This is a genomic window from Komagataeibacter nataicola (assembly GCF_003207795.1).
In the GTDB taxonomy this organism is placed as follows: domain Bacteria; phylum Pseudomonadota; class Alphaproteobacteria; order Acetobacterales; family Acetobacteraceae; genus Komagataeibacter; species Komagataeibacter nataicola.
Genome location: NZ_NIRT01000009.1, coordinates 57,672 through 115,342, shown reverse-complemented (window position 1 = coordinate 115,342; position 57,671 = coordinate 57,672). Strand labels below are relative to the sequence as shown.

Genomic DNA, 57,671 nt, shown 5'->3' with positions numbered 1-57,671 from the left:
CTCTAGTCATGGGTTGAGGGGAGAACGTGCAACACCATACACGATTCCTATCGTATGTCAACTTATATATAATTTTTCATAGTTATATAATTAAAATACATATTTTTTAGTTTTTATGAGATCTGATCGCCATTATCGTATAAGATGATATCCTAACAATCTGTTATGAAATAAATTTTCTATCGAAAGCGGCGTTTGTCGGATTGTCGATGCTGATCTATCGGCATCTTATTCCACTATCTTATTTCGTTATATGGGAACCAGAACATCATCGCTTGATACGTCAGGAAATGCCATGTCCTCTTCAAATATGTCGCAATACGGTACAAGAACTGATCCCATGACGACATGCGGTTTTTTGAAAACGTCAGTCGAGGATATCGACTTATGTGGAAAAGCAGCGGCTGCACTTGGCGATTATGATATCGTCATCGTACCGGGTCTGGATGGATCAAATTCCTGGCACTGGCAGTCCCGCTGGGAAATATTGTTACAGCAGCACGGAGCATCCGTGCATCGGGTCCAGCAAGATGACTGGATGCACCCATTTTACCCCGCATGGAAGCAGGGCTTATTATCTGCAATGCGGCAGGTTCATCGGCGTGCCATTCTTATTGCACACAGTCTGGGTGCCGTACTCGTGGCACGTGTAGCCGCTGAAGAAGGGCTGCCTGGAGTTGCAGGGGCTTTTCTGGTCGCACCGGCTGATATCGAGCAGCATGAAGGCCCTGCCATCGCGCGCATAAATGCATTCGGCCCCCTGCCCGGTAAACCGCTGCCTTTTCCCGCTCTCATCATGGCCAGTGAGAATGATGAGTGGTTATCTTTATTCAGGGCGCATTTCCTTGCCACTCAGTGGAACGCAGAATTGGTAAATGCAGGAACACTCGGACATATTGGCAACGTTGCGAATGTTGGCATGTGGCGTGCGGGTCTGTCAGCCTTGACGCAATTTGCTGATAACCTGCCGCCCGGAACCGGGGCCTGTTAAACCATGAACGACCGAACGAAGTGCACAGTTATTTGTCATAAGCATGGTGCAGTCTGTCTTTTCTGATACTGACGGCTCCGTCTGGGTGCCTTTGATCGAAGAAGTTCATCCGAATCTGCTTTTTAAGGCCAATGCAACGCACCGTCATCGAACAATCAACCGGCTCGATCTATGGTAGGCCAATAATGTCAACAGTCTCGGGGGCCTGCCAGCCACCGCTCTTTTTCCGGGCATAATTTAATCTGATCCGGCCGTTTCGCATCATGGCCGGCTACCATCAATTTATTTCAATTTCATCGTCAGCATCGATGTTTCGGCGCCATTCTGTTCAGGGCCATATCGATGACCGTCCAGTTCTTACTTTTTGCAACAGCCGCAACATAGCCATCGGGTCGCACCAGCCAGATACCGTTTTCATCCGGTGGCAGGCACATTTCGGGCGTCAGCAAGGATGCATGACGCGCCATTATGGCCCGCGCTTCGGCACTATCCCGGGCGGCAAGGATAAAGCGAGGCATATTACCTTGCCCGGAACCTTGCCGTGCAATCAGTCGCTGCCCCGGCCCGGGACCATGCAGCCCCCGGGCTGAACCCATGTTGAGAGGGCTGTCAGGGTAGTCGATCAGGATTCCGGAAAGCCGACTGGCAATGGCACGGCGCATCAACGGAATGCGAAAACCCTGCTTTACAATAAAGTTGCGCACCCTCTGTGCAAGATGGCTTCCGAGCAGGACAATTCTGGTCATACGGCTGGAATCCGACAAGATCTGCAGCGCAACACCGCTGCGTTCGATACTGTAGCTGTTCAGCAGGCATGGTCCTGCTTCCTGCCGCTCCACAAGCGCCAGCTTCCAGGCGAGATTGAAGGCATCCTGCATGCCCATGTTCATGCCCTGGCCACCGGCAGGGCTATGGATATGGGCCGCATCGCCAGCCAGAAACACGCGCCCCCTGCGGTAATCCCGAACCTTGCGTTCGTTGACCCCGAAATCCGACAGCCAAACCGGATCGGACAGGATGACCCCGCCCGGCCCCCGCCGGTCCACAATGGCCTGCATTTCTCCAAGGTCCGGCATATGCAATGGAACCGGACCCAGATCAGCGATGATACGGTAATGGCCCCGCGCTATCGGAAAGAACATGACAGCGCCGTCCGGGTGCCAGAAAATCGCCGGTTCGTCAGGCGGGATCGCAAGGCCTGTCACATGCACGTCAGCGATGACAAAGCCCATGGGCAGCGTGTCTCCCTCGAATGCCAGGCCCAGTCTGCCGCGAACAAAGGAATGCGCACCATCGCACCCGACAAGCCACGCGGCTTCCAGCGTCTCGATCCTGCCGCCCGCATGCATGAGCGTGCATGAAACTCCGTCATCCCTGTCAACAAAGTCCGTCAGTTCGGTCTCGCGCTCGACAGTATGACCTGAAGTTTTGAGATGTTCTTCTAGCAACCGCTCGGTTTCCGATTGCGGAATCATCAGCAGGTAACTGAAGGGAGAAGCGATCGCCCCGAACGGAATCCGGGCAATTACCCTGTTGCCAGCGTGAATGCTGACAGCGTTTGCACGGAGCCCGGTGGCCATAAACGCATCCGCGCAACCCGCTGCGTCAAGCAGTTCCAGTGTCCGGGGCCAGATGGCCAGGGCACGGGACTCGGTAGTGCGGGTCGGCAGCCTGTCGATAATTCTGACAGACGTACCATACCGGGCCAGTTCGGCGGCCATGGTCAGGCCGACAGGCCCCGCACCGATAACGAGAACGGGCTTCGACATGGTTTTTATCCGAAGGAAGAAAGCTGTCCCGCCATACAGACAGATGCCCCCGTTAACGCCAGCCATACCCTGACTGTGCCTGCCTGCCCCAATGCATGGATGCACAAGGGCAGGCAGGGGGTCAGGAACGAAATTCGTCCAGAACCGGTTTTTCCCCGCTCATATGCTCCATGGGCAGCATCGATACAGATGCCGGCTCGATCAGGGGTAGCCCTTCCCCCACCACGCGCAGGCACAGCGCCAGCGACAGGGCCCCGGCATCAGGGTGGCCCAGGCTGCGCGTGCCATGGGTGCGGGCGCGCCCCATGCGCGGCAGCAAGTCACGCGTGGCGTCCGCAGCCTTCTGCGCCGCATCCGCCGCCACCTGCCACGCGCCGGACAGGGCGCACCCATGGTCGCACTCACGTTCCAGCGTTTCAACAAAGGGAACCAGCGCGTCCATGAGCGTCTTGTCGCCAACCTGCGCCCGCCCCAGTTGCATGACACGTTCCATGGCGCACCGGGCGCCGTGAACCAGTTGCCGCGCATCAGGCACGGATACATCATCCAGCGCCGTGCTGAAGGCACGCAGGCCCTCACCCCACAATGCGCCTGATGTGCCACCCGCACGGTCGGCCCATGCATCTGCCGCCGCCGCCAGCACGGTCGCGGCCCCGGCACGGGCCTGCGCGGCCTGACGGGCGGCCTGACGGGCGGCCGCCGACCCGCGGGCCATGCCCTGCCCGTGATCGCCATCCCCGGCCACGGCATCAATACGGCCCAGTTCACCCTCCGCCCCGGCCAGCGCCTGCGCCAGCCGCGTCATGGTTTCCGCCACGCACAGGCCACCACGTCGGCCAGCCGGGGTTCCGGCCGGGGCATGAACCACAGGGGGGGCTTCCTCCATCACGCTGCCGGTGGTGTCAGGTTCACCCATAATGCCCGCATGGCGCAGGGCTGCCGTCTCGACCGGCGCACGCCAGTAGCGCTCCAGTTCCTCATCCAGCCACGTCATGGTCAGGGAACAGCCTGCCATATCAAGACTGGTCACATATTCCCCCACCAGCGGGGCAATGACGGTCAGGCCCGCCTGCGCCAGCAGGGGGGCGAGCGCCTCCCACAGCACAAACAGTTCCTCATGCTTGGTGCTGCCCAGCCCGTTGAGCACGATCGCAACCCGCCGGGGCGCGCCATCGGGCAGTTCCGCCAGAATACGGTCAAACAGCACATGCGCCAGTTGCGCGGGTGGCGGAATGTCCTGTTCATCTATGCCCGGTTCACCATGCACGCCAAGCCCAAGCGCCATGCGGTTTCTGGGCACATGGAACAGCAGGTCGGCCTCCCCGGGCAGGGTGCAGCCTTCAAACGCCACGCCAAAGGTGCGGGTCTGGCTATTGGCGCGCCGCCCCACTTCCTCGACCGCATCAAGGTCCAGCCCTTCTTCGGCCGCAGCCCCCACAATCCGGAACACGGTCATGTCGCCTGCAATGCCGCGCCTGCGCGCCATGTCGCCCACCTCGGCGCTGGCCACGTCATCGGTCGTGGCCAGCAGGCGGGTATCGATCCCTTCACGGCGCAGGCGCTCCGCCGCGATGCCGAAGTTCAGCACGTCGCCCGCATAGTTTCCGAAACCCAGGATCACGCCGCCGCCCCGCTCGGCCCTGCGCGCCACGGAATAGATGGCCTGCGTGGATGGCGAGGCAAAGATATCCCCCGCCACCGCCGCATCGGCAAAGCCGGTGCCGACATAGCCGTTAAAGGCAGGGTAATGGCCTGAACCACCCCCCACAACCACCGCCACCTTGCCCGCCCGGCCTGCCTTTGCGCGTACGACCCCGCCGCGCACCATGCGCACGATGTCACGGTAAACAAGACTGTAGCCATGCAGGGCGGAGTGGGCGAATTCGGATGCATTGCCGCAAATTCTGGTCATTTGCATATATCCTCAGCTAACGGGAAAACGTCGCAACCGCGCCTTCATGCCTCACGGTGCAGGTAGCGACGCGCCAGGGAATCAAAGGAGATGGCCAGCACCACAATTCCGCCGCTGACCACCGACTGCCAGTAAGGCGAGATGCCAAACAGCACGATGATGTTCTCGATCATGCCGATGATGACGGCACCCAGAACCGCCCCCACCGGGCTGCCCAGCCCCCCCGTGGTCGCAACACCGCCAATGACGGCAGCCGCGATGGGGGCCAGCACCCATGTATCGCCAATGGAGGGCTGCGCCGTGCCCAGCCGCGCCACCATAAGAATCCCCGCAAGGGCTGACAGGAAGCCCGCCGTGGCGAAAGCGGCGATACGGATGGCGTCCACCCGCAGGCCGAGCATGCGGGCGGCTTCAGGATTGCTGCCAATGGCATAGACGTACCGCCCGACCGGCGTGCGCACCATGACAAAGGCCACCACCCCAAGGCAGGCGAGCAGGATGAGGAAAGGCACCGGCACGCCATAAACCAGCCCACGGCCCAGGAAGGAAATGTCAACGGGCACGCCGGTAATGGCCACCCCCTTGGTCGCCACCAGGATCGCGCCGCCGTACACGCCAGCCATACCGATGGTCAGCACCAGCGAATGCAGCCGCAACTGGGTAATCAGCACGCCATTGAACATGCCGCAGACAGTTCCGAGCAGCAGGCACAGTACCAGCGACAGCCACGGGTTCAGCCCCGCCTGCACCATCAGCATGCCGCCCGTAATACCGGCCAGCCCGCCAATCGCCCCGACCGACAGGTCGAGTTCTCCAAGGATCATGAGGATCGACTGCCCGATCGTGACCAGCCCGATAAAGGCCAGCGCGCGGGCCATAATCATCATGTTGAAGCCGGTCAGGAAATGCGGCGACAGCAGGCATGACGCGCCAAAGATCAGGACAAGGGCCGCAATGACGCCACCGAGCGGGCTGCTCATGCAGCGTGCGGCCAGCCTGCGCAGGGGCGGCAGGCGCGGCGGGGTGGGCGGTGTGGTGGGGAATGTGGTTTCAAGCGACATGACGAACCTCCGGCGCGCCGATAATCGCGCCCACAAGTGTATTGATGTCGGTCGTGGCCTGGTCGAACGAACCGGTGATCCGCCCGGCATGCATGGTGATGATGCGGGTGGCGCAGCGTTGCAGCTCCGCCATTTCGGAGGAGACGAGGATGATTCCCACCCCCTCTTCCGCCAGTTGCTGCATGATGCGGTAGATCTGGAACTTTGTGCCGATGTCGATGCCCTTGGTCGGCTCATCAAAGATCAGCACACGCGGCCTGCGCGCCATGGCGCGGCCGATGATCGCCTTTTGCTGGTTGCCACCCGACAGATACATGATCTTTTTTTCCGCCGATGACGTGCGCACATCGAAGCGCTCGATGGCATCGGCCACCACACGCCGTTCCCGGCCGGATGAAATGACGCCACCGCCCATGATCTGGTCCATGACGGACACGGCAATATTCTCGCGCACGCTCAGCAGCGGAAAAATGCCATGGTGCCGCCTCTCCTCAGGCAGGTAGAGCATGCCCATCGCCACGGCCCTGTCCGGCCTGCCGCGCGGGATCTCATGCCCATCCAGCACGCACCGGCCTGCCGTTGCGCGGTGATAGCCAAACATGGTCTGCATGAGTTCGGATCGCCCCGCCCCCACCAGCCCGGCAAAGCCGAGAATTTCGCCCCGGCGCAGGGTAAAGGAGGCATCGGTAAAGCCGGGACCGGACAGATGCGCCACATCGACGATGACATCCTGTGTGCCCGACGCGACGCCGGGCTGGAAGCTTTCATCAAGCTGCACGCTATTGCCGGACATGAGGCGGATCAGTTCGCCTTCATCGAGTTCCGCCATGGGGCAGGTGCCCACGCTGCGCCCGTTGCGCAGCACGGTTACCGTATCCCCCAGCGCGAAAATCTCCTCCATCCGGTGCGAGACGAACACGATCGCGCAGCCTTCATCGCGCAGCGTGCGCAGGATGGAAAACAGGTGTTCCGTCTCGCTCGATGTGAGCGAGGACGTGGGTTCATCAAGGATCAGCACCCGGAAATCCTCGGCGCTGGCCGCACGTGCAATCTGCAGGAGCTGCTGGTCGGGCACGCTGATATGGCCCACCTTCTGCCCCGGCCGGGCATGCATGCCAAAGCGGGTCATGAGCTTCTGCGCTGCCGCTTCCATTGCCGTGCGTGATACGGTCATGCGCCCGAAACCGGATTTGGCGAAGGGCATGAACATGTTTTCCGCAACCGTCATGGTGGGGAACAGGCTGAGTTCCTGCGGCACATACGCCACGCGGGCAAACAGGGCGCGATCGGCCAGCGCGTCATGGCCCTCTATTTCCACGCTGCCCGCATCGGGGCTCACGAGGCCGGTCAGCACCTTGATCAGCGTGGATTTTCCCGCGCCATTTTCCCCGGCGAGGATATGGACCTTCCCCGCTTCCAGCGTCAGGTCAACATGGTCCAGCGCCACAACGCCGGGATAGGTCTTGCGCAGGGATGAAACGTGGAGAACCGTCATGGTCGTTACTCCATCACTATCCGGAAAAATCAGATGTTCTTCTTGGTCAGGACATCTATGCCGGTATCTATGTATTTGGGCGTCTTCTGGCCCAGTGCGCGCTGCCATGCGGCGATGACCGCCCAGTAGCCCTGCATTTCGGGGCGGCTGGAGGCCGATGAATCCGCCACCCCGTCACGGATGAGCTGGATCATGTCGTTCAGGTTATCCAGGCCCACTTCCTTGACCTTGCCCGTGCGCCCGCTTTCACGGATGGCCTGACCGATGCCGACCGGGCCGGCTGCATCGCACGCCACCCATCCGGCAAGATCGGGATGGGCCTGCATGATGGCGGAAGCCTGTTTCTGCGCGGTTTCGATACTGTCGTTATCAATACCGGTCGCGACCACCCTGATCTGCGGATACCTGGCAAACGCCGCGCGTTCGCATTCCGCGCGCCGGGTATGGTTGGGGGCGGTCGGCACGCCGATCATGATCGCGACCTCCCCCTTTTCCCCGATCAGCCCTGCAAGGCGCTGGGCCGCGATCGTGCCCTGTTCACAGAAATCGGCCCCCACTGCCGTGATGTCCATCCCTTCGGGCGGAAGGGAGTCAAACACCGTCATGGGCACCTTTTCATCCACGGCCTCGAGCATGGTGGCGTGGTTGCCCTTTTCATCCAGCATGTCGAGGATCAGCCCGTCGGGATGGGTTGCGATCGCGCGTTCGATGATATCGTTCTGTGAGGATACATCGGCGGTTTCAGGCGCGCGGTATTCAATTTCCACCTTGCGCCCCGTCGTTTTTCCCAGCAGGTCTGCCGCCGCCTGGGCGCCGGTATTCACCTTGTCAAACCATGGGTGAACCGTCTTGGGAATCAGCACGAAACGCAGCGGTGCGTGATCATCTGCCGCCCGCGCCGCCATGGGCGCAAGCGCCAGTGCTGTGGCAAGAAGAAAAGCTGTTTTCATTTTTATTGTTCTTTCGCTTTACCGCTCATCCGGCTGCACCTGCAGCCAGCATTCAGCAGGTCGTAACGGCTGGCTCCGCGTGGGCATATTTCTCGCCCAGCGCATCGATACCCGCCACATTGCGCGCCGAAGGCCCCTGCGGGTCAAACGAACAGGCCAGCCACGCATTCACGATGCTCTTGGCGACCTCCGGCCCGATGACACGCGCACCCATGGTAATGATGTGGGCGTTGTTGGACAGGGCCGCCCGTTCGGCGGAATAGGTGTCATGGGTCAGGGCCGCGCGGATGCCGGGTATCTTGTTGGCCGAAATGCATACCCCGATCCCGGTGCCGCAGCACAGGATGCCCCGGTCGAACTCCCCTGACATGATGGCCTGCCCCACCCGCTCGCTCAGGCTGGCATACAGTTCGCTGCCACCGCCGGGGGGGGCGGACATGTCGCACACGTCGTGCTCTCCACGGTCCCTGAGGTACTGCGCAAGCATGCCCGCCATACCGTTACCGGCGCTATCGCCACCAATGGCTATACGCATCGTTTTTCTCCCATTTGGGTAATGGAGTATGTTTTTATTCAGGCGTTACGGCATTACTGGCACATAGACATGCCATCTGCAGTGTAACGCCATGATCCAGCAGGCTGTCACGTATTGCGGGATCAAGACCATCATCGGTTATCACCACATCGAATTCGGACAGGTCCGCCAGTCGGTTCAGTGCATTGCTGCCAAACTTCGTGCTGTCAGCCATCAGCACACGCCGGTCCGCGCTACGCATGAGCGCGTGCTTGGCTTTTACGATTTCCTGCTCCTGGTGATAGGCGTTCACGCCATGAACGGCGGATACGGACATAAACAGGGTATTCACCCGCAATGCCCCGATCGCCTGTTCGCACATCAGCCCGAAAAACGCATCGAAGATGGGATGGTAACGTCCCCCCAGCGCCATAAGGCTGATAGAGGGCATGCCCGCCAGGGTGGAAGCAATGCCAAGGCTGTTGGTCACCACCGTCACCCCGCCCATCGTGGCCAGATGATCCACCATGCAACACGCGGTGGTCGAATCATCCAGCGCGATGACATCACCAGGCACGATCATACTGGCAGCCATGGCCGCCATGGCCTTCTTTTCACGCATGGCGCGGCGCCTGCGGTACAGCATGCTGCTCTCGGCAATGCCGTTGGGCAGGGCTGTCACCCCGCCATGCACCCGGCGCAGCAACCCCTGTGCCGACAGCGCCTGCAGGTCACGATGGATGGTCATGCGGCTGGTTGCAAACCGCGTGACCAGTTCATCAATCTCCACATTGCCACGGTTCATGACATAATCGACCATGGCGCGCCTGCGCGTGGCGACGGCGCCGGTTTCAGCCAGATGCAACATGTTCATGTGCCACACTCCCGATAATCTGCCTGAAATCAGCAACACTCCATGCCGCGCGACCAATAAAGACACCATCTACATTGGCAAGCCGCACGTAGCCGGAGGCATTGGCGCGTGTAACGCTGCCGCCATACAGCAGCGGTATTTCGTGCCCGATTTCCTCCCCCGCGATCTGTACCAGCACTGCGCGCAGCCGCGCATGGGCACTGGCCACAAACGCGGCATCCGCCGCATGCCCCCCTGCCCCGATGGCCCAGACCGGTTCATACGCCACCAGTACCTGCGCCAGACGGGCGGGCGGAACGCCGTGCAATGCAATGCGCAGTTGACGGGCCAGCACATCATCCGTCACGCCAAACGCATGTTCCTGCGCCGTATCCCCGATACACACCAGCGGGCGCATGCCGTGGCGCAAGACGGCATGGACCTTCAGGTTGATGGTCCAGTCCGTTTCACCAAAATGGGCGCGGCGTTCGGAATGGCCGATTTCCACCAGGGCTGCACCACATTCAGCCAGCATGACGGGCGAGATTTCTCCCGTCCATGCCCCTTCATCCTCCCAATGGGTGTTCTGCGCCCCCACAAGTACGGATGTGCCATCCAGAATGGCGCAGACATCTTTCAGCGATGTAAAGGGCGGGATGACAAAAGGTTGCACCCCCGCAGGCGGATGAAAGGCGGCCAGGGCGCGCGCGGCCTCGATAGCGGCGGCTGGCCCCTTGTTCATTTTCCAGCTGGTACCAATCCATAACGGCCTGGAATGCATCACGGGTCTCCATATCTGGCAGGATGCACATACATAACAGTTTACATGATATATATATCATTGGTGGCGTTATTGTTGCGCCGCCGCCTGCACAGGAGTGTTCACGTTCTCATGATCAGAAGAAATATATGAAATAATACCCTATCGTTCCAAAATAAAATTCAAGAACATAAAGTATAGGGTAAATGTCGCTGTCAGCCCATGATGCCCATGCTGACCGGACCATCGAGCAGCACGCCATCGGTAATGCAGCGGTCAGCGCCCAGCGGGCGTTCGGCACGCCGTCCCTTGCGGGCCAGGGCATCATGATAGAAACAGGTGGCTTCATCTGGCGGAAGGTTGCCATCCGTCACATGCCGCATGGCCTGCACCAGCAGCAGCGGGTCATCGGCATCGACAATCTTGCGCCCGAACAGGGCCGCCCGCGCCCCACAGCTCTGGGCCTGGTGCAGCAGTTCAAGACAGTCGCGCGTCGTGCCGCTGCCGCCCCCCATGATCCCCACCACCATGCGTGGATCGAATGCACACAGTTCGGTCAGCGCGGTCGCGCCATTAAAGGGAATTTTCAGGAATTCCGGCCGCTCCGCCTGCCGCAGGCCAGCAAGGGCGCGGATAATCATGTCATTGAGGAAGACACCGCGGTCCGGTTGCGCAATTCGCCCTTCATTGGGGTTGAATACTTCAAGGAAATAGGAAAAACCATGCTCCCGCGCATCCTCGCGAAAACGGCGGAAGCATTCCAGCGCATGGGCATCGTGTTCCGCATTGCCATTGAAGGTCATGGAATACAGGCCGAGCCTGGTCTGCGCACCGGCCAGTGATGCGCTGCGAAAAGGCACGGAGCGCTGGGTGGTATAGGGGCTGCCCCGCCCGCGCCACAGGTCGGTGGTATCATTGGCACGGATCGCGGGCTGCACGCGGCTGTTGTTAAAAGCGCCTTCGTGCACCAGCGTTTCCAGGGTGGAGGCTGAGACCAGCATGATATCGACCACATCGAGTTCCAGCATCGCGCGGATATCATCCAGATATTCATCCCGGCCGCGATAGGGCGACAGGCCGCCCATGGTGCGGTTGCGCCCCATGGCGCTGATGCCTGCCGCCATGTCGGCATCCTTCGCATCGGCCAGGATAAAGTCGGCGCGCGTGTCGGTCCCGGCGGCCATGCGGGCAATCTTGGTTTCATAGCGGTTCATTGTTCAGGCTCCGATCGGTTCGGGCTGCATGAATCTGGGGGCATTCTCGCGGGCGGCGAGATGATGTCGGGTCTCGGCTTCCTGCCAGGCATCACGGGCCTGACGCTGGATTTTGTCGGCATCCCACCCAAGGGTTTCGCCCGTGATGCCCGCCACTTCGTGCGTGACGTCAGGCGTTAACGCGCCGGACATGGCAATGGTGGTGCGGCGATAGAGAATATCCGCGACATGCCGGACCTGTTCATTGCGTGCGATGAACATGATTTCCCGGCGGGTATAGGACGGCAGGCAATTCAGGGGTGCATCAGGCCCAAGAGCGCAGAACCGCGCGATTTCCACCGCCAGCGTGCCGTACCGGTCAAACAGCACGCGCGCGCGTTCACGCGGAATGGTGCTGGTTGCGGCAAAACGGTCAATATGGGCATCCAGATCCGTGGGGCGGGGATAACCGCGTCCTCCCCCGATTGGCAGTAACCGGGTGGAAACCTGCCGCACCCGGCCCAGACGGGGCAGGATGGTATCCGCCACTTCCTCCGCCAGGCCGCGAAACGTTGTCCATTTCCCACCCACCAGGGAAAACAGCGCGACCGGTCCCAACCGGTCTTCATGCACGATATGGTCACGGCTGATCGCGCCGGGGTCAGACGCGTTACTGGCTGGCAGGGGCCGCACGCCACTGTACCGGTAGATCACATCGGATGCATCAAACAGGAAACCGGGGAACAGGGCGCCCAGCATATCGAGCATGTAGGACTGTTCCGCATCGGTGCAGACGGCCGCGTCGGGATCGGAGACAGGAATATCGGTTGACCCTACCAGCACATGGCCCAGAAAGGGATAGGCCAGGCAGATACGCCCATCTGGCGTGCCGAAATACACCATGTTCCCATCGAGTTCATGCAAAAGCCCGTCATGGCGCAGCACCAGGTGCGCCCCCTTTGTGCCGCCGATATAACGGGTGGACACGCCAAGGGCAGCATTGACCTGATCGATCCATGCACCGCCCGCATTGACCACGACGGGAGCCCGTGCCTGCCATGACTGCCCGCGTGACAGGTCATGCAGCGCCACGATGCCATCGTGAAAGGATTCAACGCGGGTATAGGTCGCGACACGACATCCCTCCTGTGCGCGCAATGCATCATGCACGCATTCATAGCCCAGCCGTTCAGGCTGGCTGATCGCCGCGTCATAATACTGCGCGCAGGCCATGACGGTGCGGCTCATATGTGGCCAGCGCGCACGGGTCCGCGCCCCTGAAAACAGGCGGTGCCGGGGCATGACGCGGGCATGCCGACCAAGAAAATCATAGATCTGCAGGCCAAGTTCAAGCACAAGCGCGCCCCGGTCGGTCATTTTTCCGCCCAGCCGCAGGAAGCGCCGCACGGAAGGCACGATCCCGCCAAACCATGACCGGACCGGCACGGTGGTGGGTAATGGATGGACAACATGCGGCGCATTGCGCAGCAGCAGGTTACGCTCCAGCGTGGATTGCGCGACCAGGCGGAACTCCCCGGTTTCAAGGTATTTGAGTCCGCCATGGATCAGGCGCGATGGGGCGCTGGAGGTACCACTGCAGATATCCGCCCGGTCCACCAGCAGCACACGCGCGCCCTGCACGGCCAGTTCACGCATCAGCCCCACGCCATTGATCCCGGCGCCGATGATGATGACATCATAGTCTTGCACGGGCGACTGGGCGGTATTCATGAGGGAATCCCACCCATGGCTGTCGCATGATGAGCACGCAGATGCAGGGCGGGATGCGCCCCGGATACAGCCTCCGGGTGTGATGGTGCCGGGGGTGACGTATCATACAGTGCACGCCAGAACGGGCACATGGCCTGCGCCAGCTCCACGTAACGGTGATATATGCCGTCATACGCCGCTACCTGCGCCGGTTGCGGGTCATAGGTCCGCAGCAATACGTTCAGCCCCGCCACCGCCCGTTCAAGATCCGGCTGCATGCCAACCGCCACCGCCCCGGTCAGGGCGGCGCCCAGTGCGCCTGCCTCCCGCACGGAGGAGACATCAACCGGCCTGTCCAGCACATCCGCAAACAGTTGCGCGATTGCAGGCTGGCCGCTGCCGCCACCGGATATGCCCACGCGCGCCACCGGTCCCGTCTGGCACAGGGCGCTGACATGCATGCGATGGTTGAACACCATGCCTTCCACCATCGCCTGCAGCAGATCGGTCCGGTCATGCCAGGACTGTACGCCAAAAAACGATGCGCTGGCAGGCGCCGCATAAGGGGAGCCGAACAGGAAAGGATGGAAAAGAGGGACCGTTCGCGCCTGACGGACGGCGGTCAGGCGTTCCTCTACCTCATGCATCAGTGTCGTCGTGGCATCCCCGTTGCCGGGCAGGAGCAGACGCGCCATCCATTCCAGATTGCTGGACGACGCGGGCGAGATCGCCATGCAGTTCCACAATCCCCGACGGTAACCTGCGCGGCAGGCCCACCCCTCTCCGGTGACAGGCCTGTCGCGGAAAACCTCGTTTATGGAAAATGTGCCCGCTGTAAGCGACATGTCGCCCGGCTGTGTATGGCCCATGCCAACGGCGGCGGCCGTTACGTCATGCAACCCGGCTGAAACCGGCGTGCCCGCAAGCAGGCCCGTTGCCGCAGCGGCACTGGCCGTAACCGTCCCCGCGCGTGCGCAGGAATCCAGCATGGTCGGCAGGCAGTCATGCATGCCTTCCAGCCCCAGGATATCCAGAATGGCGGTGCTGTACTGCTGCGTATGCAGATCGGTAAAGGCCGTGCTGGCCTCGGTTATGTCTGTTGCGACCTCCCCCGTCAGGCACAGCCGGATCCAGTCCTTGGCAAACAGGATGGCCCCGATGGCATGATAACGCTCGGGCTCATGTGCACGGATCCATGCCAGCAGGGTATTGGCGGAATAGGCATAAGGCCGTTGCCCCGCCAGCGGCACAAGCTGGTCCAGCACCCCGCGCTCGCGCCACCTGTCATGCAGGCCCGTTGCGCGACTGTCGAGCGACATGATCCCGCGCCCCAGCGGGTTGCCCATGCGGTCCAGCAGGAACACCCCATCGCCATGCGCCGTTACGCCCACCGCGGCAATGGCCTGACCATCCAGCCCCGCATCATCCAGCGCCATGCGGATGGTCCCGGCCACGCCCTGCCATACCTCGCCCATGTCGCGTTCGACATGGTGCGGGCGCTCCATATGCTGTGCCACGCGGCTGCGCCCCGTTCCCACGATCAGGCCCTGAGGGGTGAAAATGACCGCCTTGGTCGTGGTCGAACCACAGTCTATTCCGATGATGAAGTCCCGGCGCATCCCTGACCTCCCGATATCCAGCAAAAGGGTGATGGATTCACTATGTTATATATAACATATATAATGTTATGTATAACGCATATTTATGTGATCCCGGATATCGGGAACCGGATCGGATTGCGCTCAAAAGAAAGGGCAGTTATTGCGAAAGCCACATTGAATGTGACACCGTAACAGGTATTCCTTACGCTACGCGCCTTCCTGTTGACCTGCGGATGAAGATCGATTTCCAGTATGACCGATAACACGGGCCTGTCACATTCCCTGGCGTCTACCCGCCCCGCCCGGCGGGGCGACAACATGGCACGCCAGCAACGCATCCTTGAGCTGCTGCTTGAAACGGGTAACGCCACCATTGATGCGCTGGCCGCACATTTTGACGTCAGCCGCATGACCATTCACCGTGATGCCAACGCCCTGGCCCAACAGGGACTGGTGGAAAAGCTGCATGGCGGCCTTGCCCTGCGCAACCGCACCGCCACGCAGAAGACCGTAAGCTACCGCACGGCCCTTGCCAGAGAGGGCAAACAGGCCATCATTGCCCGCGCCATATCGCTGATCCGGCCTGAACAGATCCTTGTGCTGGATGATTCAACCACCGTAGCCGAGATGCTGCCCCTGCTGCCTGCGCTTGCTCCCCTGACCATCATCACAAACGCCATGGGCGTGATCCAGGCACTGGCCCCCTACCCTGACCTGCGCCTGATCTGCCTGGGGGGCGATTACAACCGGCCCCGCAATGCCTTTTTCGGGTTGATATGCGAACAGGCGGCACAGGGCCTGCATGCCAATACAATGTTCCTGTCCACGTCCGTCATCCACGACGGTACCGCCTTCCAGAACAACCCGGACATCATCAAGATCAAGCGTATCCTCATGGAAATCTGTGATCAGAGGGTCCTGCTGGTGGACAGTTCAAAATTCCGCAAGGGTGGCCTCTACCGACTGGCCGGTCTTGATGCATTCGATCATGTGCTGACGGATGCCCGGATTGGACCCGCCATGCATGAAAAACTGAAAGCCGCCGGGATACCACTCGAAATCTGCCAGTCCCATAATAGGCCCTGAACGCAGGACCCATTGAAATTTTGATTCAGGCTTCGTGATGAGACTGACGATGAGTGACCTCTACTGACGCAGATGGCCGATATGCGACCGCTTCTTCCAAAAAGCCATGGCCACTGCCGAGCGGGCGATCATCGCGCGCCGGGCAGGATCATTTTAATAAACCACAATGGTGTGCGCCGCCATGATGCGCCACGGGGCATGAGCCTGCACAGGACGCCTTACAACCACTGGAAACGTTGGGTTTGCGGGCCATATTCTGGTCGGATTTCAGGGTAAACACTGTATTATCCATGCCTTGAAACCGGTTCCTGCACCCTGATCAGATGCAGGGATAAGGTTTTCAGGCTGTGAGGGACAGAGGAATGGAAATGGATGCAGACACATCCCTGTTCTTGATGATATACGGCCCGCCTGCAACAATTTCGAGACAGAGCAGCCCCATCAGCGTCGGGTGACGCTGCCCCAGATGAAGGCTGGCCTGGCCGTCCGTCCAGCGACAGGGAACGTTGCGGGGTGCATACCAGCCATCATACCACCCCTCGGGTGCGTCACTGGCAAGATGGGTGGAAATGGGGCGTGCCGTATTCCCTTCAAACAACTTGATATCCTTGATAAGTACCCCTAGCTGGCGACGGTCATCGACATAAGGTCCGATCATGTCAGACGGTCTGCTGGTGCGTGACATGATTTTTACGTTTTCGACCCCGGCGGGGATCATGAAAAAAGCATATCCGTTTGCATCGCGCATCTTGCGGATGATGCCACCCGTTTCCGTAATCAGGTACAGGTCGGGATCTTCATCAAGGACTGGCGCGTCAGACTTAATTGCCTGCCCTGCCTCTACTGCGTGTTCCTCGATCTGGCGGAAAATGGGTTCGACAAAATCACGACTGACGCCCAGTGGAGCAGCAGCATCATCCTGCCAATTCCGGGGCTTGTGTCCAATTCTGATCACATTGCCTGCCTGCTGGAAAGCGCGACGGTTTCCGGTGTCAAGATAGCTTTCGGTCAGCATGCCATCAGCGACGATGACAGAATGTCTTTCAGTCTCGATATGATAATAATTGTAGGACAGGATTGACCTGTCGTAAAAAATGGACCGCCCATTGACCAGCATGCGGACAGGATAACCGGCTTCATCATCGGGCAGTCCGGGTCGAACAGATACTTTTTTCTTCCCGGCTCATATGACTGGCTTTGTGCTGCAGGTGTTATTGCGCCAGTCAAAAGTGTTGATTTCACTGTCGGATTAAGCATTTTGGAGATCATGCCGCCGTGCCGCTCTTTGGCAGTTACAGACACGTGCGACGAGGGGCCATTCAATCGTAAATTTTGCGAGGCTGCGCAGATGGCAATACCTGAAACCCATGCTGTTTCTGACCATTCCAGAGACCGGCACGACAATCTGTTTACGCAATCTGCAAGGGTCTCCGGCTTTTGTGGTTTCCAGTTTCTGCTTCATGGCAAGGAACCAGTGCCTGTCAGGCCTTGAGTTCATCTACCGGGGCAGCAATATGCTATTCTAAAATTATATTATGAGCGATAACAACTTGACAAATCACCAGAGGCCTCAGGAACAATCCAGGCAAACCCTGAATCTCATCTCCACACTTCATGGCAAAAGGTAAAATGCATTATTCTCCAGCACCGCCAGCGCAGGCTGCCATAAGTTCGAACCCGTTATGCACGGCAGCCCCATACGTGGTGTTGTCATAGATCGTCCAGACCTCGGTGCCGCGTGCGGCAAGGGCTGTAACGACTTTTGCATGGGCCTCAACAGCTTCCCGTGTGTAACGTGACTTATAGATGTCCGGGAAGCCATGCAGCCGGAAATAGGCAAGCCCACGCCACCCGCCCGGCTGTGCAGCAAAAGCCGGGCGGGCGGGATCCGCTGCCACGCGTGCTATCTGCAACCCTGCCAGCATATGGTCTATCGCTGGGCGAAACCAGCTTTCATGTCTGGGCTCCACAACGATGGCCCCGGCAAACCTGGCCCGTAGATCATGAAAGAAACGCACGGCGATATCACCGGGATAGGCAAAACTGGGGGGGAAACTGAACCAGGATAGGGCCGCATTTTTCACCAAGGCCATCCGTTTCCTCGGCAAATCGCTCGATCAGCGCCTGACAGTCGACCAGACGGCGTTCATGCGTGATGGTGCGGGGCAGTTTAACGGAGAAGCGGAACCCGGGCGGCACGCTTGCGGCCCAGCGCACGTAGGTCGTGCGCCGATGGGGACGATAGAAACTGGAATTAATCTCGACAGACGTAAAATAGGCGGCATACTGTTCAAGTTGCGAACCAGTAACGGGCAACTGCAAGACTTTAGCCACTGAGGAAAAGGTCGACCAGCCCGCGATGCCGATACGAATGGACATGCCCCCATCCTTTCCCATAAAAGCCAGAACAGGTTACCATAACCCGCTTTACGGCACGACCTGATGCGGATGTATTGCGGCATTTTCAAGCATAAACATGAAACCGTGACGGTATGACGCTTGCCACCTCTGATGCACCTGCGGCAGCGTATGGTTCATGCTATAGGGCGTTAACTCCATCGGCATGGCAGCGTTCTGGTCACAAAAGGCAGCCGCCATGTTCAATCTCTCAGCCGTTTTGCCATTTTGACGTTCGTAAGTGGCACATCGTGCCCAAAAACCACCTGCTCCCGCTCTACGGTCCAGCCCTGTGCCTCGAAAAATAGCCTGGCCTTTCTGCCTGCCTCTGTGGTCAGGCGGACGATGGCAAGCCCTACGGCGCACCCCTCGACAGCCTGATATCATTACCTCCCACGCCCATGCCCAATACGCCTGAACCAACAAAAGCAAGATCAATGTAGCCAGATGGGTCAATCGTCATGAAACCTACGGGCACTCCGTTCAGCTCTGCCATAAACCCGTCAACACCGAGAAGCCTTTCACTCCACCCGGACGGATCGGAGGAAACCCAGGCCCAGGCTCTTCGCTGTTCGGGCATATGGTATCTTACAGTGCCATGGTGAACGGCATCAAAAAAAATATTTCTCCTGCGCTCCTGCCATCTTCTGGGCGCAAGGGCCTGACGATAACAGCTTCCACACTCGTCTCTTTTCATGATGCCCGACGGCACCGGCACGTTGTTCTTCCTGAAATCAACCCGCCAGAAACATGCGTGTTACAGCAGCCGACGCACATTTTTCACCACGTCATGACGGACACGCTCGGCAAGGGAAGAAGGCAGCAGGTCGAAGCCGTGCACTGCGTTTGCATAAACAATCAGGTCGGTCGGTACGGCTGCCTGCCACAGGCGGCGGGCGAAGGTCACATCCTCATCACGAAACAGGTCCAGCGCACCAGTAACAATGAATGTTGGCGGCAGCCCCGACAGGTCGAGCATGAAAGCGGGCGAGAGATAGCCAAATCCTGGATCATCAGCCGCCAGGTCTCCCCGCACGGCAGACCATGCATACTGGTTCTGGGTGCGTGTCCATACAAATTCCCCAGTCATGGGATCATCGGAAGGCGCGTCCGCTCCACCCGTGCGCAGGTCCAGCATTGGGTAGATCAGAACCTGTGCGCGCAATTTCACCTTGCCACGGTCACGTGCCAGAAGGGCCGTGGCAGCTGCCAGGCACCCCCCTCCGCTATCGCCCATGACCATGATGCGATCGGGATCGACACCCAGTGCGCCCGCACAGTCATGCAGCCACACCAGTGCGGCATGGACATCTTCCAGACCACCGGGAAAAGGCGTCTCGGGCGCAAGCCGATAATCAACCGAGACGATAAGGGCGCCTGTCTGTGATGCCAGTCGCTCCAGCATACCGGCCTGCATGTCGGGTGTGCCGGCAATCATGCCACCGCCATGGACATAGAGGATGGCTGGCATGGCTCCCTTGACTTCTGATGGTCGGAACATGATGACACGCACATCGGGCGCCCCGTCCGGCCCCGGAACCAGTCGCGCCTCATAATCGACCGATCCGGACTTCAGGAGCGCCGTCGTTCCCTTGACCAGATCGCGGCGGAATTCCATCAGATCGCCCCGCCCGGGACCGAAGGATGGAAACAAAGCCACCTTGCCGCGCTGCTCCATATCGACCAAACCAAGGGTAGTCATGAGGAGAACTCTCCATTTCTCTTGCAAAGAGGGGCGATCATAAAGAGCCGTTGCACGGAGCGACAGTAACCCTGACAGCAAATTGAACTGCCCGGTTTTCAGCAGATTTGCATTCTGATTTTAAACACAGGCCCCTGTCGCTGGTCATGCAGCGCTACGCGCCGTGACCCCAAGACGGTATCCTTCCTTCTGAAGCACCTTGATCGAGGCTTCGGAATATTTCGCAACCAGTCCTGACACGTTGCCCGGCGCGCACCAGAACCCCAGCGTGACCTGAATGTTTGCAGGTTTTGGCAGGAAGGAAACAGAAGGCGCGGGGTTCTTGAGCACCTGCGCGTCATTCTCCGTAAGGCCAAGCAGCAGGGCGCGCGCCTTGTCCAGATCATCATTGTAATCAATCAGCAGGCTGACCGAGCCCGCAAGCCGGTCTGACTCTGAACTGTTAATCACGATATTGTTTGATAATGTACCATTGGGCACATAAATAATCTCGTGATTGGCATCGAGCAGCACGGTACGGAACATCTCGATTGATGTAACCGTTCCTGAACTGCCACCTGCCGTAATTGAATCCCCTACCTTGAATGGACGGAACAGCAGGATCAGCACGCCACCGGCAAAGTTGGCGAGGCTGCCCTGCAGCGCCATGCCAACCGCCAGACCCGCAGCGCCCAGAACGGCCACGAACGATGTTGTTGCAATGCCGACCATGGATGCCACACTGATCAGCAGCAGGGCCTTGAGAAACAGCCCGACCACGCTCAGCAGAAATCCGCGCAATGTGGGCTCTATATGGCTGGCCTCCATCATCCGGCCCATGGCCCGCGTTACGGCGTTGACAAGCTTCCAGCCCACAAAGAGAACGATCAGAGCCAGCAGAAACTGACTTGCATACTCCAGTATGAGAGGAAGTAATCCGTCCAACTGCTCTAAAATTGAATGAATCTGCTTTTCCATGATTATCCCTGGTCTATTTTTCGCGGGTGCAGGGTGACAGCATGCGCCCTTCTGGTCCTGTCAATATCGTACATTGTTCTATACCTGGCCGTCACCACCATGGTCTTACAAGATAATTTCAGGGTAGCCCCATTCCTCCAGCACAAGGCAACTTTGCCCATCTTCACCATTTAAATGAATGGACCTGGGGAAAGGTTCATCCCGGCTTGCTAATTTTCGAACATGTAAAATAATGTAAAAATCACATGAGCGCGCATTCTTGAAATGCCCATGCCTGTTCTGAATAAAAATACTGCATCGCCCGGACAGTATAGCTGCGTTTTGTGGCAACTGCCCTTCAGGCTGGCCGCGTTGTCAGGTCAACAGCCATTTCATTACGCAACAGGGACAGGATATGCTGCGAAATACGAGAAAAGGCATAATCCGCCCGGAACGGCGCCCGACACGCTCCATGCAGCAATGGGCCCAGGGCCGTGCGCTGAGGGATCTTTCCCTTTTCCGCACGGCCTGCCGGGCAGGTGCGGTCATACCCCAATCAGTGCAGGCGTTGCCCCGCCACCCAGACCTCCTCGATGTGCAGATCACGGTCCAGCACGACAAAATCGGCCCGCCGCCCGACGGTAAGCTCCCCCCGGTCTGACAGGCCGAGGTAGCGCGCGGCATTCCCGCTGACCAGACCGGCGGCTTGCGGCAGGGATGCGCCTGCCTGCACCGCGTTACGCAGCGCAACATCAAGCGTGAGGATACTGCCCGCCAGCGTGCCATTCTCGAGCCGGGCCGTGCCGTTGGCAATATGAACCGTCTGGCCGCCAAGCTGGCTTTGCCCCTCGCCCATGCCCGCTCCCCGCATGGCATCGGTTACGAACAGCAGCCTTGACCCCATCATCTGCCGTGCCAGATGAAAGGAGGCAGGATGGACATGATGCGTGTCGTAAATCATTTCGGCGTATGTGGCATCACTACACATCAGGGCGGTTACCGGCCCGGGGCGGCGGCCCTCTATGGGGTTCATCGCATTGAACAGATGCGTTGCACCCGTTACACCGCCTGCGGTGCAGATGCGGCAGATTGCCTGCCGTGCACCTTCATAATCCGCCACGCTATGCCCCAGGCTGATCCGGACCCCGGCCCTGGCAAAGGCATCGATAGCGGTATCCGCGTGTTCCAGTTCTGGCGCAAGCGTTACGACACGCACGATATCCAGCGACAGGGCCTGCGTTACATGCTCCGGGTCCGGCGTTATTGCAAAAGGCGGCTGCGCACCAAGACGATGCGGGCTGACAAACGGCCCTTCCAGATGCGCCCCATGGATACAGGGACCATTGGGGTTGCCCGTGCGCCGCACTTCCACCACCGCCCGGAGCGCATCCATGACATCGGACCAGGGCCGCGTAATGGTGGTGGGCAGGATGGTCGTGGTGCCATGGGATAGATGAAAGCGGGACATGCGCCGGATCGCATCGACCCCGTCCATGGTATCCGCCCCGTCACCTCCGTGGACATGCCCGTCGATAAAACCGGGCAGGATATAGCGCTGCGGGGCATCGGGCCGTGCTGATATATCCCCGATCAACGTGTCAAAGGATATCGTGCCGGGCAGGATCTGATCGGCACAGACCAGCTGTCCACTGATGTTCATGGTTTTTTCCGCTTTCAGTATTTATGCGCCAGATCGGCGTCCAGCCGGTTCAGCCATGCCGCGTCCATGTTCCAGCCCGCACGCGCGGCAGCGCGTATGATCCCGCCACCAATGGGGGGCAACTGTGGAATATGCGGCCGTTCACCAAGGAGCTGCGTCATCTGGTCCATGACAATCCGGCTGTGAAAGACGCTGCCCCCGTAGCTCCATGGCAGGACCACTTGCAGGCGATCACGCGCCACCCGGACCTGCGCGGACAGGTATTGCGCCGCATCGACAAGAATGGACCGGGCATCGGCACTGCCATCATTGGCCAGCCGGTCCAGCACATGGGCCAGTGCGGCAATGGCGGAGCGTGGGTGGGGCTGCACCCTCTGCCACTCCAGCAACGCCTCGCCCGCCCGGTCCGGGTCGGTCGGCAGGTCCAGGGCCTGCAGCAGTCGCGTGGCGAAATCGGCATCCGGCGCATGGCGCGTATCAATATACTGCACGACCCTGCGCATGGCCATGCAGCCAATCCAGTAGCCGCTGCCTTCATCACCGAGCATGTATCCCCACCCGCCGATACGTAATGGCGCATGGCGGTGGTCATCCGCCCATATGACCGACCCCGTACCCGCAAGCGCAAGGATGCCCGGCCCGCCCAGAAAGGCGCCGACACAGGCGATTTCCACATCCGAACACATGCCAATGCGCACATCCGGCCCAAGGGCATCAAGGATGACCTTTTCCTGCATGTGCGATGAGGGGCGTTCGGCACAATAACCCGCAAGGCCTATGGTTGCCGCACGCAGGCGGTATCTGTCCACCCGCTGCAGCAGCCCCGTCAGGGTCTCCGCCCAATCGGCTTTATCGTAGGCGTTACTGCCACCGGAAAGGCGATGTTCGAGCACATGCCCGTCAGACCCGACGATAACGGCGCGCGTTCGCGTGCCCCCACCATCAACAGCCAGAACTGCATCATCCATCAGTCGTCATCATCCTGAAAAAATAGCCAGTCATGCAAAGCTTTCCTCCATTCAGGACAGAAGGCCCTGCAATTCCGCGTCGTGTTGCATCAGATGGTCAATAAAGGCCCGACGGGTGAGTGCCGTGGCCGCGGCTTCATCGGTAATGACCAGGCAGTTGGCATGCATCTGCAGGGCTGTCGCGCTGATGCTGGCCGTAAGCGGGCCTTCGATCATATCCGCCACAACACGCGCCTTGGCCGCGCCCGTTGCGAGCACCACGATGCGCCTTGCATCAAGGATGGTCCCCACCCCCATTGTCACGGCATGATAGGGCACCTGGGCAAGGTCATCATCGAACATGCTCCGGTTCTGTTCGCGCGTGGCGGGGTCCAGCGTTACGACACGGGTGCGTGACGTAAACGCGGAAAATGGTTCGTTAAAACCGATATGGCCATTTTCGCCCAGCCCCAGAAGCTGGAGCCCCACGCCGCCGCAGGCATGCAGGGCCTTTTCATATCCGGCGCATCGTGCCGCGAGATCCGTTGCCATGCCATCAGGAACATGCGTGGCGGACAGGGCGATGTTCACCCGTGAAAACAGATGCGTATGCATATAGGCGCGGTAAGACTGCGTGGATGAAGGGGATATGCCGACATACTCATCCAGATTGAATGACTGGCAGTGTGAAAAATCCAGCCCCCTGTCGCGGTGTGCCTGCACAAGGGCGGCATAGACCTTTTCCATCGTGCGGCCGGTGGCAAGACCGAGCGTGATGTCTGGCGTCTGGCGAAGGGCATCTTCCATGACCCGGGCCGCCAGCAACGTCGCCTGTTCAACATTGGGGCAAATGACAATCTTCATTATAGTCTCCATCCAGTATTCACAACGGCAGTACCTGTGCCTGCACGGCGTGAACTGCCTGATCGATCCAGTGCAGGTTTTCCCGACGCAGATGACCAAAATTATAAAAACCGAACTCCTCCACGCCCCTACTGCCCAAGGCCTGGACATGAGCCACAAAGGCCGCGGCAGTGTCGAAATCACATGATGCAGGTCGCAAAACGGTGCGGAGCTTGCCCTGAATGCCAATAATGTCCCGAATATCGGCCAGCCGGGACAGGGCTGCGCGCGTATTACCGCCATACAGGCAGACTTCCAGCCCATCGCACACGCGCGACAATGCATGGAGGTCACTGCCTTCCACCCATGACAGAACCGGATTTTCCATCACGGACGGGATTACATATACCCCTACGGGCTGACGGACTGCCGCGCGTATCTGCGCCACAAAGGACGTAACCTGCCCACAACGCCAGCGCAGGAAATCACGCAGGTCATCATCACAGACCAGCATCTGCATCAGCCGCCCGGCGTCATCGGCAGCCGGGCTGTCATCGGGGCGGTCCATGTAACGCGACAGATATGCCGCCACACGCTGCCGCAACGCCGTAACATTGACCCCATCTTTCGCCGCCCGTGACATGCAGGCACTGCAAAAACATAATCCCAGCAGGGTATCGGCCCCCATATGGGGCGCAAGAAAGCTCATTTCATGGTGAAAGCCATGCCGGAACGGCTGCCAGCCCGGGGTTTCGCATATGATCTGGCTGATATAGGGGTTCGCGCCCATTTCCCGGCACAGATTGACGCCATATTCCCGCACGGCTTCGTGAGAGGGGCACAGGCTGTAAGGATAGCTATCCCCAAACGCATTATGGCAGGTGAATTGCGGATACTGCGTACCCAGCGCCGTATTGTGCAGCAGCACGGTCCATGCCGCCACTTTCAGGCCCTGCGCGTGCAGGCCCTGCAGCGCCTCCATTCTCAGCCCTTGTGTTGCGATGATGGGGCTGATACCGCTCCCCCATGGCTGGACGGGAAGATATGTGGCGCCATCCTGCGGGAAGAATACTTTCTGGCTCCGGCCATGGGGGCGCAGGAATTTCCCGGCATGGTAAGTTGCAGCAACGCATAGCGTATTGATGCCCATGTTACGCATGCGCACCGCGAAGCTGGCCAGATCATCCTGGTCCAGAATATCCCACGGATAAATATACAACCCGCGATAGGGTATCATGACTCGACCATCATGACCGGCACGACACGCGCCCGCTTATGGCGCTGCATGAGAATGTTATATAATATGATTAACAGATAGGATGGAACCGCCAGCCCCACAAAGGCAGCCTGCACGCCTATGGCGGGCGCAATCTGGACAAAGACCTGCGGAATGACCGAACCGCCTGAAAACGCCATGACCAGCAGGGCGGTCGCCTGTGCCCCACGATCTTCCACATCAGAAATAACAATGGGGAACAGGGAAGGTAAGATCATGGCATTCGCAAAACCACATAGCGCCACGCACAGAACCGAAGCATAGCCATGTGTCAGCCAGCTCAGTACACATAATATGACGCCAGCCACCGCAGACAGGCCCAGATAGCGCTCCTGCGAAAAGACACGTGGCACCAGCAGCATGCCCACCACATATCCCCCCATCATTGCCGTCAGGGTCAGGGATGTAAAGAACTTGGTCTGGTCAAGCGGAATACCGAGGCTGCCGCCATATACGCCAATGGCATCCCCCGCCATGACTTCCGTGCCGACGTAAACAAACATGCACAGCACCCCGAAGCCCAGACGGAATGATCTGGACCGGCGTGATGTTTCCGGCGCAGGCGCATCCGGGCGGGATGTGCCGGCAATATCGATAGGCGGGAGGGACGAACGCGCCAGCCCGATGGCCAGGGCCAGCAGCACGGCCGCCATAATGAAATACGGAATCTGTACGGCATGAGCAAACTGATCCAGGATATGGTTGCGTGCCGCCATATCCGGTGCGGCCCTGACCTGCCCCGCAATATCGCCAAGATTCCGCATGACTAGCAGAGCAAGGACAACGGGGGCCGCAATCCCCGCAATCTTGTTGGCCACACCCATGATAGCAATGCGCTGGGCCGCTTTTTCCGTCGGTCCGAGCAGCGTTACATATGGATTTATGGTGATCTGCAGTAACGACAGACCCGCCCCCATGACAAACAGCCCGCTCAGCGCCCCAGGATACACACGTATACTGACACATTCACCAAAAATGGCGACCCCGGCCGAAAGAACGACAAGTGCAACAACCAGTCCTCCTTTCAGGCCGGTCCATCGGGTCAGCAACGTCGCGGGCAAAGGAAAAAACAGGTAGGACAGATAGAAGCACATCGGCACGAGAAAAGCGCTGATCGTGCTCAGGTTAAAGGCAACCTGCACAAAAGTGATAAGGGGGCCATTGAGCCATGTTACAAAGCCGATGATGAAAAACAGGCAGGCGATAATGACGATGGGCCGCCAGCCATACTGTCCCGCAGGGCTTTGTGGGTATAACCTGGGCAATAGCCCCTCCTCTCTTTACCGATGGTAAAACCGCTTTCCCAGCCCGCAGGGTTCTGCTCAGAACCCTGCCGATACCGAAACCATGGCAGCGAATGCGCCTCCTACCAGATAGATGGGCGCGGATGTGCTCGCCCCGCCCGTGCTGCTTCTGTAAAGGCCACCCGCGACGGTGTTGACCGGATGGGCATTGCTGGTAAAGCTGGAGCCACCCGAGAGATAATGGTTATCGCCAATATTCATGATATTCAACTGTATCTGCGGCGCCTTTGCCGGACCCAGCTTCTTCATACGATAACCCAGCGTTATGTCCGATGTGATGTAGGACGGAATTTTTTCGTCATCCATGAACGTCGTGTACTGGGAGTCAACATAGCGCAGCGCAAAGTTGCCGAAAAAGCGCCCGTCATCATAATTCAGGCCGATCGCACCGGTGAATTTGGGTGATTCAACAGCAATCTTTCCGGCCGTTGGCAGATAATTCCCGCCACCGGCATTATAGTTGTTATCCATCGTTGCATGCAGGTACTGACCGGAGAAATACGGGCTGATATGATGCCAGCGCCGCAGGCCGATTTCAGCCTGGATGCCGCGTGATGTCTGCCCACCAATATTGATGGGTTCGGAAATCAGCTGCGTTGTGCCCGGAATGTAATTCATGGATGTAACCTGGTGGTTGGTCATGTTCAGATTGAACAGGGACACCGCCACGTTAACAAAACCGGAATGACGAAAGCCGATTTCTTCCCCGATGGAATATTCAGGCTTGAGCGATCCGGGCTGTTCCACTGCGTGTGAATTATTGGGGTCAAAGATCTGGCTGTACGCCTCCACCGAAGCTGGCGCACGGAAGGCAGTCGTGCCGTTGACAAAAATCTGGTCATGCGGCGTGATCTTGAAACTGGCGGAAAACTGCGGCAGGGGCTCAAAGTAATTGCCCGCCTTGTAATAGGGATCCGCCCCCGGCACGTTGTTCGTGCCTGTGCGGCTGACCATTGCCGCCCGGAAGCCAGCGCTCAGGGTCAACCTGTCGTGCAGCAGGCTCAGGGTATCGGCGATGAAAAGCGTATTGACCTGCTGTTTGAAGTTCAGGTCATAGCCTGTCAGGATGCGCCCGTTCGTGGCATCGATAATGGGGCTGTTGGAATACGAACCATTGGCATAGACCTGCCGGAACGTGGAAAGTTCCTGATGGGATGTATAGTTGTACCAATATCCAACTGACAGTTTGTTATGGCCCCTTGTCCAGTCGAGCGACATGTTCAGCGACCCGCTTTTCTGGTCCCACGGGTCAACGCCCTCGGTCAGGACCGATCCGTTTCCGGTCGGTATGCCGACCAGGCTGTCATAACGCTGGGTGCCCATGTAACCGCCGGTCGTGGGAATGTTCTCCCCTGCGTTGGACGGACCAAACTGATGTTCAAAGTAAGGAGTGACATGCAACTTCAGGTGTTTGGTCAATGTAAAATGGGACGGCAGGATAACCGTCTCGGCATTCATGTTTGTAACCTGCAACCCGTAATATGTCGGGTCACCCTGGGTGAATGATCCTGAATAATTGAAGCTGTCCCCATATTTGTTCCACTGGGAAAGTGTGGGCGACCTCCAGGAGGTCTGCTGCTGCCGGTTATAGGAGAAGATGGCGGAAATGCTGTTGCCATCGCCCCATTCTTTTACAAATTTTGAATCGACATGATAACGGAATAGTCCACCCGGACCACGCCAGTTATTATAACTGGTGTGAGAAAAGGACACGAAGCCCCGAATACCGGTATTACCGATATCTCCGGTTTCGTAACGGATGAATTCCTTGTTGGCGCTATGTGTGCCGCCTGCCAGATCCACAAATCCGCGCTGTTTATGCGACGGATTGATCTCGGTGGCCGTAATCTGCCCGCCCACTGCGTTGTACAGGGGCGCATCAAGGTCAGGCGACCCCTGTGAAACGGTAACCGATCCCAGGTTTTCTGAATCGACCATCATGCTGCTGTAAGGCTGGTAATTGATGGGATCCGCCATTGGCGCCCCTTCGAACAGATACCCGATCTGGGCCTGTGTCATGCCACGCATGGTCATGTTGTTTCCCGTCAGGCCAAACGGATCCTGACTGGAAAAGTTGACGCCTGGCAGATCCGCCACAAGGGCGGCAATATTGGCCGTAGGTGCCTGTTTTGCAATAAAGTCACGCGTCAGGCCACTTTGTGAGCGTGGTGCGGTCTGGGGAGGCATCAGTCCGCCGCCCGGTGTCAGGTTGGTCACGCCATTGGCCGTGGGCGGAATGTGCCGGCTGACAGTGATATGTTCAACCTGGGGCGCGGGCGGTGCCGCTGTCCGTGCCGCAGCCGCCGGAGGTTTTGCACGGGCCTTGGCCGCAGAAGTATTTACAGATCCGTTACGCGTCGCAGCCGAAACCTGTCCATACGCGGGAACGATCACCAGACTCGCCCAGATAGTACAACAGAGGGATAGATTACGGTACGAAACCTTCATGAGCGTGAATCCCTGCATTTGGAGTAAAAGCTGCGAAACAAACGTTTTGCTTCCTTAACGTATAATGCAGATCAGCCTGTGCCGGCGCAATAGTTCAGAATCTGTCCTATGATAGTTTTATTATAAAAACAAAGTATACAGTCATTTCCCCTGCCCCGATTTAGGCCTCATCTCTTGCCATCTGGAAAATTTTCTCAATGAAAAGCATAGGGTTTCATGAACGAGAATTATTCATTTACCCTTACGGGGGCATTCAGGCAGCGTGTTAATTCGGCAACAGATATAAAGTGCCATATGGGAGGATGAACTGGGAGGGCCAGTCAGGCATTTTATTATTTGATCGCAATGATGGCATTTATGATCGTTCGAAATCGCGACCCGACCCTCACGATTTCAGCCACGACGCCCCCGCAAGCCCGGACTCTGCGGGCAAAGCCCCCGGCACAACCAGCGCCGAGGCATCATGCCGCAGGATGCGGCCGCGCACGTTCTCATCCAGCGCATGCAGCAGCCTGGCCTGATGGGCCAGACCGCCGCCCACCGGCATGATGGAAGCCCCGGTTACATTGACCACCATGGCCAACCCAGCGGACATACGGTCAAGCCATGCGTTGACTGTCTCGATGGCCCGGGGCTCACCGTTTTCCCAATGTGTCAGGATCGGGCGGACGGGCAGTTCCTCCCCATGCAGGAACAGGTGCAGTCTTTCAATGCCACGCGCGCCGCCTATTGTATCAAGGCAGCCCAGCTGCCCGCACTGGCATGGCAGCACGGGCGCACGGCCAGGCAGGGCGCTGTCAGTAATGAAGGGACCATGCCCCCACTCGCCTGCAAGACCACCTGACCCGATAACGGGCCGACCATGAATAATCAGGCCGCCCCCCACCCCTGTGCCAAGAATAACCCCAAAAACGATGTCATGCCCCTGGCCAGCGCCCTGCATTGCTTCATTCAGGGCAAAACAGTGGGCATCGTTGGCAACCAGCACATCCCGCTTCAGGCGCTGCATAAGGATCTGCCGCAACGGCACATCATAAATACAGGGGATGTTGGCCGCGCGCGTCCGCCCGGTCATGGGGGCGCATACCCCGGCAATGGCGATATGCAGCGGAATGGCCCGGTCATATCCATCCGCCATGCTGGCCAGTGCGGCAACAAAAAGATCCAGATCCTGCGTGGGTGTCGGCACGCGCCGCCGGTGTGTCAGCCTGTGACAGGCATCGGATTGCGCAAATTCAATGTAAGACCCCCCTACATCCGCACATAATACTACCATACGCCATCCTCATGCCCACGCGCGACGAATATGATCCTGCCAGAGCCGTATATGGCTACATGCCTGGCGTGGAAAGCCAGCCAGAATCATTAAAAACGTTGAATAAGTTCCAGAATCATAATAACTTTGCTTATATTGTTCACCAAATAAAATTAACAGTCCCTATCATATTGGAAAGGGTGCGTATGTTCACATCAGGGCAATACCGGGTACTCCGTACGATCAGCACGTTAGGCCCCGTCAGCAGAACCCAGCTCGTGGAAATCACGGGATTGAGCAAGGCAACCATGTCCGCCTTAACCCGCGAACTGCTGGATCGTAATATCCTGTGTGAACGCGAACTGGTTTTCGGGCAGGGGCGCCCCTCCATCCTGCTGGGTCTGAATGCGGTTTCAGTCTGTTTTGCCGGTGTATCCATGCAATCCGACCCCAGCATCATTCTGCTGACGGATCTGCTGGGTGAAATCATTGCCCAGAAAGAGTTCGTGCGGGCATCCGATCCTGAAATATGTATTGAAAATATCGAACGCGGCATCCGGGAACTGGTGGCGCAGGCGGGCGACCGGGCGGGCCCGCTCGGCGGGGTGGGGATTGCCCTCCCCGGCTTTGTCGCGCGTGACCGGCGTCTGTGCTACCGGTCGGTCGTGCTGGAATGGCGTAATGTTGATATCGTCACGCCACTGGAAAAACGTCTGTCCGTGCCGGTTTTTGCTGAAAATGATGCCAATGCCCTCATACAGGGGGAGCATCTGTTTGGCATCATGCGCGACTGTCCCGATTTCAGCATGATTATCGTCGGTGATGGCGGCATAGGCTGCGCGCATATCGTTGATGGAAAACTGCACCGTGGCTTCCAGGGGGGCGCAGGAGAAATATCCCATACAACAGTCGTCTGGCCAGATGAGCGCGAGACCAACCGCCCGTGCAGTTGCGGCAAGCGTGGGTGCCTGGACACGGTCTCCTCCCTGCGGGCCATACGCTCCATGGCCCAGCAGAAGGGGCTGCCAACCACGCCACTGGAACTGGAACGTCGGGCGCGGGAGGGCGATGCGGATGCCCTCCACATTCTCCATACGGCAGGCGGCGCAATGGGGATGGCGGTTGCACAGCTTGTGCAACTGTTTGATCCCAGTCAGGTTGTCGTGCTGCTGGACCTGCCGTTCCGCGAAGGTGTGTTCGGGGCGGTCCTGCGCCAGACCATGGAGACCCACATCATGCCCCGCCCCGACTGGGAAACGACACTGGACCTGCGTGAAACCCCTCATACCGGCTGGGCAACCGGCGCTGCGGGCATTGCCACCCGGCAGTTCCTGTTTAGTGAATGAACGCTCTCTTCCCGCCTGCGGGCATGCAGGCTGCCGTGCCGCATGCCCGTCATGGTTGATGACACCACGCCTGCCACGACCCTGCTAACGTGGCAGGCATGCGGGCCAGCCCCCGCCAGTGCAGGGGTCTGGCCTCTCCCGGTTCAGGCGGCCCGGTCTGTCATCCAGCCCATAGGATGCCTGTTATCCTGATGGGGGTTAATGGGCACGATCAACCAGCAGGTGCAGCCCGGGCAGGATATCAATCAGCAGGCCTGATGCTGGCAAGGGCATGGTATGGGCTGCCACTGCATCGGCGCATGCTGCAAAAGCCGCATCCTGCCTGGCCAGAATGGCATTGACCCGTTTATGCCAGTGACGGCCATGACTTCTTCTTTTTATGGCTTCAAGCCCGACTTGCGCCACCTCTGCCAGTTCTTGCGAAGTGCCCCTTGCCTCCTGCAGCGCGGGTGTGGTCGCAATCTGCGCATAGGCGGCATCATTGGCCTTATAGGTCACCAGCATTGCCTTCAGGTCGGATGCGCGTGCGTGGTCCCCTTTTATGTAGCGCTGTGCCAGCGTGTTGAATTTCATGGCGGCAAAGCTGTCGGGGCTTGCAATCGCGGCCGGAGCACTCAGCATGGCATCCCCACCATGCGCGGCAAGGCGGTTCATGGCATAGTTTCTGACCGGGCTGGTGACGGATGTCAGGACTTTCAGGGGCGTCGTGTTCTGCGGAGCCAGGCGGGCAATCATGTCGTTCTGGTGATTTTCCGACTGCAGTCCCATCATATTCAGCTCATGCAGCACGACCGGCAGGCGGCGTTCCATGTCCGTTACGTCACGCACGGATGCATCTGACCAGAACCGTTCGGCAATAGCAGCGGAACGTGGCCACAGCCGTGCATCGACCATCTCATCCGAGACGATCTCGCTCCATAATGGCGCTTCCCCGCCAAGGACCAGCCGGCTCTGTGCTGCGTCAAGCGCCGGTGCGTTGGGGTCCAGCGCAAAGGCATCGATCATTGGCCCCTGCTTCACACGGGCCTTTTCAACCTCGGCGGGGGACAGGCCGACCGCTTTCGGGTCAAGGGGATCAACCTGATAATGCGTTGCGGACGGATTGAGAAGGTCCAGATAATACCCCGATGAGACCACAACCGGGTGGCCCGCCCGGGTGGCGGAGCCAATCCATTTTGATCCACGCCATGCCTCAACCACCACATCACGCGGGATGGGGGCCTCGCTGACCTCATCCCACCCCATCATGATTTTTCCCTGCCGGGCCAGCGCCTGTTCGATCTGCGCGGTAAAGGCGGCCTGGAGGGCTGGCGCATCACGATAGCCATGCACCTTCATATACCGTGTAATGGCGGGATTGTTCATCCACTGCTGGGGCGCGACTTCATCGCCGCCCGAGTGGAAATAACGGTCGGGGAAAAGACGGCCCATTTCGGCATAGAGCGCCGTTGCAAAACGCAGCGTTTGCGGCTGGGTCGGGTCAAGGGCGGGATTGTTCTGATTATAGACCTTGTTGCAGCTTGTCTGGGTCTTCTGCGTATCTACCGTAATCGAGCAGACGGGATGTATTTCCTGCTCCGTAGGTACGGGCTGCGCCGCAAGATCAGGATAGGCCTGCAGGATGGAAAGCGTATGGCCCGGCACATCGAATTCCGGCACGATACGGATCCCGCGGTCAGCAGCGTAAGCCACAATACCGCGCACCTGTTCCTGCGTGTAATACTGGTTGTGCCCGCCCACTTGCTGCAGACGCGGAAAACGCCTGCTTTCCACCCGGAACCCCGTACCGTCGCTCAGGTGCCAGTGCAGCACGTTCAGCTTGGTCAGTTCCATCGCATCAAGCTGCCGCTGGATGGTGTCAACCGACATGAAATGCCGGGACACATCAATCATGAGCCCCCGCCAGGCAAAACGGGGGGAATCCTGTATGTCGACATGCCCGAGCACCGCCCCCTGCGGCGTAAGCTCGACAAGTTGCAGGAGCGTTGCCAGACCATGCAGAACCCCTGCCGGCCCGGCAGCCGAGAGATAAATCCCGTCTGGCGCGGACGTGGAGAGTGTGTACCCCTCCTTCTCATCAACACTCAGGTAAGCAGGGTCATGCCCGGTCGTGATATGCAAGGTCAGCGGGGCACCTTCGGCAGCCCGTCCTGCCAGGTTGCGCAGACGCGCCACAAAGCGCTGTTCGGCGCGGCGCAGCAGCGGTGAAGGCGCCTGCGTCCAGTCAATGCGGATGCCACCCGCAATACTCCGCGTTGCAGGGTCCATAACCGTGACCGACTGCGGCTGCGGCATCAGCGGAAGAGTGGACGGGCCAGCCATGGCAGGGGTGACACATGCCAGCAGAACACCAAACACGGGGCATGATTTCCGGACGAGGCGGAAAGCACAATGCACGATCGAAACCATGGGGCTCAATTCTTTCAGGGTTGGCATACATCCACCAGGAAATATCGGATTGTAAAAACTGATATCCCTTTCTCTGGCATGCCCGGTTTTGTTCGGAAATAAAAATAAACGACCGGTGTTTTTTCAATACTCTGAAAAACCGGAATGCCGGGCTGTATATTGCAGACAGCCTTTTGAAACATAATAGAAAATCGAAAGACAAAATGGCCTGACCAAAGCCCCGCAAGGATGAAGCACGGACCGTTTCATTACATCAGGCGCATAGACCCGGCGCGTAAATGGCGTGCAGCGCCATTATTGCCGGATCTTTCCAATGCCCCTCAAACCCAGACCACAGACAAACATCACGATGACACCCAGCGGAACCAGCCATGTAAAGGCGATCGTCGCGCCATAAGGGCGCCAGAACATCATGACTCCGCAGACCGTAACGACGGTCATGACGAAAGACGGCAGGATCTCCCGCGTGCGCGCGCGCGTACTGAACATGGCAAACACAAAAGCCCCCAGCATCGCCCCGTATGAACATGACGCCACCGACAGGCCGAAGACAACCGCAGGCCCATGACTGTGGGCAAAGGCCAGTGCGGCAAGCACGAGCACTACAGCCCAAAGCATGGTCACCACGCGGGCAAAGGCCAGCGCAGACAGGCCAGCCCGACGCGCCAGCGCCCGGCAGGGCAGGACAAAATCCAGCAATGTCGCGCTGGTCATGGAATTGAGCGTGGCGGACAGGGAGCCCATGGTCGCACTCAGCAGGCCTGCAATCAGCAACCCGGCAAGCCCCTGGGGCAGGTCATGCACGATAAAGGCGGGGAACAGCGCATCCGATGTCTGCAGCCCCATTGCAGCCAGCGGTTTTTCATCATTGCGCGCCCAGAGCAGCATGCCCACGAGCGACAGCATGGCAAACAGACACCCCACCATGAACCCGCTGCCGATCAACGCCTTTCTGGCATCCGTCAGATTGCGGGCGGCCAGAACGCGCTGGACCATCAGCTGATCCGTGCCATGCGATGCCATGGCCATGATCGCCCCCCCGATCATGGCAGCACAGGGAGTATAGGGGTCAAGAAAATAGTAGGAAGATTTGTGAAACAGGTGGAACCTGTTGGAGTGGCGCAGCGCATGAATCTGCATGTCTGTTGCATGATGGTACAGCAGCCCCAGGCAGGCCGCCGTTCCCGTTACATAGACAGCAAGCTGTATTGCATCAGACCACACCACGGCCCGCAGGCCGCCAAACATCGTATAGAACAGCGTGAGACCTGCAATGACCAGCATGATTACCCACTGCGGCAGGGGAAAGTTCATGGATGTCAGGATGGCCGCGACCGGCAGCATGCCCGCAAACAGCCTGATCCCTTCCGCCAGCACGCGCATGATCAGGAACGTGGCAGATACGGTGCGCTCCATCGCTGGCCCGAACCGATGGCCCAGATACTGGTAGACGCTGCTGACCTGCCCGGAAAAATAGCGGGGCAGAAACAGCCACGCAACAAGCGCGCGACCGGTGACATAACCCACCGCCAGCCCCACGAACACCATGCCGCTACCATAGGCGATGCCGGGTATGCTGATGATGGTAAGGGTCGAGGTTTCCGTCGCGACAAGGGACAGGCAGATAACCCACCATGGCAGATCATGGCCGCCACCTACATAGGTGGAAACGGAATCCTGCCGCCCCGACAGGGCGAATGCAATGAATGGCAGGGTCAGGCAATAGATGCAGATAATCGAGATATCGATTGCGGACATACCGGTTCCATCGTGTCAGAAAGGCAGATCATATGACCGAATCAATACCATATGAAAGCCAAAAAAAATATCTGGAATCGAAACATAATTCCGTGTCAATGCAGCCGACCTGCGATAATATGGACTTCTTTCATGTTGGATTTAAAAGATATTTTTCATTTCTCTGCTGCCGCATATGCCTCCATACCGGTCTGAATTAAAAACAGATCGTTGTCATTGCAGGGCAAGAATGGTATTATTTCTGTATCAGGCATCTGGCATGCCGTCTTTTAACGGACTCTTTGCACATGCATGTTTTCCCGGCCGCCACCCGGCTGAAGCGCCGTCATGTCCTGATGCTGGCAGGCGCCACAACGGTTACGGCCTGCGCGCCCCATGCGCGCGGCGCCCACCACGCCAGCCCCGACATGCGCGGCGTGGACCGCAGGCTGCGGCAGGCCGTGACCGAGGGCGAGGCGCCGGGGGTTGTCTGCGCCATCGGGCATGACGGGCAGATCGTGCATCGGGCCGTATATGGCAGGCGCGCCGTCACCCCCATGGCCGAACCCATGACGTGGGATACGGTATTCGACATGGCATCCCTGACCAAGCCAGTCATAACCGCGCCCTGCGTCATGCGGTTATGGGAACAGGGGCGGTTCGGGCTTGATGATCCTGTCTCGCGTTATCTGCCGCAATTCGCGGCGGCTGGTAAATCCACCATTACCATCCGGCACCTGCTGACCCATTATTCCGGCCTGCCGCCCGATCTGGACCTTACGCATCCATGGCAGGGGCGCGATGCCGCATTCCGTCTGACCATGAATGTTGCACCGTCACAACCGCCAGGCAGTGGTTTTATCTACAGCGACATCAATTTCATCACGCTGGGTTTCCTGGTTGAAAAACTCTCGGGCATGACGCTCGATGCCTACGCCACGCGCTTCATCCTTACGCCGCTGGGCATGCGGCAGTCGCGTTTCCTGCCGCCTGAAACATGGCTGCCTCGCACTGCTCCCACCGAGCCGGATGAAAACGGTCACATGCTGCGCGGGCAGGTCAATGACCCCTCCTCCCGCCGCATGGGTGGCGTAGCCGGGCATGCGGGCCTGTTTTCCAACGCAGATGACATGTGCCTCTATGCACAGGCGCTGCTGGACCGGCGTGCGGGCAGGCCATCGGCCTTTCCGCTGCAACCAAACACCGTCATGCTCATGACAACCGCACAGCAGCCGGAGGGAAAATCCGACCTGCGGGGACTGGGGTGGGATATTTCCACGCATTATTCCTCCGTGCGGGGGGACAGGTTTCCCCTCGGCTCCTTCGGTCATACCGGCTTTACCGGCACGTCGCTGTGGCTTGACCCCGGCAGTGACAGCTATGTCCTGATCCTGACCAGCCGCCTGCACCCTGCGGGGCACGGCAATGTCGTGCGCCTGCGCCACGATGTGGCCACCGCGGCAGCCCTCGCCCTGACTCCGCCGCAGGGCTGAACCCCCTTCCTATCCCCCATCCCCCGGAGTTTATGGTACATGACCCCAAACAGCAGTGCTCCCGTGTTGCCCATCGCGACAGAGGGACAGGACCCACGTTATGCGGATGTGGATATCTGGCCCGTTGCTTCCGTGCTTGATGCGCTGGTGGAATCACAGATGAGCGCCATTGCCGCCGTGCGGGCCGCGACACCGGACCTTGAACGCGCCGTCAACGCGGCCCTGCCGCGCCTGCTGGCGGGGGGGCGGCTGTTCTATGTCGGCGCAGGCACATCGGGGCGGATCGGAATGCAGGATGGGGTGGAACTGCTCCCCACCTTTGGCTGGGCGCCCGAACGGCTGGTGCTGTTGCTGGCGGGCGGGAATGACGCCGTCTATCAGGCGGCGGAAGGGGCCGAAGACCGGGAAGACGTGGCACGGACGGACATCCTTTCCCACCATCCCGGCCCGGACGATGTGGTGCTGGGCATCGCTGCAAGCGGCTCTACCCCCTATACCTGCGCGGCGGTTGCGGCCGCGCGCACGGCAGGCAGCCTGACCATTGGCATCGCCTGCAATCGTGACAGCAGGCTCGTGAGTGTTGCGGATCTGGGCATTGCCGTGGTGACGGGGCCGGAAGTCATTTCCGGGTCTACCCGGCTCAAGGCCGGCACGGCACAGAAAGCAACCCTCAATCTGATTTCCACCACGCTCATGATCCGTATGGGCCATGCCTATCGTGGGCAGATGGTGGATATGCGGGTGGTCAACGCCAAGCTGCGCCAGCGGGCCTGCCGCATGGTCTGCAACCTGAGCGGCAGCACCGAACAGCAGGCCCTGAGCGCACTCGAGACCACGCGGTTCAATGTCAAACGCGCTGTCATGATCTGTTCCGGCATTCCCGCAGACCAGATCGAACCGCTGCTTAAGGCGCATGATGGCAACCTGCGTTCGATCCTTGGGCAGATGAATACACCAGATTAAGCTGCCAGCCAGGCGGCCTGCATTGTGCAATGTGGCCGCTACCTCCCTGCCCTACCGGCATGCTCCGCATGGAACCGATGATGGCCCCGATAGTGCGCCCATCAAGGGCCAGGCGCACGTGCCAGATTGCCCCACCCGCCATTGACACGCTGGCCGCCCGCGCTTCCGGCAGCGGGCGGTTGTCAGTTCCGCCTATCGCCCGCCATGAAAAACTTCAGAACCCTGCGGTAACGGAGACCACGCCAGCAAAGCCACCGCCTACGTAATAAAGCGGTGTCTGGGCCGCAATAGTCGTTCCGCGCAGGCCACGTGTGGCCTTGGCGTTGCCGACCAGACTGGAGGCACCTGATAGATAACCACTATTGCCCAGGTTGATCAGGTTAAGCTGCACCTGCGGATGCTTGACAAAGCCCACATTGCGGAAACGGTAACCCATGCTTACATTTGCTGTCATGTAGCCTGGAATTTTCTCGTCATTCATAAATGTCGAATACTGCGCGCCAACATAATTAAGGTTAAAGTTGCCGAACAGGGAACCATTGTCATAAGCCAGACCAAGGGCCCCCGAGAAGGTTGGCGTATTGACGGCCATCTTGCCCCGCGTGGGAAGATAATCGCTTCCTACTGCCAGGTTATTGTCAATTGTAGCATGCAGATACTGCCCTGACAGGTAAGGGCTGAAATGGTGCCACGGACGCAGCCCGATTTCGAGTTCCGCCCCCCGTGAGGTCTGGCCACCTGCATTAATTGAAGCCGTGGTTGCAACACCATTGAGGTAAACGGTCGAACTTAGCTGCCGGTTTGTCAGGTTATAGTTAAACAGGGCCGCAGAAATACTGACAAGGCCGTAGTGACGGAATCCGATTTCTTCACCGATTGAATATTCAGGTGATAGATTGGTCGCCCGGCTGTGCGCAAGCGTGCCGGTGGTGGTGCTGAAGTAATCCGCCATTGTCAGGATGGAGGATGGGGCACGGAAGGCGGTGGTGCCGTTGACATAGATCTGGTCATGCGGCGTGATCTTGAAACTGGCTGAAAACTGCGGCAGCGGTTCGGCATAATTGGCTGTGGTCATGTAATGAGCACCGGGAACCGACTGGGTTGACGTGCGTGAAACCATGGCCTCCTTGAAACCTGCCTCGATTGTCAGCCGCCTGTTGAAGGCAGTAAATACATCATCAATATAAATGGAATTTGTCTGCTGTAAGAAATTGATATCGTAACGCGACAGCGCCAGGCCCGCCTGGGTATAGATGGGGTTGCGCCCTGTCATGGAGGCGACATGGCCATTGGCGTCCGTCTGCTCAAACAGTGAGTGTTCCTGCTGGGTGTAGTAGGAATACCAGTCACCGATCGAGAGCGTATTATGTTTTGTCTTCCAGTGCAGGGCCGTATTCAGCCCGCCATGGCGTTCGTAGAAAGTATCAACCGACTCAGCTATGATGGAACTGGCGCTGGTGTTTACGTCAAGCGCGCCAGTATTCTGGTTTCCCACATAACTGTAGCCCGTTGGCAGGGTGGTGCCACCATTACCATAGCCCCAGAAGTAGGTATAATAAGGTGTGACATCCGCGCTGAGTGAATGCGTGAGATGGAAATGTACCGGCGCGCCCAGAATGAGCGAATTCCGCTGGTTTCCATACAGCCGGTAATAGGATGCATCCCCCTTGCCAAACTGCGAATCATAATTCGCTTTCGTGCCCAGCTGGTTCCATTGGGACATTGACGGGGTCTTGAGATAATAGCCGGTCGGGCTGTTATAGGACAGGACGAAGGATGCGCGGTTATCCTTCCCCCATTCCTTAACCGCCTTGGCATCGACGTGATATCGCGTTCCGTACCCGGACCCGCGCCAGTTATCCGCCCCCTCGTAAGAAAAGGATACGAAGCTGCGTATGCCGGTATGCCCGATTTCCCCGCTATCGAGCCGGACAAATTCACGGTTCAGGCTGTATGAACCATAGGCAACATTGACCAGTGCACCAAAATGCTGCGACGGATTGCGCAGGGTTTCAGTCAACTGACCACCGACCGCATTGTACAGGGGAGCGGAAATATCGGCTGATCCCTGTGCCAGACCCAGGTTCTGGATATTTTCGTTATCAGCCGTCGTGCCGGTAAAAATGAAAAAATTCAGCGGGTCCGCCGCCGGTATGCCTTCATATGTATAACCGAGCTCGAACTGGGTCAGGCCACGAACCGACAGGCTGACCTGCTGGTCACTGGTGCCGAGCGGGTCACCACTACCGGTTACAACCCCCGGCAGGCTTGCAATCATGGTGGTTGGATTGCTGGTCGGGCTTTGCTTGGCGATAAAATCCCTTGTCAGCCCGCTAAGCGATTTTGCCGCCGTCTGGGGCGGCATAAGACCACCACCCGGCGTCGTGCCGGTCACGCCTGTTGCGGTCTGCAGTGTTGAATGCACGTGCAGGATCTCAGGCGATGCCTGCTGCGCCATCATGCCCGTGGGGGACTGCGCGGGTGCGGGCTGTACCCTGGCTGGTTTTGCGCTGTGCGTGATGGTGGATCTGGGGGATGTATTCCCCTCCTTGCGATCGGAAGTGGCGGCGGCACCTGCTTTTGGCGCATGGATGACCATGAGAAAGCCTGACGCCAATACCCAACATGTATGACGGCGTACCATTTCTTTGCTCCCGTCGTGATGTGAATGTGGGCGCCTGCGCGGACCCGACAAGTCCAATAAAATACCAATACACAATGCAACGGCAAGTCATTTCGTTTTCGAATCTTGTTAAAATTTACGTTCCTGAACTAACTATTTGTAATATAGTTATATTTATAAATTTCACCAGATTCGTCTACCAACCAAGGTATTGAGTTGATATGTTTTTGGTATTACGGTGCAGCATGAGAACGGGGAAAATCATCAGAATCCGCCACGGCATGGCCCGGCACACATGGCCTGCATGCCGGGTGCTGCCGACAATGGGCGGATGCGCCGCTGCACATCATGGCGCGGGGCTGCCTGCCGCCATCAACCGGCAATACGGAGCGCGTAAAGGGTAACATGACACCGGAACAGCTTTTTACGGCGCTGACCCCCAGCCCGCATGACAGGAAGCCCCTTTATTTGCAGGTGGGCGACCGGCTGCGTGACATCATTGCCAGCGGCGCGCTCAAGCGCGGTGACGCCATGCCCCCCGAGCGCGAACTGGCGGACCGGATCGGGGTATCACGCGTGACCATCCGCAAGGCATTTGAGGAACTGGTTGGCGCCGGTATCCTGAGCCAGAAGCCCGGGGCGGGCACTTTCGTATCGGGCCGGATCGAACAGCCCCTCTCCATTCTGCAGAGCTTTTCAGAAGATATGCGCGCGCGCGGGTATGAACCCGGCTCAATCTGGCTGGACAAGCATGTGGCGCGCACAAGCCCAGATGAAGCCATGGCGCTGGGCATCGCCCCCACTGCCCGTGTCCTGCGCCTCAAACGGATCCGGACAGCCAATGGCCAGCCCATGGCGGTAGAGACAGCCGTCATTTCAGCACATTACCTGGATGACCCTGACAGCGTGGGGAATTCCTTTTACGCAGCCCTCAGGGAACGTGATCTGCTGCCGGTCAGGGCGCTGCAACGCATCCGTTCGCGCCTGGCTTTCGCGCATGAGGCCGAATTGCTGCATCTCGATACCCCGAGCGCCATACTGGATATCGAAAGACGCTCCTTCCTGCCCGATGGCCGGGTGCTTGAAGTCACGTTCTCATCCTATCGTGCCGATCTTTATGATTTCGTGGTGGAACTCAGGACTGCGGGAATACAGGAATGAATCGCATGCTCACTGTCATCGGCCTTATGAGCGGCACGTCGCTTGATGGGGTGGATGCCGCTGTCATCCGCACGGATGGTGAACGGGTCGCGGAATTCGGGCCGGATCTGAGTCTGCCCTACCCGGCAGCACTGCGCCAGCGTGCCCGAAAAATTCTGGACGAGGCCGCCACCCTCTCACCGGACAGCCCGGAACTGATGGCCGTGGAGCACGAGATTACCCGATACCATATCGACGCAGTGCAACAGTTGCAGGCCCTTGTGCCTGATGTCGATCTGATCGGCTTTCATGGCCAGACCATTCTCCATGCCCCCGACCGCCATCACACATGGCAGATCGGGGATGCGCAGCAGTTGTCACGCGCAACGGGGCTCGCCGTAATCCATGATTTCCGCAGCGCCGATGTTGCAGCCGGTGGCGAAGGCGCACCACTGGTGCCATGGTTTCACGCCGCCCTGCTGCAGGATGCCCCCAAACCGGTCGCGGTACTGAATATCGGTGGGGTCGCGAATATCACGCTGGTTGATGCGGACGGCACGATCCATGCCTGCGATACCGGCCCGGGCAACGCCCTTCTTGATGACTGGGCCCTGCGCCATACGGGCACGGCATGTGACGTGGATGGAAAACTGGCGGCGACGGGCACGGTCAACCAGACAATTGTGGAAGACCTGCTGGCAGCCCCTTATTTTGCGCGCCCTGCCCCGAAATCGCTGGACCGCCAGACATTCGCCGCAGCACTCGACCGGGTATCGGGCTGCACGCCAGCGGATGGGGCGGCAACGCTTGCCGCTTTTACCGTTGAAGCCATTCGTCGCACGCCCCTGCCCACGCGGCCGGCACGCTGGTATGTCTGTGGGGGCGGGCGGCATAACCCCATTCTCATGCACGCAATGCAGGCGGCGCTGGGCGCCCCGGTCGAGCCTGTAGACCGCCTTGGCTGGAACGGGGATGCGCTGGAGGCGCAATGCTTCGGTTTTCTTGCCGCACGCAGCGTGCACGGCCTGCCGATATCCGCGCCCACGATTACGGGCGGACCGGATAACCTGTCAGGCGGCCGCCTGACCTGTGCGGGCCTGATGCCCGTGCCCGCATGGATACGTAAAACCGGGGCAGCGTAAACGGCCCCATCGATCAGCAGGAACCGCCAGCGCCTGCCCTCCGTGCGGCTGCCACAAGGGCGCGGATGGCATCAGGGTCGGTCAGGCCAGGCAGCGGACCAAAGCCAAACCCGGCATCATCCGCCAAAGGCTGTACGCTCCGCCGACAGGAGGCATGGACTTCGCTCACGCCTGTAGCCTGGATCAATGCTTCGGCATTGCCTGCGTTCACGCCGCTGCCTGCCAGAATGACAATGCGGCCTGCGGCCTGTGCATTCAGGCGCGCCAGACACGCCTGCCCCTGGAGCGCGGTGGGACGCTGCCCCGAGGTGAGGATGCGGGTAAATCCTGCCTCTATTGCAAACTCCAGGGCCTCGGCCGGATCACGCACCAGATCGAACACACGGTGCAGGGTCCGCTCCATGCCCGCGCAATGATCGGACAGGCGCAGCAGAAGATCACGATCAAGAACCCCATCGGGCGTGATCGCACCAAGCACCACCCCTTTCAGGCCTGCTGCCCGCGCGGCATCAATATCATCGATCATGACGGCGGCCTCATCACCGTCAAATATGAACGACCCGGCACGCGGGCGGATCATGGCCAGGGCCGGGATATGGCCCCGTGTGGCGCAACGCATCAGCCCCGCGCTCGGTGTCAGCCCCCCGACGCCAAGCGAGGCGCACAATTCGATCCGGTCAGCCCCGGCCGCATTGGCTGCGGCAATGCCCTGCGGAGTTTCCACGCAGATTTCAACATGCGTCATGAAATACCTATTGCCAGCATCGTTTCTCGAGCATTGACCCTGAATCTGCGGAGAATGACAGGAATTCGCCCTTCCGGATACAGTCAGCCCGTCCATCCTTCCGCGTGATTGTCATTTATTCAAAATGACGAACAGGCACCTGACCCGTACCCCGAAACCCGGTGGAAGGTTACTGCGCGACAGACCGGCTAAAGACGGTGCGCCAGCCCCTGGAGGGACATATTCAGGCCGAAATGGAAACCTTCATCCGCATCGCTCTCCAGTATCCGCTGCCACGCCACGGCAGCCACAGGATAACGTAGCAGAAGAGACTGAAGATCAGGACTTTGAATGTCATCAGGCCGTTTTTCGGCAAATGCCTGTTCTTCGATCGTAAAGCCAATGACAAAGTAAAGGGTGGAGAAAGTGCCCCAGGTGGCTGTGCGATCATCTGCACCGGCTGCCTTGAGGCTGGAAATCATTTGTGAGCTGATCCGGGCCACATTATCGGAAAGAGGATAGGTCCGCGCCAGAAAGCGGGCCCCGTCGCGGTGAGCCAGCAATGCCTGCCTCACCTCGCAGGAAATTCTAAAAAACGTATCCTGCCACTTTTCACCAGCAACCGCAGTCGTGGCGACCTGTTCCAGCAATCTGTCCGCCACGGCTTCGAACAATGCATCCTTATTGGCAAAATGCCAGTAGAGCGAAGGTACCTGCACATTCAGCGCATCCGCCACCTTGCGCATTGTCAGCCCTTCCATACCCAGCCTGTCCAGCAGGCGCAGTGCTGAACTGACAACCTGTTCCTTTACAATTTTTCGACTCACGGCGTTCCCATTTCCTCCTTGCCCACCAAATCTAATGCCGTTAGCCTCGTAATCTAACAATGTTAGATTGAAAAGGAGCCGTCCATGAAAACTTCGTATGACGTCCTGATCTGTGGCGCAGATGGCGCTGGCAACAGACTTTACGCCGCCAAATCTGTCATTGCGCAATACAATGAATGAGATTCTGCCTTTTCCTGATGTAAATCGTCGCCCCGCCGGGGAAATTTGCGGGTTTGATATTGCATATGGATACGACATGGCTGTTCCCAGAAATCTACCGGCCCGTCTGGCACCCGACAAACGCGTTCCGGATGTTGATTTGGTGATCGATAAACAACCGGCAACACTTTATGCCTGCATGGAAAAGGGTGGATGGGTGCATCTGGCGGCTGCATCACAAAAGCAGGGCGTTTCAGCATTGCCCGAATGGCTGGACCCACATGGCGTGAAGCACATAACGGCGGACTGTATTCATGACAGCCCGTCTTTTACTTGCATTTCATCTGCATTAATTCGCCCGGATGGCTACGTGCAGTAGCATTACCACATAAAAAATAAAGCAAAAACCCTCATATTATTATATAGAAAGTTCTGCAACCAATGACAGACGTCTCCAATAGCCCGGCCGCCGCTGAGACGGTCGATCACGGTCTTTCCCGGTTCTTCCGTAACCAGACCTTCCATTTTCAGACCCTCCGTGCCCTGAATGACATCGCTGCGAACGGTGCTGACCTTAACGAGGTGCTGACAGCGATCAGCACCATCCCCGATGGCGACACGGATGCCTGGTTCAATGCCTTTTCCGCGCTGGCCATACGCACCGAAGACCGTATTCCCGCCTGTGCCGACCCGCTCAGCAAGGGTTATGCCTGGCTTCGCGCCCATAATTACTGGCGCACCGCCGAATTTCTTCTCCGCCCCGATGATACGCGCCGCAAAACCGCCTGGACACGGGAAATCGCTGCGTTTGATAACGGATTGAAACTGACTGGCATTGTCCATGAACGTTTCACCATTCCATACGAAACCGGCTGCCTCCGCGGCATTTTCTATCCTGGTCCCGATGGCTGGCAGAAAAAACCGCTTGTCGTGCTCGTGGGCGGCTATGATTCCACACTTGAAGAACTGTATTTCGTCCTTGTCAAAGCCGCACATGACCGGGGTTATGGCGTTCTGACCTATGAAGGCCCCGGTCAGGGTGGTGTCCTGCGCGAATACGGCCTCACGTTCACTCCGGAATGGGAAAAACCCACTTCCGCCATTCTGGATCATTTCGAGGCCACCGGGTTCCGGCCAGAAAAAACCGTCCTGGTCGGCATGAGCATGGGCGGTTACCTTGCCCCCCGCGCCGCTGCTTTCGATACCCGCATTACCGGCGTCGTTGCCTATGATGTCCTGTTTGACATGGGCAGTATCGCCGATCGCTATGCCGCCCTCGCGCTGAACCCCGCTGCCATGAAAAATCCCGATCTCGTCTGGGCCCTCGACAATGCCTGCTGGACCCTTGGCGTCAGCACCCTGCCCGAAGCGGTCGCGGCCATGCGCCCCTATACACTCAGGGATGTCGCTGGAAGAATTACTGCCGATGTTCTGATCCTTGTCGGTGAACACGACCACTTCATCCCTGCATCTCAGGCCGAAGATTTCGGAAAAACATGCACTGCCGCGCGATCCGTCGAGACCGTTACCTTTAACACCCTTTCGGGTGGCGCAGAACACTGCCAGCTCGGTGCCCAAACACTCTGGCACGCCGCTTTCTTCAGTTGGATGGTCCGCAGGTTCAGCTGATTACCCGTTTTTTACAGGCGCCAGAGCAGGCCGTCAGTTAATCCCGCTGGTGGCTGCGGCGCGTTGAACGGCAGCAGGAAAATCCTTCATCCGCCGCCGTTCGCTGTCACTCAGGCATCATTGGACTGCGTGCCAGTGATGATACGCCCTAATGATTGGTCAGATCATGGCTGCGCGCATACGCGGCTCTCTGGCCGATCTGGCGTATCTGTGCACGTAGCCCCTTTTTGCCATGGGCTGGCTCGGAGCCCCGATGGAAATCGGGATTGAAGGCAAGCCAGTTCATGTCCTGCTCCACCACCTGTATCGCCCGTTCCACCGCCTGCGGAATGGATGGATCATCGGCCATCTGCCATGCGGGATGTTCGTGCCCGATCACCACATGCACATCAACTTCAGCCTCATGGCCATATTCGTCACGGCCGATAAGGGCCAGATCGATGGAACCGGTGGCGTCATCCGGCGCGATCATGGAAAAACAGCGGCGATCCGCATCGAACGAGACCCAGTCAGGCAGCGGTGCGCCGCCTGCCTGCCGTGCCGTAATGGTCAGGTTGAGGTCTGTTCCATCTGAACTGATAAAGGCGCCGGCAGGCACATCAACATCATATTGCTGGTTGGTTGTCACAAACCGGTAGAGTGTCGTACCGCGTATCCATGTCTGGTGCGCAACACCAAAGCCACGCTGGAACTCGTTCTCGAACCCGTCCTCTACCGATGTTTTGAGCAGATCGGATGAACTGAGGTCATTGTTAAGGGTCGAGCCCGAAAGGGCAGGATTGCCCTCCTGCTGTGTCACGTTTGTATTCAATACCACGGTGGTCTGCGAGACATGGCTGGTCTCATCCGCCATCATTGCCGAGACATCGGCCACCTGTGCCGTCGTGCCCGTGGCCAGCGTGCTGTTGGTCTCCACCAATGCGGCGGACAGGCCGCCTGGCGTGCCGGTAAAGCCGATTACCGGGGCAAAATGCATCTCCGCGCTGGCAGGCAGCACAAGCGCCGCCGTGGCGGAAACCGACGTGCTGACATTCTGCCACGTCACGCCACCATCGGTTGAATACTGCCATGTGCCCTGCGTTGCCGGGTTGGCCGCATTGCCCACAATGGCAATGCCCTGCAACTGATCGGCCACCGAACCACCAGGATTGGAGGCGCTACGCTGCTGGTCGGCCTGATCGGAGAAAGTCGGCCCGAACAGGCTGGAAACGCTATCTCCCCTGACCTGCTGGCTGTTGGTATCAGCCGAGGGCAACGTGGCGCTGCCGCTTGCAACCGGCGCGTCATTGACCTGTGCAACACTGGTGTTCACCTGCACCGGAACCACATCAAGTGCCGTGCCGCCGCCGGTATTGCTGGCATCAACCCCGGTTGTAGCACCAGTTATGGCATCACCCACCACAGCCCTGCCATCCGCCCCCGTGAAGGCGGTAGCCGTCGTATTATCGATCACCGTTGCCGTAAGCGAGATGTTGGATGGATCCCCATTGAAATTGGGTGCGGGCTGGAACCAGATCTGCGCATCCTTGGGCAGCACCACCGCATTGGTGGTGGTGAGATCGGTTGGCAGCGCATGCGCCGTGCCACCGGGCACGGAATACATCCACGTGCCCTCGTTGGCCGGAGTGGCATTGCCAGTAATGGCAACGCCGCCCACACCATTCGGGTCGGTTGTGGTGAACAGTTGCGAGACCGTCTCCTTCGTGCCGGGCTGGTCTTCCTGGCCGGGTGGAATGCTGACATTCGCATGGCTGTCCGGTGTAACCGTGACATCAAGCGGCTGGCTGTTGGTGCTGACCGACCCGTTGGGATGGTCCTTCTGCATCTGGGTGATGTCCACGCCCGTCAGGGCGGTGGCGGTGCCATCAAGCGCCTGCCCGGTCACGCTGGTGGCAACCCCGTTGCTGCTGCCTGTCAGCGGCACGTCGCTCGAGGTCTCGACAACTTGCGTGGTCAGCCCACCCGGCGTGCCGGTAAAATTCGGCACGGGGTCAAAGCGCAGCGTGGCCTGATCGCCCAGCACCACGGCATTGCTGCCCGAGACATTGGCGGGCACGTCCGTCCATGTCTTGCCACCATCGGTTGAATACTGCCATGTACCCTCGGTTGCGGGGTTGGCCGTATTGCCGGTAATGGCCACGCCAGCCAGATGGTCGGCGGTGGAACCGGTCGGGTCGGCCGTACTCTGCTGGGCATCGACCCCGTCCTGCACGGCATTGGGGTACAGGCTGGCAATGGTGGTGCCCGTATTGGCGCTATCGCCGCTGTTGGAGGTCACATCAGGCAGCGTGTAGGGGCCTGATGCCATGGTTGGCGGGTCATTGACCGGCGTCACCGCAGTGGACAGGTCAACCGTGCCAACGCTGAGCGCAGTCTGCCCGCCACGGGTCGAGACATCGGCTCCTGCTACCGCCATCGTGCCGGAATCCAGCGCCGCACCGGTCAGCGGCGTGCCATCCGCCGTGGTCAGGGCCTGCCCGTTCGTCCCCACAAGGGTCGGGCTACCCGATGAGGCGCCCGAATTGTCGATCAGCACGACCTTGAGGTCATCGCCACTTAAAGGCTGGCCGTTATAGTTGGCCGCAGGCGTAAACTGCAGCTGGGCATCCGTGGACAGCACGAGCGCATTCGTGGTCGAAACGGAAGCTGAAAGCTGTGTCCATGTCTTGCCCCCGTCGGTGGAGTAGGCCCATGTGCCCGCAGCCGAGGGCTTGTAGCCTATTACGGCCACGCCCGCCATGGTGTTGGCTATGGAGCCATCGGGGTTGGTGGCGCTCTTCTGCTGGTCGGTCTGGTCCGAGAAATAGCTGCCGAACAGCCCCTGCACGGTCGTTGCCTGCGGCGTGTCTTCCGCTACTGTCCACGAGGCTGGCTGGTTTCCCGTTACTGGCGTTGCGCCAGGATCGCTGTTGTTAGCTACCACGTTCGGGGCGTCGTTCACGTTGTCATCCATCAGCGCGACGCTGTCCACGGCGGCGGAATAGGCCGATCCGGCGGTGTTGGCGCCCGTGCCCAGCCCTGCCGTTGCAGGCAGCGCCGAAATGCTGCCATTGGCCGCGCCATCAAACTGGTCCCATGCACGGAAGGTCAGCGCGTTGTTGACCCCGCCATTCCAGTTCGGGTCGGTGGACTGGAAATAAATTCGTGCCTGTCCGTTATCAATCAGGTGCAGGGCATTGCCAGAGCCTACGGCGGTGCTTGCGCCGCTTCCGGCAAATTCGGCCCATGTCCGGCCGTTATCGGTGCTGTACCACCATATACCGTGCGTGGTATCGGCTCCCGTAATGGCGATGCCGGGCAACGATGTACTGCCCGCCGGGCTTTGGCCGGTCAGGCCTGCGCCATCAGGGTCAGTCACGTTACCGGCCCCATCCGTCGCCCCCGCATAGCCTGCCAGTTGCGAAACGGACGTACCCACCGCGCCCTGCGGCGGGCCGGAATCCTCCTGCGCATCATTGAGGGAAACCGGTTTGGACGGATCGAGCACCGGGGAGTCATTGGCGGCTGTCACCGTAATCGTGCCGTTTGTCACGATGGGAGCGGCGCCCCCATTTTCAAAGACCGATATGCTCACGTTCCGCGCGCCCTCGAGGGGGGTGTCGGAACTGTCATAATATTTCAGGCTGGCCAGCGTGCTCTGCCAGTTCTGCAACGTGGTGGCGGTGCCTGCGGTCAGCGTAAGGGTGCCGGTTGCGCTGTCCATGCTCGCGGTAATGCCGCCAGCCGTGGTGGCGGCCAGCACGTCCTCCGCCATGGCGGCGTTGATCTGTATCGTAACTTTCTGGATCGAACCATTACCCGTGCCCGATGCATCCTCCACCGAAACATAGGAGCCAAGGTCCGTCGCAGCGGCTGCGGCCGGGGTATCATTGGGTTCGGTAAAGGTGGTGGCGAAAGAAGAACCGCCCACGCTTACGCGCGTGAACATGGGCGCGCTTGTTTGCACGCCCCCCGTACCCTGCGCGCCGGTAGCCACCTGCTGGCCCGCAAGACTGGTGTTGCCGTCAGAGAACGTGGCCCCCAGCGTGACATCAAGCTGCGTGGCCGGGTTGGTTGCCGTGGGCGTGCAGGTATAGGTCAGGTCCTGCGCCAGCGTGGCGATGCTGGTCTTTGTGGCGGCGTCATTGAAAGTGACCTGCAGCACTCCGCCCCTGTCGGTATAACTGCCGATGGCGATGCCGTTCACGCTCACTTGGCCATCTGCCATGGTCACGCCGCTGCCTGCCTGCGCGCCAAAGCTGTCAGTTGCCGAAGGAGTGGCCTTGCCATCAACATAACGCTGCACCGTCAGCATGGTGCCAGCATAGGTGTAGGTGCTACTTTCCTTCGTGGTCAACGTGTCCAGTTCGTGGTCATCCACCGTCACGGTGCCATCGCCTATCGCCGTGGCGGTGCCTGCGGTGGTGACATGGGGGGCTGTGGTGTCCTGCCAGCCTGTAATGACGGGAGCAGTGTCAGGGAGTTCATAGGCCAGGTCGGCATGGGTTGCGCTCATGCCAGTGGTTGAGTCCGCATCGGCGTTGATGGCGGTTGTCGCAGCGGTGGCCGCGCCATCACGGTTGTAGACTTCCGTCTCGCTGGCTGGCAGGCCATCCTTGCCCCCCTGGGTCGGCACGGTAATTTCCGCAATGGATGATGTGGGCGTGCCATAAACGGGCACCAGCGCCGCGTAATCACCGCTGCCATCGGTGGCAATGCCCGACTGCACAAGGCCGGTCGCATAGGTGCCATCCTGCCCGCGCGCGGTCACTGTAACCCCCACCCCATCGAGCGCCGTGTCAATAACGCTGTCATACGTGCCGGGCGTGTTGCCCAGCGCCTGCCATATCTGACCCGACAGCGTGCCCAGCCCCATTGTAACGGAGCGCTCATAGGTATCGGCGCTGTTGGTGGCGCCCGGCGCCGCGCCATCGGGGCCAGCCGAGCCATCGCGGCTCTGCTCCGTTCCGCCCGAAGTCGCGGGGGTGGCGTTGCCGAGTGATTCCCAGGTCACATCCGTCGTGGTCTGCGCCAGTCCCTGTGTCAGGTCGGACAGCTTGACGGTATAGGTTACGGTCTCGCTCGCGCCCACGCCCAGGGTCAGGCCGTTGGTGACAATAGCACCGCCGCTCTGTGCCGCCACGCTGCCGCTGGAATTGATCGTGGTGTCCACCGTGCCCGCGCCCGTTGCCGTGATCGCGCCATCAAGGGATTCCTGCTGCGTAAGAAGCGGATCATCAAGAGCGACGTCATAGGCCGTGGCATCGCCGGTATTGGTCAGGGTATCGGTAAAGGTGACGGTATCATCCTTGTAGTCGATCGCGGTGACCGCCTTGCCCAGCGTGACGCCGGGCTCCCTGACCGTTTCGCTCACGGTGGAAGCCGTTGTAGATATCTGCGACGTGCTGGCGGACAGACTTTCGCGCAGGGCGGGATTGCCATCCCTGTTGGCCGCCGTATTGAGCACCGTGCCCGCTACCTCGATGATGGCGTAGTTGGGCACGGATGACGGATCGTTATTGGTTACCGTGCCAAGGTTGATCGTGAGAACGGTCTGGCCCGAGGCATCCGTTGTCGTGCCGGTTATGGCGGCACCGGCACTGTTGAGCGCATCCTGCGCCGCCTGCGTGAGCGTGAAGGTCTTGCCGCCAGCCTGCATGCTCAGGGCCGGTGTCGTGCCTTCCGTGAACTGCAGGGCATCCCCGAGGGTGGACGACGTGATCTGTCCGGACTGGCTGGCCAGCAGCAGGGACAGCGATGCGGGATCAAGCTGCACATTGTCAGGCACCTTAAGGGTAAGCACCACATCCTGGTTCTGCCCCTTGGGGATCGAGACCGCACCCTGCAGGGTGACCCGGTCGCCGGGCACGGTATCGGCAGCGGTGACGGGCGAGGTGGCGGAAACGCCATTTGTGGTGCCGTTCTGTTCGCCCACGATATCAAGCACGGATGCGAAGGTGCCGACCTTCGGCGCATCGCTCACCGTGGCGGTATAATCTTCGGGAACATCCGCCGGCCTGCCCGAACCGGACGATGAGCCTGATGAATCAGCAAGCACATCCGCCTGGGGGGCCGAGTGCCAGGTGTAGTTGTCCGTTACCTTGAGCGGGGTGCCTGCCGGAAGGTTCGATGCGACCGTGCCGGTAATGGTATAGGTCACGGATGCATCGGCGGGGCCTAAGCTGGCAAGCGTGGGCAGGCTGACGGATGTCGTACCATCGGCAACGCTGGCGGTCACGCCTGCGGCCGTGATGGAGACATCCCTGAGGTCGGAGGGCAGCGTAATGGCATGTGCGATGTCATAGGCCGTAACATCACTGTTATTGCTCAGTGTTACGGTATAGGTCACCTTCTGGCCACTGTACAGCGCCTGGCCATTCGTATCATCGGTAATGGTTTCGGTCAGGGCTGGCTTGCGCTCGGTCACGGTCACTTCGGCGGGGCCGGCCTGGCGGGCAACGGTGTCCGTGTCATCATGCACGGTGTAGTTCAGCACGGCCTTTGACGTAATCTGCGCGCTATCGCCCGGAGCGTTATTCTCGCCATAATAACCGTTATAGGCCAGCGTTATGGTGCCCGGAGCACCACTGTTATTGGTAACCGTCCGGCCAAGGTCAAAGGTCAGGGTAGTGGTGCCGTCCTGGTTCCTGACCGCCGTTGGCGCAGGCAGGGAACCCGTGGCAGGATCAACGCTGGAGGCGGTCACACCGTTAAGGGTGCCGGAAAAGGACCCGGCATAGTCCATGCCCGCTGGCAGGGTTTCCACCACGGTCACATCGCCGCTGCCATTCGTGAGCGTGCCCTCGGGCACACCTACGGTAATGGTGGTGGTGCGCGTCTCACCACTGACAATGGTGCCGCTGGATGAGGCGGATTCATCCACACCATCGTTTTCGGGCAGGTTGGATGCGCTGATACTCTTGCTGATGGTCGGGGCCAGGAGGGTCATGCTTGCCGGATCGGTCAGGTCCGAGGCCTGCCCACCAAGCGGCACGCCATTGGTCACGAACCCGTTGCCCTGACCGACGGCACCGGGGCTGTTGCCAAAGTTCACCACCGTTGCGCCAGCCACCAGCGTATCACCAAGGTTCTGGGCGCTTGGCAGGGCAAGGTCATAGGTAATGGTCAGGTCCTGCCCCTTGGCCAGAACCGCCGCGGTTGCCGATGTGGCCGGTATGGTCAGGCCATCCGTGGTGAAATAGCTGCTGGCAGCAGTCGAGGCATCCGCCGCGGAATAGACCACCGTGCCATCGGGGCGCGTGATCTGGAAATTCCTGACATCAGCCGTAGAGAACCCGGCAGGCAGGCTGCCCGATACTGTAAGGTCGTACATCCCCGCCGAGCCGGTATTTTCCACCGTGGAGGCAATGCGCACGGTATCGCCGCCCTCGGCCCCCGTGGCATTGAGGTCATTGACCGCGCCAAGGCCGCTCACGCCACCGGTGGGAACAGATGCATAAGCGCCGCCATCCGATCCCGCCGCGTTGAAGGTGGTGGTGGGATCGGTATCCGTTCCCTCACCCGTTGCCTGCGGCGTGTAGGTGACGGATGCGTCCGCACTGGCGCCATCCATGACCGACACCACGCCGGTCTTGATAACGGCTGCGGGCTCGCCAACGGTAATCGACTGCAGGGCGGACTGGTACAGGATGGACTGGGCCGTCTGGCCATTCTTTCCGTTGGTGAAGGTGGACTGCTCCTGGCTGGTCAGACTCAGACCATCGGCAAAGGGGCTTGAGGTTGCCTTGAGGGTAAACAGCACGGCCACCTGCTTGCCAGCGTCAGTGGCGGCGGGGGTGTTGCTGCTGCCCATATCGAAGCTGATGCTGTTGGTCGATGACTGCGTCGAGACCGTTACCTGACCCGGATCGACATCACCCGGCACGCTCACCACGCTGTAGGTACCGGCCTGCTGGTCGGACAGGGCCGTGCTGCTGGCCACCGTGAAGGCGGAAGCGCCGGTGCCTGTAGGGTTGCTCGTGTCGTATAGCGGCAGGGGCAGGTAGGATGAGAGGTCGAGATCGCTGTAGGTGCCGGTCTGGAGGGCATAGGTCGCCTCATAGGTCACCGCATCACCCGCGTGGATGACAGGATCCGCACCATCAACGGCAATGCCATTGATGGCCACGATCTTCAGCCCCGTCGCGCCACTGGGCACGGAAAGCGTACTGCTTGAATCGTCGCTTACCTGCGAGGTCGTGCCATCAGGCCCCGTTGCCTGCGCGCTGACACTCACGCTGCTGCTGATCGTGTTGTCTTCCGTAACGGGCGTTTTCGAAGCCGTATAATCATCGAGCACCGTGCTGGCGTAGCTGATCGTGCCCTGCCTGCCAGCACCCATGGCGGGCAGGTTGTTATCGACCAGATACTGGGCGATGTTCATTTTCACCACCGTCTGCCCGTTCTCGCCCGGCGTGGCCGACCAGTAGGCGCTGCCCAGCTGCACGCTATGCGACGTGCCGGTGGCATCGGTATAGGTAAAGGTCGGGTTCGTGCCGGGCTGCAGGGCCTGCCCATCGCTCAGCGTGGTGGAGACCACCATGCCGGTGCTGGAATAATAATCCGAATTCTCGATATGGATGTCATGCGTGATGGTATCGCCGGGCATGACCTGCCCATTGGCCAGGCCAGTGGCGCTGCCATCCGCATTCGTGACCGTATCCGTCTCCTGCACCGCGAATGCCTTGGCATTGAACGTGGTGGGCGATGTGTCCACCGTCTGGTCCAGCGTAACGGGGGTCGCCGTGCCGCCAGAGGCTACGGGTGGGGTCCAGCTCCCGGTATAGGATACGGTGCCCCCGGCAATGGTAGTGGCCGATGTCGTGCCGCCAGAGGCATCGAGAATCGAATTCCCGGCCGCATCCGTCTGGCCAACATAGACCGGGATATCAATCTTGTAGGGAGCATGCGCGCTGTAGGCCACGCTATCGAGCGTAATCTTGACCGAACCGCCCTCCGTTGAGCCGTCAGCGGGCGGCACATAGGTCGCCGTGCCGCTTATGGTCGAACCATCGGCCCCGGTCAGGGTAATGAGGCTGTTGGCGTAATTGACGCTGTCAGGCAGGGTGACATTCAGCGTCACGTTCCTGATGGCGTTATCCTGCGTCACTTCGGCAGGGGTGACGGTGACTTCATAGGTGGCGGGGTAATCCGGGCCGGTAGGCACTTCATCCTCACCACGCGGCGAGGTGATGACACCGGCAGTGACCTGCACGATGTTCTGCTCAACCTGATTGGTGACAATCGCGCCCTGAATGGTCGGGTCGGTGCCGGGGTCGTTGAGCGCATCGGCGCCATACTGGTAGCCACCAGCCGCAGCGATGGTAACAGGTGCCCCCGCACCGGTGGGCGCATCGACGGACTCGGTCGTGTTATTGGCAAAATTTGCCGTAAGCGTAAGGGCGGGCTGCCCCGGCGTGTAACTGCCAAACGGCAGGGAGACCACATACATGGTATCGCCTGCCTTGAAGCCCGCAGGCGCCGCCACGAACTGCGGCTTGCCATCCGTGCCGCTGCTGTACGGATTATAGGCCCCGACCGTGCCATCGACATTCACCAGCGTGACCGCCCGGGTGGACAGGCTCTGCCCCAGATAGGTTACCGAGGTCAGCGGCGTATCCTGCGTTGCGTTGGTGGGCGCGAATATCTCGACAAAGGGAGCATAGCCCACGCCATTGGCCGCACTGTTGGAAAACGTGATGTTCTGGGAGAAGGCATTGCCCAGCAGGTTGCTGGTACTGCTGGCGTTCGTAATGCTGACCGTGGCCGTCGGTGCATCCAGCACGCTGTCATAATCTGCCTCGGCCGTGGCGGAGAACGGGTTGTCCACCGCATTCCCGTCCAGCCCGGCCGTGCGCTCCAGTGTCCAGTCCCCCCCCATGGGGCCAAGGCCCGTGGCATCTGTCGAGGCGGCAACGCCCGCGCCGGTCAGCATATGCAGGTCGTCCACCAGCGCCTGCCCGGCGCCCCCCTGCCCCACATCGCAGCCCCAGAACAGAATCTGCCCTTTTGCCCCCAGCGCATCCCCCCACTGGGCAACCTGTGTGCTGTCCGCCATGAGAGTGGCGGCGTTTATGGTGGTGCTGCCAAGCTCGATCTGTCCTGCCTGACCGTAGGTCAGGAAGCTGACACTGTTAAGATTCTGCTGGTGCGACAACACGCGCGAGACGACGGACAGGCCATCACGCGTGTTGTCCACCACCACCACGCCCACGTTATTGCCCAGCGAGGCCGTGAGTTCGCGCCAGTCGCTTACTCGGGAATCGACAAAAACGATGTCGGTAAAACTGTCTTTTTTTCCACTATCACGCTCAGGCCCTGACGGATGTGTACCAGCGGTTGCAGGCAGATCGGGCAGAGCGCCGACGGCTTCATCTACAACGGGGGCATCATGGGCATTTTCTCCCTGATGCTCATGATGTCTGTCTGCTCCATGGTGATGGGAGACATGCGCCACGCTGCCGTCAAAGAGATATCTCTGCTCAAGAATAAGACGCATGAAAAATCCATTTTATCAACGATTTGTAAAACAATACCAGATTACGGGTTCCATATGGATTCCATGACCTGAATCATTACCACTTCGCGGGGTGCCGGGGTCGCGCATTCAATTATCGCATTTTATCTACATTTTTTTTTCGCCCATTACAACAAATGAAGTTGACAGAAATGTGACGGCACCATACTTAACCATGCAGGAATTGGAATTGAGCACGGAAAAATCTTAATCAGGTGGACAATACCAGTCATAGCTTATGAAAATTCAGGTAATAATGGCCATATTTTCTATAGCTTAGGTTAAATTTTTCTTACTTACCCGAACACAAACCCGAATTTA

The 57,671-nt window shown here is 59.3% G+C and carries 36 protein-coding genes and 1 pseudogene; 9 read left to right on the top strand and 28 right to left on the bottom strand.

The window, feature by feature from the left end; translation table 11 throughout:
* The first annotated feature begins 295 nt into the window (after positions 1-295).
* A complete protein-coding gene (locus CDI09_RS07215; RefSeq protein WP_236944526.1) occupies positions 296-991 on the top strand; it encodes an RBBP9/YdeN family alpha/beta hydrolase in 696 nt (231 codons plus the stop codon).
* Positions 992-1,290: 299 nt separating this feature from the next.
* Here CDI09_RS07215 and CDI09_RS07210 read toward each other — a convergent pair whose 3' ends face one another.
* The 11 genes from CDI09_RS07210 to CDI09_RS07160 form a co-directional block, all read right to left on the bottom strand.
* A complete protein-coding gene (locus CDI09_RS07210) occupies positions 1,291-2,760 on the bottom strand; it encodes an FAD-dependent monooxygenase (protein ID WP_078528208.1) in 1,470 nt (489 codons plus the stop codon).
* A gap of 121 nt (positions 2,761-2,881) precedes the next feature.
* Entirely contained in the window at positions 2,882-4,672 is a 1,791-nt protein-coding gene (locus CDI09_RS07205; RefSeq protein ID WP_078527366.1) for a dihydroxyacetone kinase family protein, read from the bottom strand.
* Between the two features lie 44 nt (positions 4,673-4,716).
* Positions 4,717-5,733 carry an ABC transporter permease gene (locus CDI09_RS07200; protein WP_078527364.1) on the bottom strand — a complete coding sequence of 339 codons (1,017 nt, stop codon included), beginning with the start codon at positions 5,731-5,733 and terminating at the stop codon, positions 4,717-4,719.
* Positions 5,723-7,228, bottom strand: a complete 1,506-nt coding sequence (locus tag CDI09_RS07195; protein ID WP_078527362.1) for a sugar ABC transporter ATP-binding protein — start codon at positions 7,226-7,228, stop codon at positions 5,723-5,725. The genes CDI09_RS07200 and CDI09_RS07195 overlap by 11 nt, the downstream gene beginning before the upstream one ends.
* 29 nt (positions 7,229-7,257) lie before the next feature.
* Positions 7,258-8,178, bottom strand: coding sequence for a substrate-binding domain-containing protein (locus tag CDI09_RS07190; protein ID WP_078527360.1), 921 nt, complete (start codon positions 8,176-8,178; stop codon positions 7,258-7,260).
* A 52-nt stretch (positions 8,179-8,230) separates the two neighbouring features.
* On the bottom strand, positions 8,231-8,713 hold the full coding sequence (derI, locus tag CDI09_RS07185; protein WP_078527358.1) for a D-erythrulose-4-phosphate isomerase: 483 nt from the start codon (positions 8,711-8,713) through the stop codon (positions 8,231-8,233).
* 34 nt (positions 8,714-8,747) lie between these two features.
* Entirely contained in the window at positions 8,748-9,566 is an 819-nt protein-coding gene (locus tag CDI09_RS07180; RefSeq protein ID WP_078527356.1) for a DeoR/GlpR family DNA-binding transcription regulator, read from the bottom strand.
* Positions 9,544-10,326 (bottom strand): triose-phosphate isomerase, encoded by a 783-nt coding sequence (locus tag CDI09_RS07175; RefSeq protein WP_078527355.1) that lies wholly within the window; start codon positions 10,324-10,326, stop codon positions 9,544-9,546. Before CDI09_RS07175 ends, CDI09_RS07180 begins: the two co-directional genes overlap by 23 nt.
* A gap of 194 nt (positions 10,327-10,520) precedes the next feature.
* Positions 10,521-11,519, bottom strand: a complete 999-nt coding sequence (locus tag CDI09_RS07170; RefSeq protein ID WP_078527353.1) for a hypothetical protein — start codon at positions 11,517-11,519, stop codon at positions 10,521-10,523.
* Positions 11,520-11,522: 3 nt separating this feature from the next.
* A complete protein-coding gene (locus tag CDI09_RS07165) occupies positions 11,523-13,229 on the bottom strand; it encodes a glycerol-3-phosphate dehydrogenase/oxidase (protein ID WP_078527352.1) in 1,707 nt (568 codons plus the stop codon).
* Positions 13,226-14,827: an FGGY-family carbohydrate kinase gene (locus CDI09_RS07160; RefSeq protein WP_078527350.1), complete on the bottom strand. Its 1,602-nt coding sequence runs from the start codon at positions 14,825-14,827 to the stop codon at positions 13,226-13,228. The genes CDI09_RS07165 and CDI09_RS07160 overlap by 4 nt, the downstream gene beginning before the upstream one ends.
* A 234-nt stretch (positions 14,828-15,061) precedes the next feature.
* Here CDI09_RS07160 and CDI09_RS07155 point away from each other — a divergent pair, with 234 nt between their 5' ends.
* The gene (locus CDI09_RS07155; protein ID WP_078527349.1) at positions 15,062-15,895 is read left to right on the top strand and encodes a DeoR/GlpR family DNA-binding transcription regulator; all 834 of its coding nucleotides are present in this window, start codon (positions 15,062-15,064) and stop codon (positions 15,893-15,895) included.
* Between the two features lie 340 nt (positions 15,896-16,235).
* Here the strand turns inward: CDI09_RS07155 and CDI09_RS07150 are convergent, their stop codons facing one another.
* From CDI09_RS07150 to CDI09_RS07100, 11 genes and pseudogenes are all read right to left on the bottom strand, one after another.
* The gene (locus CDI09_RS07150) at positions 16,236-17,045 is read right to left on the bottom strand and encodes a Hint domain-containing protein (RefSeq protein ID WP_257788384.1); all 810 of its coding nucleotides are present in this window, start codon (positions 17,043-17,045) and stop codon (positions 16,236-16,238) included.
* Between the two features lie 484 nt (positions 17,046-17,529).
* A pseudogene (locus tag CDI09_RS07145) lies at positions 17,530-18,274 on the bottom strand (DUF72 domain-containing protein).
* Between the two features lie 775 nt (positions 18,275-19,049).
* Entirely contained in the window at positions 19,050-19,994 is a 945-nt protein-coding gene (locus tag CDI09_RS07140) for an alpha/beta hydrolase (protein ID WP_078527345.1), read from the bottom strand.
* Positions 19,995-20,138: 144 nt separating this feature from the next.
* On the bottom strand, positions 20,139-20,957 hold the full coding sequence (locus CDI09_RS07135) for a mechanosensitive ion channel family protein (protein WP_205836727.1): 819 nt from the start codon (positions 20,955-20,957) through the stop codon (positions 20,139-20,141).
* Between the two features lie 529 nt (positions 20,958-21,486).
* Positions 21,487-22,590 carry an N-acetylglucosamine-6-phosphate deacetylase gene (gene nagA, locus CDI09_RS07130; protein WP_078527341.1) on the bottom strand — a complete coding sequence of 368 codons (1,104 nt, stop codon included), beginning with the start codon at positions 22,588-22,590 and terminating at the stop codon, positions 21,487-21,489.
* Positions 22,591-22,604: 14 nt separating this feature from the next.
* On the bottom strand, positions 22,605-23,558 hold the full coding sequence (locus CDI09_RS07125) for an N-acetylglucosamine kinase (protein WP_078527339.1): 954 nt from the start codon (positions 23,556-23,558) through the stop codon (positions 22,605-22,607).
* A gap of 51 nt (positions 23,559-23,609) precedes the next feature.
* A complete protein-coding gene (gene nagB, locus CDI09_RS07120; protein ID WP_078527337.1) occupies positions 23,610-24,401 on the bottom strand; it encodes a glucosamine-6-phosphate deaminase in 792 nt (263 codons plus the stop codon).
* A gap of 19 nt (positions 24,402-24,420) precedes the next feature.
* Positions 24,421-25,617, bottom strand: a complete 1,197-nt coding sequence (locus tag CDI09_RS07115; RefSeq protein ID WP_078527335.1) for a hypothetical protein — start codon at positions 25,615-25,617, stop codon at positions 24,421-24,423.
* Positions 25,614-26,921: a glucose/galactose MFS transporter gene (gene gluP / locus CDI09_RS07110; protein ID WP_078527333.1), complete on the bottom strand. Its 1,308-nt coding sequence runs from the start codon at positions 26,919-26,921 to the stop codon at positions 25,614-25,616. Before gluP ends, CDI09_RS07115 begins: the two co-directional genes overlap by 4 nt.
* Positions 26,922-26,978: 57 nt before the next feature.
* Complete coding sequence (locus CDI09_RS07105; RefSeq protein WP_249034004.1) at positions 26,979-29,177, bottom strand: TonB-dependent receptor; 2,199 nt, start codon at positions 29,175-29,177, stop codon at positions 26,979-26,981.
* A 616-nt stretch (positions 29,178-29,793) separates the two neighbouring features.
* A complete protein-coding gene (locus CDI09_RS07100; RefSeq protein ID WP_078527331.1) occupies positions 29,794-30,684 on the bottom strand; it encodes an ROK family protein in 891 nt (296 codons plus the stop codon).
* 11 nt (positions 30,685-30,695) lie between these two features.
* Between CDI09_RS07100 and CDI09_RS07095 the strand changes: the two genes are divergently transcribed.
* A complete protein-coding gene (locus tag CDI09_RS07095; RefSeq protein ID WP_078527329.1) occupies positions 30,696-32,009 on the top strand; it encodes an ROK family transcriptional regulator in 1,314 nt (437 codons plus the stop codon).
* Positions 32,010-32,207: 198 nt separating this feature from the next.
* Here the strand turns inward: CDI09_RS07095 and CDI09_RS07090 are convergent, their stop codons facing one another.
* Both CDI09_RS07090 and CDI09_RS07085 read right to left on the bottom strand, forming a co-directional pair.
* Positions 32,208-34,331 carry a beta-N-acetylhexosaminidase gene (locus CDI09_RS07090; RefSeq protein WP_110571228.1) on the bottom strand — a complete coding sequence of 708 codons (2,124 nt, stop codon included), beginning with the start codon at positions 34,329-34,331 and terminating at the stop codon, positions 32,208-32,210.
* A gap of 381 nt (positions 34,332-34,712) precedes the next feature.
* Positions 34,713-36,176, bottom strand: a complete 1,464-nt coding sequence (locus tag CDI09_RS07085; protein ID WP_078527325.1) for a sodium:solute symporter — start codon at positions 36,174-36,176, stop codon at positions 34,713-34,715.
* Positions 36,177-36,463: 287 nt separating this feature from the next.
* Between CDI09_RS07085 and CDI09_RS07080 the strand changes: the two genes are divergently transcribed.
* Together CDI09_RS07080 and CDI09_RS07075 are read left to right on the top strand one after the other, a co-directional pair.
* Positions 36,464-37,648, top strand: a complete 1,185-nt coding sequence (locus CDI09_RS07080) for a serine hydrolase domain-containing protein (protein WP_078527323.1) — start codon at positions 36,464-36,466, stop codon at positions 37,646-37,648.
* 39 nt (positions 37,649-37,687) lie between these two features.
* Positions 37,688-38,611, top strand: coding sequence for an N-acetylmuramic acid 6-phosphate etherase (locus CDI09_RS07075; protein WP_078527321.1), 924 nt, complete (start codon positions 37,688-37,690; stop codon positions 38,609-38,611).
* Positions 38,612-38,825: 214 nt separating this feature from the next.
* Here the strand turns inward: CDI09_RS07075 and CDI09_RS07070 are convergent, their stop codons facing one another.
* Positions 38,826-41,210: a TonB-dependent receptor gene (locus CDI09_RS07070; RefSeq protein ID WP_078527319.1), complete on the bottom strand. Its 2,385-nt coding sequence runs from the start codon at positions 41,208-41,210 to the stop codon at positions 38,826-38,828.
* Between the two features lie 372 nt (positions 41,211-41,582).
* Between CDI09_RS07070 and CDI09_RS07065 the strand changes: the two genes are divergently transcribed.
* Positions 41,583-42,395 (top strand): GntR family transcriptional regulator, encoded by an 813-nt coding sequence (locus CDI09_RS07065; RefSeq protein ID WP_236944523.1) that lies wholly within the window; start codon positions 41,583-41,585, stop codon positions 42,393-42,395.
* Entirely contained in the window at positions 42,392-43,516 is a 1,125-nt protein-coding gene (locus CDI09_RS07060) for an anhydro-N-acetylmuramic acid kinase (RefSeq protein WP_167370238.1), read from the top strand. The genes CDI09_RS07065 and CDI09_RS07060 overlap by 4 nt, the downstream gene beginning before the upstream one ends.
* Before the next feature lie 13 nt (positions 43,517-43,529).
* Here CDI09_RS07060 and CDI09_RS07055 read toward each other — a convergent pair whose 3' ends face one another.
* Positions 43,530-44,261: a copper homeostasis protein CutC gene (locus CDI09_RS07055; RefSeq protein ID WP_078527315.1), complete on the bottom strand. Its 732-nt coding sequence runs from the start codon at positions 44,259-44,261 to the stop codon at positions 43,530-43,532.
* Positions 44,262-44,449: 188 nt separating this feature from the next.
* Entirely contained in the window at positions 44,450-45,067 is a 618-nt protein-coding gene (locus tag CDI09_RS07050) for a TetR/AcrR family transcriptional regulator C-terminal domain-containing protein (protein ID WP_078527313.1), read from the bottom strand.
* Between the two features lie 121 nt (positions 45,068-45,188).
* Here CDI09_RS07050 and CDI09_RS07045 point away from each other — a divergent pair, with 121 nt between their 5' ends.
* Entirely contained in the window at positions 45,189-45,605 is a 417-nt protein-coding gene (locus CDI09_RS07045; RefSeq protein ID WP_146220815.1) for an aromatic-ring hydroxylase C-terminal domain-containing protein, read from the top strand.
* A 62-nt stretch (positions 45,606-45,667) separates the two neighbouring features.
* Positions 45,668-46,855 carry an alpha/beta hydrolase family protein gene (locus CDI09_RS07040; protein ID WP_078527311.1) on the top strand — a complete coding sequence of 396 codons (1,188 nt, stop codon included), beginning with the start codon at positions 45,668-45,670 and terminating at the stop codon, positions 46,853-46,855.
* A gap of 148 nt (positions 46,856-47,003) precedes the next feature.
* Here the strand turns inward: CDI09_RS07040 and CDI09_RS07035 are convergent, their stop codons facing one another.
* On the bottom strand, positions 47,004-57,332 hold the full coding sequence (locus CDI09_RS07035) for a DUF4347 domain-containing protein (protein WP_078527309.1): 10,329 nt from the start codon (positions 57,330-57,332) through the stop codon (positions 47,004-47,006).
* Positions 57,333-57,671 lie beyond the last annotated feature (339 nt).

Coding starts and splice junctions, on each gene's coding strand:
- CDI09_RS07215 (WP_236944526.1), top strand. CDS start 296: ATGTCCTCTTCAAATATGTCGCAATACGGTACAAGAACTGATCCCATG.
- CDI09_RS07210 (WP_078528208.1), bottom strand. CDS start 2,760: ATGTCGAAGCCCGTTCTCGTTATCGGTGCGGGGCCTGTCGGCCTGACC.
- CDI09_RS07205 (WP_078527366.1), bottom strand. CDS start 4,672: ATGACCAGAATTTGCGGCAATGCATCCGAATTCGCCCACTCCGCCCTG.
- CDI09_RS07200 (WP_078527364.1), bottom strand. CDS start 5,733: ATGTCGCTTGAAACCACATTCCCCACCACACCGCCCACCCCGCCGCGC.
- CDI09_RS07195 (WP_078527362.1), bottom strand. CDS start 7,228: ATGACGGTTCTCCACGTTTCATCCCTGCGCAAGACCTATCCCGGCGTT.
- CDI09_RS07190 (WP_078527360.1), bottom strand. CDS start 8,178: ATGAAAACAGCTTTTCTTCTTGCCACAGCACTGGCGCTTGCGCCCATG.
- derI (WP_078527358.1), bottom strand. CDS start 8,713: ATGCGTATAGCCATTGGTGGCGATAGCGCCGGTAACGGTATGGCGGGC.
- CDI09_RS07180 (WP_078527356.1), bottom strand. CDS start 9,566: ATGAACATGTTGCATCTGGCTGAAACCGGCGCCGTCGCCACGCGCAGG.
- CDI09_RS07175 (WP_078527355.1), bottom strand. CDS start 10,326: ATGCATTCCAGGCCGTTATGGATTGGTACCAGCTGGAAAATGAACAAG.
- CDI09_RS07170 (WP_078527353.1), bottom strand. CDS start 11,519: ATGAACCGCTATGAAACCAAGATTGCCCGCATGGCCGCCGGGACCGAC.
- CDI09_RS07165 (WP_078527352.1), bottom strand. CDS start 13,229: ATGAATACCGCCCAGTCGCCCGTGCAAGACTATGATGTCATCATCATC.
- CDI09_RS07160 (WP_078527350.1), bottom strand. CDS start 14,827: ATGCGCCGGGACTTCATCATCGGAATAGACTGTGGTTCGACCACGACC.
- CDI09_RS07155 (WP_078527349.1), top strand. CDS start 15,062: ATGACCGATAACACGGGCCTGTCACATTCCCTGGCGTCTACCCGCCCC.
- CDI09_RS07140 (WP_078527345.1), bottom strand. CDS start 19,994: ATGACTACCCTTGGTTTGGTCGATATGGAGCAGCGCGGCAAGGTGGCT.
- nagA (WP_078527341.1), bottom strand. CDS start 22,590: ATGAACATCAGTGGACAGCTGGTCTGTGCCGATCAGATCCTGCCCGGC.
- CDI09_RS07125 (WP_078527339.1), bottom strand. CDS start 23,558: ATGGATGATGCAGTTCTGGCTGTTGATGGTGGGGGCACGCGAACGCGC.
- nagB (WP_078527337.1), bottom strand. CDS start 24,401: ATGAAGATTGTCATTTGCCCCAATGTTGAACAGGCGACGTTGCTGGCG.
- CDI09_RS07115 (WP_078527335.1), bottom strand. CDS start 25,617: ATGATACCCTATCGCGGGTTGTATATTTATCCGTGGGATATTCTGGAC.
- CDI09_RS07100 (WP_078527331.1), bottom strand. CDS start 30,684: ATGGTAGTATTATGTGCGGATGTAGGGGGGTCTTACATTGAATTTGCG.
- CDI09_RS07095 (WP_078527329.1), top strand. CDS start 30,696: ATGCCCACGCGCGACGAATATGATCCTGCCAGAGCCGTATATGGCTAC.
- CDI09_RS07090 (WP_110571228.1), bottom strand. CDS start 34,331: ATGGCTGGCCCGTCCACTCTTCCGCTGATGCCGCAGCCGCAGTCGGTC.
- CDI09_RS07085 (WP_078527325.1), bottom strand. CDS start 36,176: ATGTCCGCAATCGATATCTCGATTATCTGCATCTATTGCCTGACCCTG.
- CDI09_RS07080 (WP_078527323.1), top strand. CDS start 36,464: ATGCATGTTTTCCCGGCCGCCACCCGGCTGAAGCGCCGTCATGTCCTG.
- CDI09_RS07075 (WP_078527321.1), top strand. CDS start 37,688: ATGACCCCAAACAGCAGTGCTCCCGTGTTGCCCATCGCGACAGAGGGA.
- CDI09_RS07070 (WP_078527319.1), bottom strand. CDS start 41,210: ATGGTCATCCATGCGCCAAAAGCAGGTGCCGCCGCCACTTCCGATCGC.
- CDI09_RS07065 (WP_236944523.1), top strand. CDS start 41,583: ATGGCGCGGGGCTGCCTGCCGCCATCAACCGGCAATACGGAGCGCGTA.
- CDI09_RS07060 (WP_167370238.1), top strand. CDS start 42,392: ATGAATCGCATGCTCACTGTCATCGGCCTTATGAGCGGCACGTCGCTT.
- CDI09_RS07055 (WP_078527315.1), bottom strand. CDS start 44,261: ATGACGCATGTTGAAATCTGCGTGGAAACTCCGCAGGGCATTGCCGCA.
- CDI09_RS07045 (WP_146220815.1), top strand. CDS start 45,189: ATGGCGCTGGCAACAGACTTTACGCCGCCAAATCTGTCATTGCGCAAT.
- CDI09_RS07040 (WP_078527311.1), top strand. CDS start 45,668: ATGACAGACGTCTCCAATAGCCCGGCCGCCGCTGAGACGGTCGATCAC.
- CDI09_RS07035 (WP_078527309.1), bottom strand. CDS start 57,332: ATGCGTCTTATTCTTGAGCAGAGATATCTCTTTGACGGCAGCGTGGCG.